The 57671-nt window shown below is 32.6% G+C and carries 42 protein-coding genes (1 of these 42 running past the window's edge); 29 read left to right on the top strand and 13 right to left on the bottom strand.

What is annotated here, in order from left to right; all coding sequences use genetic code 11:
- On the top strand, nt 1-1997 hold the 3' portion of the coding sequence (locus tag ACH2CG_RS15150; RefSeq protein WP_395066690.1) for a helix-turn-helix domain-containing protein. The gene continues 274 nt to the left of window position 1, outside the view; only the last 1997 of its 2271 coding nucleotides appear in the window; the start codon falls outside the window, past its left edge; its stop codon occupies nt 1995-1997.
- Between the two features lie 10 nt (nt 1998-2007).
- Here ACH2CG_RS15150 and ACH2CG_RS15145 read toward each other — a convergent pair whose 3' ends face one another.
- Nucleotides 2008-2391, bottom strand: coding sequence for a DoxX family protein (locus ACH2CG_RS15145; protein ID WP_395066688.1), 384 nt, complete (start codon nt 2389-2391; stop codon nt 2008-2010).
- A 4-nt stretch (nt 2392-2395) separates the two neighbouring features.
- Nucleotides 2396-3544 carry an ATP-binding protein gene (locus ACH2CG_RS15140; protein WP_395066686.1) on the bottom strand — a complete coding sequence of 383 codons (1149 nt, stop codon included), beginning with the start codon at nt 3542-3544 and terminating at the stop codon, nt 2396-2398.
- Nucleotides 3545-3772: 228 nt separating this feature from the next.
- Here ACH2CG_RS15140 and ACH2CG_RS15135 point away from each other — a divergent pair, with 228 nt between their 5' ends.
- From ACH2CG_RS15135 to ACH2CG_RS15110, 6 genes are all read left to right on the top strand, one after another.
- On the top strand, nt 3773-5752 hold the full coding sequence (locus ACH2CG_RS15135) for a hypothetical protein (protein ID WP_395066684.1): 1980 nt from the start codon (nt 3773-3775) through the stop codon (nt 5750-5752).
- Nucleotides 5742-5912, top strand: a complete 171-nt coding sequence (locus ACH2CG_RS15130; RefSeq protein ID WP_395066683.1) for a hypothetical protein — start codon at nt 5742-5744, stop codon at nt 5910-5912. Before ACH2CG_RS15135 ends, ACH2CG_RS15130 begins: the two co-directional genes overlap by 11 nt.
- Before the next feature lie 68 nt (nt 5913-5980).
- Nucleotides 5981-7168, top strand: a complete 1188-nt coding sequence (locus ACH2CG_RS15125; protein WP_395066681.1) for a phosphoglycerate kinase — start codon at nt 5981-5983, stop codon at nt 7166-7168.
- A 102-nt stretch (nt 7169-7270) separates the two neighbouring features.
- Nucleotides 7271-9619 (top strand): LysM peptidoglycan-binding domain-containing protein, encoded by a 2349-nt coding sequence (locus ACH2CG_RS15120; RefSeq protein WP_395066679.1) that lies wholly within the window; start codon nt 7271-7273, stop codon nt 9617-9619.
- Nucleotides 9620-9658: 39 nt separating this feature from the next.
- Nucleotides 9659-10642, top strand: a complete 984-nt coding sequence (locus ACH2CG_RS15115) for a DUF4837 family protein (protein ID WP_395066677.1) — start codon at nt 9659-9661, stop codon at nt 10640-10642.
- Nucleotides 10643-11098, top strand: a complete 456-nt coding sequence (locus ACH2CG_RS15110; RefSeq protein WP_395066675.1) for a GNAT family N-acetyltransferase — start codon at nt 10643-10645, stop codon at nt 11096-11098.
- Here ACH2CG_RS15110 and ACH2CG_RS15105 read toward each other — a convergent pair.
- The 8 genes from ACH2CG_RS15105 to ACH2CG_RS15070 form a co-directional block, all read right to left on the bottom strand.
- Complete coding sequence (locus tag ACH2CG_RS15105) at nt 11095-11931, bottom strand: OmpA family protein (protein ID WP_395066673.1); 837 nt, start codon at nt 11929-11931, stop codon at nt 11095-11097. The two genes, ACH2CG_RS15110 and ACH2CG_RS15105, sit on opposite strands and share 4 nt — an antisense overlap.
- A 3-nt stretch (nt 11932-11934) precedes the next feature.
- Nucleotides 11935-12750, bottom strand: a complete 816-nt coding sequence (locus ACH2CG_RS15100; protein ID WP_395066672.1) for an OmpA family protein — start codon at nt 12748-12750, stop codon at nt 11935-11937.
- Nucleotides 12750-14384 carry a S41 family peptidase gene (locus ACH2CG_RS15095; protein WP_395066670.1) on the bottom strand — a complete coding sequence of 545 codons (1635 nt, stop codon included), beginning with the start codon at nt 14382-14384 and terminating at the stop codon, nt 12750-12752. The genes ACH2CG_RS15100 and ACH2CG_RS15095 overlap by 1 nt, the downstream gene beginning before the upstream one ends.
- Nucleotides 14385-14497: 113 nt before the next feature.
- Entirely contained in the window at nt 14498-14884 is a 387-nt protein-coding gene (gene rnpA, locus ACH2CG_RS15090) for a ribonuclease P protein component (RefSeq protein ID WP_395066668.1), read from the bottom strand.
- A gap of 8 nt (nt 14885-14892) precedes the next feature.
- Nucleotides 14893-15291 carry a hypothetical protein gene (locus ACH2CG_RS15085; protein WP_395066666.1) on the bottom strand — a complete coding sequence of 133 codons (399 nt, stop codon included), beginning with the start codon at nt 15289-15291 and terminating at the stop codon, nt 14893-14895.
- A gap of 77 nt (nt 15292-15368) precedes the next feature.
- The gene (locus ACH2CG_RS15080; protein WP_395066665.1) at nt 15369-17252 is read right to left on the bottom strand and encodes a M1 family metallopeptidase; all 1884 of its coding nucleotides are present in this window, start codon (nt 17250-17252) and stop codon (nt 15369-15371) included.
- A 65-nt stretch (nt 17253-17317) separates the two neighbouring features.
- On the bottom strand, nt 17318-18913 hold the full coding sequence (locus ACH2CG_RS15075) for a S8 family peptidase (RefSeq protein WP_395066663.1): 1596 nt from the start codon (nt 18911-18913) through the stop codon (nt 17318-17320).
- Between the two features lie 69 nt (nt 18914-18982).
- Nucleotides 18983-19843 carry an MBL fold metallo-hydrolase gene (locus ACH2CG_RS15070; protein ID WP_395066661.1) on the bottom strand — a complete coding sequence of 287 codons (861 nt, stop codon included), beginning with the start codon at nt 19841-19843 and terminating at the stop codon, nt 18983-18985.
- 167 nt (nt 19844-20010) lie between these two features.
- Here ACH2CG_RS15070 and ACH2CG_RS15065 point away from each other — a divergent pair, with 167 nt between their 5' ends.
- From ACH2CG_RS15065 to ACH2CG_RS15025, 9 genes are all read left to right on the top strand, one after another.
- Nucleotides 20011-20340 (top strand): HesB/IscA family protein, encoded by a 330-nt coding sequence (locus ACH2CG_RS15065; RefSeq protein WP_395066659.1) that lies wholly within the window; start codon nt 20011-20013, stop codon nt 20338-20340.
- 88 nt (nt 20341-20428) lie between these two features.
- Nucleotides 20429-21877 (top strand): Fe-S cluster assembly protein SufB, encoded by a 1449-nt coding sequence (gene sufB / locus ACH2CG_RS15060; protein ID WP_395066657.1) that lies wholly within the window; start codon nt 20429-20431, stop codon nt 21875-21877.
- A gap of 49 nt (nt 21878-21926) precedes the next feature.
- A complete protein-coding gene (locus tag ACH2CG_RS15055; RefSeq protein ID WP_395066655.1) occupies nt 21927-22583 on the top strand; it encodes a toll/interleukin-1 receptor domain-containing protein in 657 nt (218 codons plus the stop codon).
- Nucleotide 22584: 1 nt separating this feature from the next.
- Nucleotides 22585-24012, top strand: coding sequence for a tyrosine-protein kinase family protein (locus ACH2CG_RS15050; protein ID WP_395066653.1), 1428 nt, complete (start codon nt 22585-22587; stop codon nt 24010-24012).
- 10 nt (nt 24013-24022) lie between these two features.
- On the top strand, nt 24023-24217 hold the full coding sequence (locus tag ACH2CG_RS15045) for a DUF2683 family protein (protein ID WP_395066651.1): 195 nt from the start codon (nt 24023-24025) through the stop codon (nt 24215-24217).
- Nucleotides 24208-24480: a Txe/YoeB family addiction module toxin gene (locus ACH2CG_RS15040; protein WP_395066650.1), complete on the top strand. Its 273-nt coding sequence runs from the start codon at nt 24208-24210 to the stop codon at nt 24478-24480. Before ACH2CG_RS15045 ends, ACH2CG_RS15040 begins: the two co-directional genes overlap by 10 nt.
- A 12-nt stretch (nt 24481-24492) precedes the next feature.
- Nucleotides 24493-25245 (top strand): Fe-S cluster assembly ATPase SufC, encoded by a 753-nt coding sequence (sufC, locus tag ACH2CG_RS15035; RefSeq protein WP_395066648.1) that lies wholly within the window; start codon nt 24493-24495, stop codon nt 25243-25245.
- 73 nt (nt 25246-25318) lie between these two features.
- On the top strand, nt 25319-26635 hold the full coding sequence (gene sufD, locus ACH2CG_RS15030) for a Fe-S cluster assembly protein SufD (protein WP_395066646.1): 1317 nt from the start codon (nt 25319-25321) through the stop codon (nt 26633-26635).
- Nucleotides 26636-27101: 466 nt separating this feature from the next.
- Nucleotides 27102-31421, top strand: coding sequence for a CheR family methyltransferase (locus ACH2CG_RS15025; protein WP_395066644.1), 4320 nt, complete (start codon nt 27102-27104; stop codon nt 31419-31421).
- 190 nt (nt 31422-31611) lie between these two features.
- Here ACH2CG_RS15025 and ACH2CG_RS15020 read toward each other — a convergent pair whose 3' ends face one another.
- Both ACH2CG_RS15020 and ACH2CG_RS15015 read right to left on the bottom strand, forming a co-directional pair.
- Nucleotides 31612-32739 (bottom strand): Fic family protein, encoded by a 1128-nt coding sequence (locus tag ACH2CG_RS15020; RefSeq protein ID WP_395066643.1) that lies wholly within the window; start codon nt 32737-32739, stop codon nt 31612-31614.
- A 95-nt stretch (nt 32740-32834) separates the two neighbouring features.
- On the bottom strand, nt 32835-34181 hold the full coding sequence (locus tag ACH2CG_RS15015; RefSeq protein WP_395066641.1) for a serine hydrolase domain-containing protein: 1347 nt from the start codon (nt 34179-34181) through the stop codon (nt 32835-32837).
- Nucleotides 34182-34366: 185 nt separating this feature from the next.
- On the opposite strand from ACH2CG_RS15015, the gene ACH2CG_RS15010 reads away from it, so the two are divergent.
- The 7 genes from ACH2CG_RS15010 (at nt 34367) to ACH2CG_RS14980 (ending at nt 40260) form a co-directional block, all read left to right on the top strand.
- Nucleotides 34367-35581 carry an aminotransferase class V-fold PLP-dependent enzyme gene (locus ACH2CG_RS15010; protein WP_395066640.1) on the top strand — a complete coding sequence of 405 codons (1215 nt, stop codon included), beginning with the start codon at nt 34367-34369 and terminating at the stop codon, nt 35579-35581.
- A 12-nt stretch (nt 35582-35593) separates the two neighbouring features.
- Complete coding sequence (locus ACH2CG_RS15005) at nt 35594-36067, top strand: hypothetical protein (protein WP_395066638.1); 474 nt, start codon at nt 35594-35596, stop codon at nt 36065-36067.
- Nucleotides 36067-36486 (top strand): SufE family protein, encoded by a 420-nt coding sequence (locus ACH2CG_RS15000; RefSeq protein ID WP_395066636.1) that lies wholly within the window; start codon nt 36067-36069, stop codon nt 36484-36486. Before ACH2CG_RS15005 ends, ACH2CG_RS15000 begins: the two co-directional genes overlap by 1 nt.
- An 8-nt stretch (nt 36487-36494) precedes the next feature.
- A complete protein-coding gene (locus tag ACH2CG_RS14995; protein ID WP_395066634.1) occupies nt 36495-36818 on the top strand; it encodes an SUF system Fe-S cluster assembly protein in 324 nt (107 codons plus the stop codon).
- A 90-nt stretch (nt 36819-36908) separates the two neighbouring features.
- Complete coding sequence (locus ACH2CG_RS14990; protein ID WP_395066632.1) at nt 36909-38744, top strand: ABC transporter ATP-binding protein; 1836 nt, start codon at nt 36909-36911, stop codon at nt 38742-38744.
- An 11-nt stretch (nt 38745-38755) separates the two neighbouring features.
- Nucleotides 38756-39271, top strand: a complete 516-nt coding sequence (locus tag ACH2CG_RS14985; RefSeq protein ID WP_395066630.1) for a DUF2480 family protein — start codon at nt 38756-38758, stop codon at nt 39269-39271.
- A 92-nt stretch (nt 39272-39363) separates the two neighbouring features.
- Nucleotides 39364-40260: a DUF3078 domain-containing protein gene (locus ACH2CG_RS14980; protein ID WP_395066628.1), complete on the top strand. Its 897-nt coding sequence runs from the start codon at nt 39364-39366 to the stop codon at nt 40258-40260.
- A 199-nt stretch (nt 40261-40459) separates the two neighbouring features.
- On the opposite strand, the gene hflX is transcribed toward ACH2CG_RS14980, so the two are convergent.
- Complete coding sequence (hflX, locus tag ACH2CG_RS14975) at nt 40460-41683, bottom strand: GTPase HflX (protein WP_395066626.1); 1224 nt, start codon at nt 41681-41683, stop codon at nt 40460-40462.
- A 188-nt stretch (nt 41684-41871) separates the two neighbouring features.
- On the opposite strand from hflX, the gene ACH2CG_RS14970 reads away from it, so the two are divergent.
- The 6 genes from ACH2CG_RS14970 to ACH2CG_RS14945 all read left to right on the top strand — a co-directional run bounded on the left by ACH2CG_RS14970 (nt 41872) and on the right by ACH2CG_RS14945 (nt 57297).
- Nucleotides 41872-51837: a fibronectin type III domain-containing protein gene (locus tag ACH2CG_RS14970; protein ID WP_395066624.1), complete on the top strand. Its 9966-nt coding sequence runs from the start codon at nt 41872-41874 to the stop codon at nt 51835-51837.
- A 33-nt stretch (nt 51838-51870) separates the two neighbouring features.
- Nucleotides 51871-52791, top strand: a complete 921-nt coding sequence (locus ACH2CG_RS14965) for a type IX secretion system membrane protein PorP/SprF (RefSeq protein WP_395066622.1) — start codon at nt 51871-51873, stop codon at nt 52789-52791.
- Between the two features lie 18 nt (nt 52792-52809).
- Entirely contained in the window at nt 52810-54672 is a 1863-nt protein-coding gene (locus ACH2CG_RS14960; protein ID WP_395066620.1) for an OmpA family protein, read from the top strand.
- A 666-nt stretch (nt 54673-55338) separates the two neighbouring features.
- Nucleotides 55339-55743, top strand: a complete 405-nt coding sequence (locus ACH2CG_RS14955; protein ID WP_395066618.1) for a hypothetical protein — start codon at nt 55339-55341, stop codon at nt 55741-55743.
- Nucleotides 55744-55995: 252 nt separating this feature from the next.
- Entirely contained in the window at nt 55996-56400 is a 405-nt protein-coding gene (locus tag ACH2CG_RS14950) for a hypothetical protein (protein WP_395066616.1), read from the top strand.
- A 312-nt stretch (nt 56401-56712) separates the two neighbouring features.
- Nucleotides 56713-57297: a hypothetical protein gene (locus ACH2CG_RS14945; protein ID WP_395066614.1), complete on the top strand. Its 585-nt coding sequence runs from the start codon at nt 56713-56715 to the stop codon at nt 57295-57297.
- Nucleotides 57298-57671 lie beyond the last annotated feature (374 nt).

Genomic DNA, 57671 nt, shown 5'->3' with positions numbered 1-57671 from the left:
TTGAATCTAAAGATACTTTGCGACGCCATTTTAAAATGAGTGCTGTTAAAAGAGCGGTTATTCAAAACATGGAATTACTTATTATTGACGAAGTAAGTATGTTACGATCTGACTTGCTTGATGCAATTGAATTTATGTTGCAAAGCGTTAGAAAGAAAAAGCAACCTTTTGGCGGTGTTCAAGTTCTTTTTATTGGCGATTTATTGCAACTTCCACCAGTAATTAGAGATGAAGAATGGAGAACTTTGCGAACCTATTACAAGGGAAAATTCTTTTTTCATTCGCATGCAATTCAGCAATTTCCTCCTTTGTATATTGAGCTTTCTAAAATCTTTAGACAAACAGACGAAGTCTTTATAGATTTACTTAATAACCTAAGAAACAATAAGATAACTAAGGAAAATATTAATTTTTTGAATCAATATGTACAGCCAAATTTTGATTTAAAGACCAACAAAGGTTATATTACTTTAACTACTCATAATGCTAAGGCTGATACTATCAACACTAAATCATTGGCCGATTTAGAAGGGAAATCAAAAAGTTATAAAGCTCAAATTGTAGGTGATTTTCCTGATAAAATTTTTCCGGTAGATGAATATTTAGAACTTAAAATTGGTGCACAAATAATGTTTATTAAAAATGATCTTTCATTTGACAAACATTATTTTAACGGAAAAATGGGCGTTATTCTCTCAATTTCCGATAACGAAATTAGAGTAAATTTTCCTGAAGAGAATAAAACCATTGATGTTGAACGTTATGAATGGCAGAATATTCGCTATTTTGTAAACGCTAATACCAAAGAAATTGAAGAAGAAGTTTTAGGAACGTTTACGCATTATCCTATAAAGCTAGCTTGGGCAATAACGGTTCATAAAAGTCAAGGTTTAACATTTGACAAAGCTGCACTCGACGTTTCACAAGTTTTTGTTCCCGGTCAAGCCTACGTTGCGCTTTCACGTTTGCGCTCTTTAAATGGCTTAATTTTGCTTTCTCAAATACAAATGAACGGCATTTCTAACGATGATGATGTTATGGATTATGCTACTAACAAAGCATCGACCGAAATTTTACAGAATGCTTTACAAACAGATACTAAGAATTACATCCATAATTATCTGCGCAACAGCTTCAATTGGAGTGAATTATCGCAAGAATGGCGCAATCATAAATTTAGTTATTTAAATTCTGATTTGTCTGCTAAGTCTAAACACAGCAATTGGGCAACCCAACAAATGGAAAATTGTGAGAATCTTGTTGATCCGGCGTCAAAATTTATGTCGCAATTGGATAAACTATTTCGTGATGAAACGGTAGATTTTAAATTTATAAACGATAGAATTGGTGCGGCTTACAATTACTTTTATGAAAAATTGGATGCGTTAGTTTATGAAATTTTATACAAAATTGAAGAGGTAAAACGCACAAAACAAGTAAAACAATTTTATGATGAATTATTGGTTTTAGAAGAACTGCAAACCAACGCTATCTTGCGGTTGATGAAAGCCAAAAAACTTATAGAAACTGTTCTAGAAGACAAAGTTATTAGTAAAGAAAGTTTGAACAATCTGGCAATTAAAAATTATAAAGCAGAAAAACTTGAACGCGTATATGAAGATTATAAACGGAACAATGCTAATTTAATTGAAGATAAAAAAGACCTTAGCTATTACGAACCTAAGCCTAAAAATACGGATAAAATACCCAAAAAAGCAACTACGCAAGTCACTTATGAACTTTGGATAGAAAAAAATTCGATTGCAGAAATAGCCTTGTTGCGAAAACTTACAGAAGGAACAATCTTGTCACATTTTACCAAACTTATTCAAGATAAAGCAGTTAATGTAAAAGATATTATGCCCGAAGATAAAATTGAAGCACTTTCTAAAGCGTTTTATGGTTATAAAGAAGAATCCTTAAATGCATTAAAAGAGCAGGTTGGCGACGCTTTTACCTGGGAAGAATTGAGAATGTTTAAAGCAAGTTTAAATTAATTTTAAGTTTTTAACTCAACCAAAAAACACCCAAAATGGCAACCATAAAATAAATAGCAATAGTTCGAGATCCGTCAAAATCTTTGGCTAATCTTTGTCCTACAAGCATCATAAGTAAAGTTATACAAGAGTAAACGGCGCCATAAAATCCAAACATTCTACCACCATTAATGTACAATTCAAGGCATCCTACAATGCATAAAATTCCAGAAAGTAGTTCAAAGAAAACTAAAACTCCTGCCGCAATTGGAACAAAATTTTTTAGAATTGTTTTTTCAAAATGGGGTTTCATCCAAGCCATATTATCGTTCCAGTGAAACAATTTGTCGTGAGCCGACATGATAAAAGTAAGAGCAAGAAAAACTAAAACTAAAACCGATGCAGTATTGTTCATGATGTTATTTTTTATGAATTAAACGCGTTAATTTTATTGACAAATCTGTTAAAATTATTTTAGCATTTCCATTGCGTTCAATGTGATAAGAAGCGTCTGAAAGTTCTTTAAAAATTTCGGTAATGTTATTTCCGTTTACAAAAGGCGCAAAATTTTCTAGCTTGAATTTTTCAACTGTTGGCTCCATATAAACCAACGTATCTGCCTGATAATTTAGTAATAATGCTTGACGAAACATATCTATACAATAGTTTAGAAATTTCTTTTGAGCCTCACGACCCAAACCAGCAATTTGATCACTCCAAGCAATTAAATCATGAATTGCAGTAGCATTTCCTTTAGCTCTAAAAGCAGCACGAACCCAATCAACAAACCATTTTTCAAATGGTAATTCGTCGTTGTCTTCTTTTAAAATATGCAATGCTTTGTTATAATTTCCTTGTGCTTGATGCGCAATTTTGTGGGCTAATTTTTGATCAATATTTTCTCTTGCAACTAAAGCTTCGGTAATTACACTTTGGGGTAAACCATTAAAATGCAATACTTGACAGCGCGAACGAATGGTTTGAATAATAGCTTCTTCACTTTCAGAAATTAGAATAAAAACCGTCTTATCTGTTGGTTCCTCAAGTAGTTTTAATAATTTATTAGAAGCAGCAATATTCATCTTGTCTGCCATCCAAATAATCATAATTTTATAACTTCCTTCTAATGATTTTAATGCTAATGCTTTCAAGATTTCTTGGGCATCGTCAACACGAATTTCACCTTGTTTATTATTTACACCCAGTATTTTATACCAATCGGACAATTCGCCATAAGGGTTTTCGTTTAAAAATTTTCTCCAATCCTGAAGGAAATCAACACTTTTAGGTTTAGATTTTACATCTTCTGTAGTCACAGTAGGATACACAAAATGCAAATCGGGATGGGCTAAATGTTCAAATTTTATATTGCAAGAATCATTACCGCTGGAGTTATCGTTACCCAAGTTTTGGCAAACAATATATTGAGAATACGCTATAGCCATGGCCAATGTTCCTGTTCCTTGTGGTCCAATAAAAAGTTGGGCATGAGGAATTCTTCCTTGAGTTGCACTTTTAATCAAGTGATTTTTAATGTGTTCGTGACCTAGTATTTGTGAAAACTGCATAAGCAAAGATAAAAGAAAATACTTAAAAACAGCTAAAAAAGACCAATAAAGCTGTAAGATTTATCATTCAAATATATTTCAAATATAAGAAAAAACATCTTTATACAATATAAAACATCTTTTAATCGGTAAAAAATAACACTTTGTCGATATTTAATTTATTTTTGAATTGTTAAAAATAATTTCATTCTATTGTTTTAAAGTAATCAATCTAAAAAACGTATTGTTATGAATGCTAAAAAGATAATCTCGGTAAATTTTACTATTGCTTTGTTTTTATATTTGGGAGTTTCTTATGCACAACTTCCAGTTCCTTTCAAGATTAGATACCAAAGTTTTGTAAAAGGTGATATGACTGTTATTGCAAACAACATAGTTAACAGAGTAGATTATAACAATGCTGCTAATGATCCCTATTATAATCACACCAATTATGCCAAGTTAAACGATGAGTTTTCTATGGAATATATTGATATTGACGATGATCAATCTACTTTTTCATCAAGTAGCGCCGAGTTAATTTTTGATAATCCATCTAATAAAAAAGTAATTTATGCCGCTCTTTATTGGTCGGCAACTTACAAATATGCTGCAGGAGATAAAAATGATAAGGAAAAATTTATAGTAACCGATCCGGGAAGAGATTCTTTTAATTCTGTAAAATTAAAATTACCTAATCAAGAAACTTATTCGTCCATTTCTGGACAGGTAATCTATGACGGTATAAACCAAAAAGAAGTTAAGGACTTTGCGCCCTATGTTGTTTATGCCGACATTACTAATGAAGTAAAACAATTGGCCAACCCAACTGGAGTTTATACTGTTGCCAATGTAAAAGCCACTCAAGGAATGTTAAGTGGCGGCGTTGCTGCAGGATGGACTATTTTTATAGTTTATCAAGATGAAAAAATGAGCGGAAAGTTCATTACAAGTTTTGATGGTTTTGCAGGTGTAACAGATAAATCTACAGACATAACCTTCAATGGATTTCAAACCTTACCAACAGGAAACGTCACGGCCAAAATTGCTTGTGCAGCACTTGAAGGAGACAATAATCTTATTGGAGATCAACTCCTTTTTAGCACAAACCACAGCAACAGTTTTACCACACTAAGTAATTCTATTAGAAAAGAAAACAATTTTTTTAACAGTTGTATTACAATAGAAAACCAGCATTTTTCTAATAGATTTCCAGACAGTAAAAACACCTTAGGATATGACACTTGTTTGTTTACAATTCCCAACCCAAACAACACTATTATTGGTAATAATATAAAAGAATCAACCTTAAGAATGATGTCTACTGGAGACCGTTATTTCATGTTTTTTACTGCATATGGTGTAGAGGTTACTCCGGCAACAATTTATGATGAATTGCCACAAGACGCTATTGCCGCAATCGAAATCAAGAATAAAAAAGTAATTAACCAAAATAATAGCATAAAGTTTATTCCTGCCAACAACGATTTTCTGGTTGATAATTTTACAAATACTTCAACAACAAACAGATTGAATAAAAATAGCACTATTGATAGTAAAAAAAATAGTATCGAAATTCAAACCCTCAATATCTCTAATCAATCGTCTGGATATTACATAATTGCTAACATTTTTAAGACAGAACAAAAAGCCAAAGAGTTTATTTTATTTTTAAAATCTAAAGAAGTTGAGGCCAATTTGTTTTCTAATCCTTTAAATAATTACAACTATGTTTATCTTAAAAAAACCAGTAATCAAGCAGAAGCACTAGATTTATTCTTGTCAAAAATGGGTGATAGTTATAAAGAAAGAATTCAGATTTTATCAATAAATAAAGACGCTCTTACGCTAGTTGCCGAAGCTAATTCTAATAAAAAAATAAATATTGACAAAGAGAAAATTATTGAAAAAAATATAGAAAAAGCGCCTTTCGAAATTCAATCGGTAACAATTCCTAACGAAGCCAAAGGTTATTATATCGTTGCCAACGTTTTTTCTGTAACAGAAAATTCTTCACATTTTTTAGCTTTATTAAAATCTAAAGGATTTAGCGCAAAGCTGTTAATTAATCACTTAAATAACTTCAAGTATGTTTATTTGCAAAAAGTTGATAATGAAAACGAAGCAATAAGTCTTTGTCTATCTAAATTAAACAATACATATCAAGATAAAATGTGGATTTTATCTGTCAACAACACTAACACATCAATCACAAACAATGACGATTAATATTTTACTTTATGGTCTTTTCAAATCTTTAAAAGAAAGAAAAAACATGTTTCCTTACATCATAAAAGATATTGAATTTAAAAGCAGTATTTTCAATAGTGATAGGGTAACAATCAGTTCTAAAATTGACGAAAATAGCCTAGAAAGTGATAAGTCATAATTAGCGTTTTCTATAAAAAACAAAATAGTTATATTTGCAGATTAATATCAATAAATTCTGTAAATCAAATGAAAACCTTAAACGATTTTAACTTCAAAAATAAAAAAGCTTTAGTACGTGTAGATTTTAATGTTCCATTAGACGAAAATTTTAATGTAACCGATGTCAACAGAATTGAGGGCGCAAAACCTACAATTGATAAAATCCTTGCCGATGGTGGAAGCGTTATCTTAATGTCACACTTAGGAAGACCAAAAGGAAATGAATCTAAATATTCGCTTCAGCATATAGTAAAAACAACCTCAGAAGTTTTAGGAGTTCCAGTTATTTTTGCTTCAGATTGTCGTGGCGAAATTGCTCATAATGCTGCAGCTAGTTTACAACCTGGACAAGTTTTACTTCTAGAAAATCTTCGTTTTTATTCAGAAGAAGAAGCTGGCGATCTTGCTTTTGCTAAAGAATTAGCGTCACTTGGAGATATTTATGTAAACGATGCTTTTGGTACAGCGCACAGAGCACATGCTTCAACTACAATTATTGCACAATTTTTTCCAGAAAATAAATGTTTCGGTTTGCTTTTAGCTAAAGAAATAGAAAGTCTAAACAGAGTTTTAAACAATTCGGTAAAACCCGTAACTGCTGTACTTGGTGGTTCTAAAGTGTCTTCTAAAATTACAGTTATAGAAAATATTCTTGATAAAGTAGATCACATGATTATTGGTGGTGGAATGACTTTTACATTCGTTAAAGCACTAGGCGGAAAAATTGGCGACTCTATTTGTGAAGACGATAAAATGGATTTAGCACTAGAAATACTTAAAAAAGCTAAAGAAAAAGGAGTTCAAATACACATTCCTGTAGATGTTGTTGCTGCCAATTCTTTTTCTAATGATGCTACTACACAAATAGTTGATGTACGTGAAATTCCTGACGGATGGCAAGGTCTTGATGCTGGACCAAAATCATTAGAAAACTTTAAAAAAGTTATAATGGAGTCTAAAACGATACTTTGGAACGGACCATTAGGCGTTTTTGAAATGCCAAGTTTTGCAAACGGAACAATCACTCTTGGAGAATATATTGCCGAATCTACAGAAAATGGCGCTTTTTCTCTTGTTGGTGGCGGCGATTCTGTTGCGGCTGTAAAACAGTTTGGTTTAGAAGACAGAATGAGCTATGTTTCTACTGGTGGCGGCGCAATGCTAGAAATGTTAGAAGGTAGAGTTTTACCAGGAATTCAGGCTATTTTAGACTAATTATGTTACTTTAACAATAATTAAACAAATTTATACGTTATAAGGTAGTAGTTTTGCGTTTAGCATAAAATGCTGATTAATACCTTATTGAGATAAAAAAATATGACTATAAAAAATAAAATAACAACGCTTCTATTGGTCGCTTCGGCTTCGTTCTACGGACAAGAAGGCACAACTCCACTGGATTCGATTGTAAAAAAAGAAGTAAAAGTTTCCTATCTAGATTCTATAAAAGCGACTTTTGTAAATGACGAAATGGCTTCATGTGTAGACAATATGTGGTCGCAAGAACTGGCATCGTTAGATATTTATGATGATTTATTATCAGATATTAAAAACGTAGATCCAGACAAATCGGTAGATTACGAACTTCCAACAGAATTATTGAAGGAACGTCTAAAATTAATGGACGAAAAATCGCCGTTCAATATTGAGTACAACATTGGTTTAGAAAACGTTATCAAATCTTTTTTAAAGAATAGAAAAAAAGGTTTCGAACGTTTAATGGGAATTTCTCAATTTTATTTTCCAATTTTCGAAGATGAATTGGCTAAAAATAACATTCCACTAGAAATTAAATACCTTGCTGTTGTAGAATCTGCTCTAAATCCTAAAGCTGTCTCTAGAGTTGGAGCTACTGGTTTGTGGCAGTTTATGTACCAAACAGGAAAACAATATGGACTAAACATTAGCTCTTATGTTGATGAAAGAAGCGATCCTTTAAAAGCCAGTCAAGCTGCGTCACAATACATGAACAATATGTATAAAATATTTGGCGATTGGGACTTGGTTTTGGCATCTTACAATTCTGGACCAGGAAATGTTGCTAAAGCAATTCGTCGTTCTGGAGGACAACAAAATTATTGGAACATTAGAAAAAATTTACCTAAAGAAACACAAGGATATTTACCAGCTTTTTTAGCAACAATGTACATTTTTGAATACCATAAAGAACACGGTATTGTTCCTAATAAAGCTATAGCAAATCATTTTGCTACCGATACAATTATGATTAAAAAGCACATGACTTTTAAACAAATTTCAGATTTGTTGGATGTTTCTGTAGCCGAAATTCAATTTTTTAATCCGTCGTTTAAGAGAAATGAAATTCCATCTATTTCTGGAGAACGAAATTTCTTGAGATTGCCCAAAGATAAAATCGCAATTTTCACCTCTAACGAAGATAAGGTTTATGCCTATGTGCAATATGAAGCAGATAAAAGAGAACGTCCTTATGAAAGATTGGCTTCTGTAAAACAAAACGATTCTACTAATGTTTCTTACAACGAAAGAGAATTTACTACAAGAACCAGATTTCACAAGGTTAGAAAAGGCGATAATCTAGGCGAAATTGCCGATAAATACAATGTTTCTATTGCCGAAATAAAAAAATGGAACCGATTAAAAAGTAACAATGCGCCAATTGGTAGAAGTTTAAAAATAGTTTCTACAGAAAGAATTGCTTACAAAGAGAAGAAAGAAACAATAAAAGACACCTCATCCGTTAAAGAAGCAAGTGTAGCTAAAGAAAAAACATCTGTAATAGCTGTAAACGAACCAAAAACTGAGAGAGTTTTTAAAACAGAAAAAGTAGTTACTTATAAAGATGTTACCAAATTTCATAAAGTGAAAAAAGGTGATGTTTTAGGAGAAATTGCTTCAAAATATGATGTTTCTGTAGCCGAAATTAAAAAATGGAATAAAATAAAAGGAAACAATATTGGTCTTGGTGATAATTTAAAAATCATTAAAAACGAAAAAGTTACCACAACGGTAAAGAAAGAAATAAAACAACCTCTTTCTGAAAGAAATCAAGACATTGCCGTTGCCGAACCAAAAACTTCTAGAGCAGATAAAACTTCTAGAGCAGAAAAATCAGACAGTACTTCTAAATCAGAAAACTATTATGTTGTAGCCAAAGGCGATAATTTATCGGCAATTGCTAAAAAGAATAATGTTTCACTTCAAAGTATTCAAGAATGGAATAACCTTATTGACACCAATGTAAAAGTTGGAACACAATTAATTATTTCTGGAAGAAATGTTGCCGTAGCTAGAGAAGAAGACACACAACCTAAAGGCGATGCTAAAAACATTGAACACGTTGTGGGTAAAGGTGAGTATCTTGGCACAATTGCAAGAAAATACAATACAACAATTAATGATCTTTTAGAATGGAATAAATTGTCTGACACTAACATTAAACTTGGAGACAAACTAATTGTTGGTAAAGAAGAAGTTGTTGCAGTAAAAGAAAAAGTATCTAAAAAAGATGCTTATGCCGCTTCAACCAAGAAAGCTAAAGAAAAAATGTACCAAGTTAAACGCGGTGATACACTATCAAGTATCTCACAAAAATTCCCTGGAGTTTCTATTGCAGACATAAGAAAATGGAACAATATTAAAGGCGAAAACATTCAACCGGGAATGAAATTAAAAATTAACGGATAATACAAAAATCTTCTATAAATTTGGGCTTTATTTCTAATCATGAATAAAGCCCTTTTTTTATATCTAATTCTTACTTCGGTATTGATTTCTTGCAATTCTAAAGAAGTCAAAAAAATCAGTGAAACTGGTCGAAAAACAAATGAAGTTGCGGTAATAATTGACGACCAACTCTGGAACGGAGAAGTTGGCGACAGCGTGCGAAATAAATTTGCATCACCAGTCATTGGTTTACCTCAAGAAGAACCAGTTTTTACTTTAAATCAATATCCAGTAAAATTGCTTGAAGGTTTCATGAACAACAGTAGAAATATTATTGTTGTAAAAAGAGAAGCTAAAAGTCAGTTCAGAATCGAATACAACGAATATGCAAACCCACAAGTAGTAGTGCATATTTCTGGAAAAACGGTTCAAGAATTACTGGATACTATTCAGGCAAACGATTCTTTAATGATTACTAAATTTAGACAATCAGAAATTAAAGTTTATCAAGATAGAATCAAGCAAGATTCATTGATTGACACTAAAAATCTTTCCGAAAAATTTAATATTAAAGTGGCAATTCCATCCAAATACAAACTGGTAATGCACGGAAAAAAATTTCTTTGGTACAAGAAAGACATCACCAGCGGAAACCTAAGTCTAATTTTTTATCAAATTCCATTAAAAAGTATTAAAGACGACAGCAAAGCCATTAATAGAATTACGCACATTAGAGATTCTATAGGAAAAATTTATATTCATGGTGCAGTTCCCAAAACCAGAATGATAACTGAGCCAGCTTTTTCGCCATACATTTCTAAAACGAAAATTTTCAACAAAGAAACATTTGAAACTAGAGGAAATTGGGAGTTACTTCATGAATCTATGAACGGACCATTCATCAATTATGCTATTGTAGATGAACCCAACAATAGAATTTTAGTCATAGAGGGTTTTTGTTACGCACCATCAAAACAGAAAAGAGATTTAATGTTTGAATTGGAAGCGATAATCAAGTCGATACAATTTTTAAAAAAGAAATAAATGGCATCAACCATAAAATGGAAAATAAAGCGTTTTAACGAACTTTCTCTTCAAGAACTATACAGTGTGCTAAAACTTCGTTCTCACGTCTTTGTAGTAGAGCAAAATTGCGTTTATCAAGACATTGATGGAAAAGATGAGAAAGCAATTCACCTACTTGGCGAGTACAATGACAAAATTGTTGCTTACGCACGCTTGTTCAATGCAGGAGATTATTTTGAAAATGCTTCAATTGGTCGCGTAGTAATTCATCCTGATGCGCGCGATAAAAAATTTGGGCACGAAATGATGCAACAAGCAATTGCAGCAATTGAACTTTACTTCGGTCAAACTAAAATTACTATTTCGGCACAATTGTATTTAAAGAAATTTTACGAAAGCCACCAATTTATTCAAACTAGCGAAATGTATTTAGAAGATGATATTGAGCATATTGAAATGAAAAGAGAACTTTAAATTTTCGTAATTAAAATCTCCACACGCTTGTTTTCAGATTCTATTCCGTCAGGAATAGGAAACTTTCTTCCGTAGCCTATATGCGTCATTCGGTTAGTAGCAATCCCTTTTTCAATTAAATGTTCAAACACTTTTTGAGCTCTAGTATGGGATAAGTTATTTTTGCCAGATAATCGGTCGTGAGCATCACTATGTGCACTTCCTATGCAACATACATGACCTTGAATTTCAATAGTTGTATTAGGATTATCGTTTAGATATTTTACTATTTTATCAAGTTCGATTTGGGCTTCGTCTGGATTTTCAAAAATAGTAAGGCCACCTTCAAAAAGTAAATTTTTGATAATGATTTTATCACCTACAACCAATTTATCTGAGAAAGTTTTGTAGTTTTTATAGCGATTTTCAGAGTCTATATTAGATTTCACATTTTGTTCTGAACTCTTAAAAAAAACAATTTCAATAATAGCTTTTCTATTATTTTTTCTAAATTCATCAACAGAAGAGTTACTTTTTAGAAGAAGTTCACCTTTGCCAAGTACAGAGTTACAATTTAGATTAAATTCCCTTTTTATAAAATTCGCTACCGTTTGCGCTCTATTTGTAGACAAAATTAAGTTGCTTTGCAAAGAACCAACATCGTCACAATAACCTTCAATAGAAACAGATGAAATGACAATAGTCTCATCAGAAAAAAAAGTAGTCAAAATGGTTTCAGCCTCATAAGATATAGAGGATTCGTTTGAATTAAAAAAAACTTCAATTGATTTTTTTTCTTCTTGTGAATAGAGCAACGAACAACAAAAAAGGAACAATAAATGAATTTGGTTCATAAATTAAATCTTGGTAATGACCAACTCTACGCGTCTGTCATATTCTGGATCTTTGCCTAGTGGCACAGTATTTCCATAACCTTTAAAAATCATTCGGGTTTTCAGTACACGTCTAAAGGCCAAATATTTATAAACCGATTGTGCTCTATTAGTAGATAATTGACGTTTTTTAGTGTCCTTATCAATAGCTTCTTTCTGGTTTGGCGGCGTGCAACATACATGACCTTGAATTTCAAATTCTAGTGTTTTGTATCGCAAACACAGCAGCGCTACTTTATCCAATTCGGTTTTGGCTTTGGTAGTAAGCTTGCTGCTTCCTTTTTCAAATAGGATGTTTTCTAGATAAATGTGATCGCCAACGATATGATTTTTTTGAATCATGTTGTAAAATCCTGGTAAAACCAATTTAGGAAGTTCTCTCAAGTTCAAAACAACATCTACTCGACGATTTTTAGAACGTTTTTCGGGCAGATTGTCCACGATATCATCATCAATCAACACTCTTCCTTTTCCCTCAATCGTAACGATAATTTTGTTTTTTACGCCACTTTCAGTTAGTTTACTTTGAATAGTGTTGGCTCTATTAGTAGATAATTTAAAGTTATAGGCATCTTTTCCTATATCGTCTGTATAGCCAAATATTTGAATAGATTCAATTCTAGTCGAGTCGGTGTTTTTAATAAAATCAATAACTTCTTTGGCTTGCTTTTCGTCTAATGAAAATTTATCAAATTCAAAATAAACAGATTTTACTGCTTCTTCTTGAGCATGAACAAAACCAAAAACTAAAAGCGGTAAAAATTTTAAAAATCGAAACATTATTGAAGAATTTTGTTATACTCTGCGGTGTTAGATAGGATAGCGCTTGCCTTTGCAATTTCCTCATTGTTTTTTATGTAATAAAGATATAAACCTTCTTTATACTGATAGCGTTTGATGATTTCATCTAGAATTAATTTCTTAATCTCTTTCTGATTTTTGTCTAAAAGTGCTTCCTCACTTTTTTGTAAAGTGGCAAACAATTGATCGTATTGTACCTTGATGGTTTCGTCAATTTTTTCTTTTTTAGCTTTTTCCAAGGTGTTTTTTAATGCAATTTCTGTTTCGGTATCAAAACTGATTTTTTCTTTTTTCAAAAATGCTTTAAATTCGGCATAATCTCCATCGGTTACTGTCGGAATTTTATCGCCCAAATTCGGATTTTTAAAATAATAGGCAGTTACATAATTAAAAATTCCATCATTTTTTTGAAGTACTTCGGCAATAGTGCTAAGTTTAGAATCTGCCAATTCTATATCAGGTTGAATTCCGCCGCCATCATAAACCGTTCTTCCTTTTTTGGTTTTGAAAGCTGTATATTTAGAAGCATCTGTTCTCACAGCTTTTCCATCTTTGTCTTTATGCCAATAATCTAACGCTTGGATGCATCTTCCTGATGGCGTGTAATATCTTGAAATAGTAACTTTTACTTGAGTTCCATAGGTCATGTCTATTGGACGCTGTACTAAACCTTTTCCAAAACTTCTGCTTCCTACAATTACAGCTCTGTCTAAATCTTGAAATGCTCCAGAAACAATCTCACTTGCAGAAGCACTTTTCCCATCTACAATAATTGCTAAAGGAATTTCTAAATCTACTGGTTCTTTTGTGGTTTTATAAGTAACATTGTATTTAACATTTTTAGATTTTGTTGTTACAATTGTTTCGCCTTTTGGGACAAATAAATTGCACACATTTACAGCTTCATTTAGCAATCCGCCTGGATTTCCTCTTAAATCTAAAATAATTTTTTCGGCACCATCAGCTTTTAGTTTTTCTAATGCTTCTTTGGTTTCTTGAGTTGTTTTTCTGTTAAAAGCTGACAATACTATATAACCAGTTTTGGCATCAATTTTAGAAAAGAACGGTACTGCTTTTATCTCAACTTCGTCCAAAATAAGTTGTGCAGTAAGGGTTTTTCCTTGACGGATGTATTTTATGTCAACTTTAGTGTTTTTGGCACCTTTTAGTAATTGGGAAGCATCGTCTTTAAAATCGGAAAGCATAACATCACCAATTTGTATAATGGCATCGCCAGCTTTTAATCCGGCTTTATCGGCAGGAAATCCTTTGTAAGGTTCTCTTATAATTAATTTATCTTCTTTTCTAGTAATCATTGCACCAATTCCGGTGTATTCGCCAGTGTTGTTTATTTTAAATTTAACAACATCTTGTTCGTTGAAATAATTGGTGTATGGATCTAAATCGGCCAACATGCTTTTGATAGCTTTGTCCATCAACTCGGCCGGATTTATTTCGTCAACATAGTTCTGATTTACGGTTTTAAACAACGTAGTAAAGATTTCTATTTGTTTAGCAATTTCAAAAAAATCATCTTTGAAACTAACGCCAACAAACAAAAAACTAGAGGCTATTACTGGAATTATATATCTTTTTTTAAAGTAGTGAAGCATTTTCTTTTTCTTTTTTTGAATTTTAACAAACGAATTTAACAAACAAAATCAAATATATTACATAAACCACAAAAAACTAACTTTTTATATCTTCCTTAAGATATGAACTGTGATTAATTGTTGGCTTTTTCTTCGGATATAGTAAGCTTCCATTTTTCAAATAACTGAATGGTTTTTTCATTTATTTCTTGATAACTCAACCTATCTTTGGTTTGATAAAAGAACATAATGGCATATTGCTTGTCTAAATTGTCGTGAATTAAGTGTTTATTTAGTCGATAACATTCTCTTAAAACGCGTTTAAAATAATTTCTATCTACTGCGTGTTTAAAATGTTTTTTAGAAACAGAAACACCAAATTTTAATTTTTCATCACCGTCAATAATTTTAGAATACACCAATCGTAAAGGATATTTAGAAACCGATTTTCCTTCGGAGAAAAGCAAATCGATGTTTTTTCTGCTTTTAAGTTTTTCTTTTTTGGGATAAGTAAAATCCATAATAAAAGTTAATTATAGATGTTGTAAACAAATTTTACTTCAGAATAGTTGATGTAAAATTGCATCCTGTTTCCTTCATTTTTTCTTGTAATTACTAAAATTTTGCATTGTGATCCATTGTTATCTACGCAATCAAAAGGAACGATTTTATCGGTTTCGGTTTCAATTTTTTCACCATAAGATTTTATGGAAAAAACCTGAATTTCTGGCGAGTTAACAACAATTCTGTCTTTTTTAGCATCAATTGTAATTAGTATTTTGGCATTTACAAAATCGGTCCAATTGTTCCAACCGCCTTTTTCGTTTTTCTCGGTTATACTTACGCTGCTAGTTTTTAATGTTATTGTTTGTCCAAATGTTATTTGAGTAAAGCTTATTAAAACAAAAAGTATCAGAAATTTTTTCATCATTATAAATTTATCGGTGGTAAAACTACAAATTCTATTCCAAAAATAAAGCGTTCTTGTGTAGAACGCTTTTAGATTTATTTTATTTCATAACTATTATTTTCTGGCTTCACATCGGCCATTAATCCACTTGGGTCGATAGTGATTTTTTTAATGGTAGTTTTTTCTCGGTCAATCTCAAAGAAATAATTTGGATTTCCCCAAGCCCAATCTTTTAATATTGTTCTTTTAACATCTGATGTTGGATTTTCTTTTTCAAAACTCATCATGCGCAACGGAATGTAAAATGTTTCTTTTGTTCCATCGGTATATTCAACCAAAATATCAATTGGCATTGGTGTTCTTCCAATTCTTTCTAACGAAACTCCAGTTTTTTTAACACCATCAGTTGCACCTTCAACATTTTTAATTCCATAATCTATAGTATTCAATGTTTTGGTCCAATCGGTTAAATACCAGTCAAGATTTGCTCCAGAAACGCGTTCGGCAGTTCGCTTAATATCATTTGGAGTTGGATGCTTAAACTTGAATTCAGAATAGTAACGTTTTACAGTTTTCATTAAATTCTCTTTTCCGATAAGGTATTGCAATTGTGTTAGAAAAACTTCGCCTTTGCTGTAAGATGCAATGCTATAACTTCTGTTTTCATCATAACGATCGCCATGAGTGGTAAGCGGTTGTTCTTTTCCAGAACTGGCTAAATTAATATAGCCTTTGTAGGCACTTATAAAAGGGTTTTCTGCCTTTTTTTCTGTCAATTCATTTATACCTAAATCTTCAATGAATGAGGTAAATCCTTCGTCCATCCATGGGTTTTTACTTTCGTTAGATGCTAAAACATGTTGAAACCAAGAATGTCCCATTTCATGAGCAATTACGCCAACTAATCCGTCTAGAGTTCCTTCGCCAAGAATTAAAGTACACATGGCATATTCCATTCCGCCATCGCCACCTTGAATCACAGAATATTGTTGGTAAGGATATTTACCTACAATTGTATTGTAATATTCCATCAATTGAACCGTTTTGGGTTGCGCCAATTTCCAGTTATCAATTATTTTAGGATTGTTTTTGTATATAAAATGTAAGGTCGTTCCAAAATCGGTTTTTACTACATCGTGAATGTAATTTTTATCGGCAGCCCAAGTAAAATCATGAACCATTGGCGCTACAAAATGCCAAGTAAGCGTTTTTTGTTTCTTAGGAATTTTTACTTCAATTCCAGAATCTTGATAATTGAAACCAATTTCGTTTGGGTTTTGAAGATAACCACTTCCGCCAAGAAGATAATTTTTATCAATTGTAATGTTTACATCAAAATTTCCCCAAACTCCGTGAAATTCTCTTGCTACATAAGCATCGGCATGCCATCCTTCAAAGTCAAATTCGGCCATTTTTGGATACCATTGACTCATTGAAAGCTCAACACCTTCTTTATTATTTCGTCCCGAACGACGAATTTGAACTGGAACTTGTCCGTCAAAATCTAAAGTAAATGTAGTTGATTTTCCCGGTAAAATAGGTTGTGCAAGCGTAACTTCTAGTATAGTTTCAACTTCTTTTGCAATAGCGGAAATACCATCTTGTTTAAAATTGGAAATGTGTAAATAACCAATTTCATTGGGTTGCAATTTAGAAATTCTGCTTTCTTTTACATCTTTGCCATCAACTTTTATTTTATTTACCATTCTGCCATCAGGATCTTTTACATTTTGCAAACGCATGTCCATTTCGCTTCCTGGTTGAAAAGCGTTATTGTACAAATGATAAAAAACACGACGCAAAGTATCGGGTGAATTATTAGTGTAAACTAATTCTTGTTTTCCTTTGTATTGATAGTTTTTTACATCCATCGTTACATTCATTTTATAATCTACATGTTGTTGCCAATAAGAAGAACTTTGCGCATAAATAGTGGTGAAACCAAAGCCTAAAAATGATAATAAAAGTAATTTTTTCATCTGTATTTTTTAAATAAAAAAATGGAAGAACTAGTGTCCTTCCATTGGTTTTATGGTTTAATCTATTATTTTTTTGACATTTGTTCTGCCATTAATAACGCATTGTAAGCATTCACAATTTTTCCAGAAACACAAGTTGTAGTAAAAGCAACGTTTTCTTTTTTTTCGCCAATTGCAACTGTTGTAGAAATTGGTGTTCCAGAATCCATCAAGATATGTTTTACTTGAGAAGCAGTAAGTTTAGGATAGTATGATCTTACCAAAGCAGCTACTCCAGCAGCATTTGGTGATGCCATTGATGTTCCGTTTTCAAATACATATTTATTGTTTGGTATTGTTGCCCAAATTTTTACTCCAGGAGCAAAAACATCTACGTTCTTCTGACCATAATTAGAGAAATCTGCAACTAATTTAGAACCATATTCATAGTTTAAAGCACCAATTGTTAAAACATTATCAGCAACGGAAGTTCCGTTATTTGTATCCGTTGGAAAACTTGGTTCTGTATCTACATCTTTAGCATCATTTCCTGCGGCAAAAACGATTAATACATCTTTGCTTTCTGCATATTTTATTGCATCCCAAACCCATTGTTTGTGAGGAGAAAAATCTTTTCCAAAACTTCCATTAATTACTTTTGCGCCATTATCAACTGCATAGCGAATTCCCAAAGCAATATCTTTGTCATATTCGTCACCGTTAGGAACAGCTCTAACCGACATAACTTCTACATTATTAGCAACAACACCATCGCCACCTTTTCCGTTTTCACGAATTTGAGCAATAATTCCTGCAACATGTGTTCCGTGAAGTGCATCTACAACATCTGGACCTTTTACATTTCCGTTTCCGTAGAATTTCATGTCCATAGTATCTGGATTGTCACCAGTTTTTCTACCGCTAAATTCTACATTTAAATTGTAGTTTAATTGACCATAGATATAATCAATATAAGATTTAATTTCATCTTGAAAGCCTTCGCCAGCTTGAGTTGCAACACTAGTCATGATCATCTTACTTTTGCTAAGATTTGCATCAGTAGTAACAATAGCTTTCAAATCAGCCATTGTGTATTTTTCTTTTTTTAAAAAATCTTTGATGTCTTTATCAGCCTTAGAAATCATATCAACCTGAGGTTTTTGTTGCATCATTTCTGCCAATTTTGCATCCAATGCAGCTTTTGCCTCTTTGTAAGTTGCCGAACCATCATCGCCTTTTTTAACAATACGAGTTAATTCAAGATTTTCGTTGGTTGCTTCACCTAGAAAATTCCATCCATGAACATCATCAATATAACCATTTTTATCATCATCAATATTGTTTCCTGCAATTTCTTTTTTGTTGGTCCAAATTTTTCCTTTAAGGTCTTCATGGTCAATATCCAATCCAGAATCTACAATTCCAACAATAATTTTTGTTCCTTTTTTAGTTTTCAAAAACTCATTGTAAGCCTTGTCAACACTCATTCCGGGAACGGTATCTTTTACTAAATCTAAATCACTCCAGCGTTTCAAATCTGCATCTTTTAAAGGTGTAGTTTTTAATGGAGTTTTGTCAATGTTTGCAGGATTTGTAGCAACAATTGGAGCTAATGCAGGACTACAACTTGAAAGTGCAAGTGCAACAACTGCCGAGATAAAAAGCGGTTTTATTGATTTCATTTTATTAATTTTAAGTAAAATATGGGTCTAAAAGTATCTAGTTTTGTTACAATTTAAAAATCATTAACATTAGATTAAGATATCTTCACACTTGAAAACGTCTTTCAATCGGATGCCTTTTTCAGTTTTTTCAACCGTTATAATTTCATTATGAGCATCATGTTCTAGCAATAAATAAAAATTATTCTCGGCACAATTTTCTAAAAATTTAGATTTTTCGGGCATGGTTAAAAGTGGTCTTGTGTCATATCCCATAACATAAGGCAAGGGCAAATGACCAGCTGTGGGAATCAAGTCGGCACAAAAAACGATAGTTTTATCTTGGTATTGAATGTGCGGAATCATCATTTTTTCGGTGTGTCCATCAACGAAGAAAATCCCAAAATCCAATTCCGATTTTTCTAAGAAATCTCCTTCGGGTCTTTTGATAAAATTAAGTTGTCCACTTTCTTTCATTGGCAAAATGTTTTCAGATAAAAAAGATGCTTTTTCTCTCAAGTTTGGTTTAGTTGCCCATTCCCAATGATTTTCGTTAGTCCAAAATTTTGCATTCTTAAATGCTACTTCGTAACCAGTTTTGTCATTATTCCAATTTACGCTTCCGCCACAATGGTCAAAATGCAAATGTGTCATAAAAACATCGGTAATATCATCTCTGTGAAAACCATATTTTGCTAGCGATTTATCTAACGAATGGTTTCCCCAAAGCGAATAATAACTAAAGAATTTATCCGATTGCTTGTTTCCCATTCCAGTGTCAATGAGTATCAATCGATTTGCATCTTCAATTAATAAACATCTTGCGGCAATGTCAATAAGATTATTTTCGTCTGCCGGATTGGTTTTGTTCCAAATGGTTTTTGGGACAACGCCAAACATTGCACCACCATCAAGTTTGAAGTTACCAGCTTCAATAGGATATAGTTTCATTTTTTTATATTTCTAAAATCGGTGCAATTTACTAAATCAGTTTGTTTTGATTGCATCGAAATCGATTTTTTCTATCCTAACATTCGTTATAAAAATGTTATTGATTGTTGATAAAATAGATAAATGTAGTAACTTTGTACTTTATTTAGACAAAATCAAAATAAGCAATGATAAAAGTATCTGATACAGCAAGCAAAAGAATCATCGACATGATGAAAGATGACGGTTTTGACGCTGCCATAGATTACGTTAGAGTAGGCGTAAAAAGTGGTGGTTGCTCGGGTTTGTCGTATGAATTAAAATTTGACAAACAGCTAGGCGAAAACGACAAAGTTTTTGAAGATAATCATGTAAAAATAGCCGTAGAAAAGAAATCCTTCTTGTATTTAGCAGGAACAATTTTAGAATTTTCAGGCGGATTGAACGGAAAAGGATTTGTATTTAATAATCCAAATGCAAGTAGAACTTGTGGATGCGGAGAAAGTTTTTCACTTTAAAATAAACTAAAAGAGTTAAACCATTAAGATGTTAAATTTCGTTAAGTCTTAATTTTCTTAATTTCTTAATGGTTTTAAAAAAAATAAAATGTCAAAATACACAGAGGACGATTTAAAAATAGAATTAGAAACTAAGGAATATGAATACGGATTTTATACCGATTTAGATTCTGAAACGTTTCCTATTGGTTTAAACGAAGATATAGTTCGTGCGATTTCCTTGAAAAAAGAAGAACCGCAGTGGATGACCGATTGGCGTATTGAAGCTTTTCGTGCTTGGCAAGAAATGGTGGAACCAGAATGGGCAAATGTACATTACGTGAAACCAGATTTTCAGGCAATTTCTTATTATTCAGCACCTAAAAAAGCCGATCCAAATAAAACGTTAGACGATGTTGATCCAGAATTGTTAGCCATGTACAAAAAGCTAGGAATTAATGTTGATGAACAAAAAATGATGAACAATATCGCTATGGATATTGTAGTAGATTCAGTTTCTGTTGCAACAACATTCAAAAAAACATTAAACGAAAAAGGAATTATTTTTTGTTCAATTTCGGACGCAATTAAAGAACATCCAGAATTAGTTCGTAAATATTTAGGAACTGTTGTACCGCAAAGAGATAATTTTTATGCGGCATTAAATTCGGCTGTTTTCTCTGACGGAAGTTTTTGTTATATTCCAAAAGGCGTTCGTTGTCCGATGGAATTATCAACATATTTTAGAATTAATCAAGCAGGAACAGGACAATTTGAAAGAACACTTTTAATTGCCGACGAAGGAAGTTATGTGTCTTATCTTGAAGGTTGTACAGCGCCAAGTCGTGACGAAAATCAATTGCACGCAGCAGTTGTAGAACTAATTGCTTTGGATAATGCCGAAATAAAATATTCAACAGTTCAAAATTGGTATCCAGGTAATAAAGAAGGAAAAGGTGGTGTTTATAATTTTGTTACCAAAAGAGGAATTTGCGAGAAAAGCGCCAAAATTTCTTGGACGCAAGTCGAAACTGGTTCTGCAATTACTTGGAAATATCCATCGGTTATTTTAAAAGGCGATAATTCAATTGGAGAGTTTTATTCGATTGCAGTTACCAATAATTTTCAGCAAGCCGATACTGGAACAAAGATGATTCACATCGGGAAAAACACAAAATCAACGATTATTTCGAAAGGAATTTCGGCAGGAAAGTCTCAAAATAGTTACCGTGGTTTGGTCCGAATAGGAGCAAATGCCGATAATGCCAGAAATTTTTCACAATGCGATTCACTTTTGATGGGAAATAATTGTGGTGCGCATACGTTTCCTTACATCGAAAGCAAAAATACTTCTGCCAAAATTGAGCACGAAGCAACAACAAGTAAAATCGGTGAAGATCAGGTTTTCTATTGCAACCAAAGAGGAATTCCAACTGAAAAGGCAATTGCGTTAATCGTAAATGGTTTCAGTAAAGAAGTTTTAAATAAATTACCTATGGAATTTGCTGTGGAAGCTCAGAAGTTATTGGAGATTTCGCTAGAAGGAAGTGTTGGATAGTTTAACATGGAGGATTAAAAAATAATTGTATTTTTACAAAAAACATTTTATGAGTTTTATACATTCTAGTTTTTTTAGTTACAGAAGAAATTCAGACGACATCAATTTTATTTATAATTTGAAAAATATTATTCAGTCAGAAGGAAAGTATGCGACAAATTATGATTCTGTTTTTTTTGACGAAAAATGTATTGAATTAGGTAATGATTTTGACGAAAAAATATATGATGGAATAAAGAAATCTTGTTCATTCACTTTAATTTTTTCTCCAATTTACATAAATAAAAATAATGATTGGTGCGCTAGAGAACTATTTACAGCAATAAAATTTGAAAATTATATTAGAGAAAAAATAGGCAATAATAAATTTTGTTTAATTTTTCCATTAATACACAGGGGTAAAACGGAAGATTTGCCTAAAAGCATAGCAAAGAAAAACGCAAAATTTCTTTATGAATATACTGCTGATATAAAAAACTCCTCAATAACAGGAACCCCAACTACTCCAAACTTTGAAAAATTTAAAGCTTATTTAGGAGAAGTGTTTACAGAAAATTATAAGTTAATAAAAGACTTTGAATTTGATTGGGACGATATTGAAAAAAATGTTTTATCTCCACAAGATGAAGAATTAAAAAATTGGATAATAGAACAAAATCAATTATACAGAAAGAACGAAAGTGAAAACCTTCCGAAATTAAAATAAAATGAAAAAGATAGAAACATTCAAAGGAAAATCTATAACTTTTTATTCTTACAAAGGTGGAGTTGGACGCAGTATGGCATTAATAAATATTGCATGTCTACTTGCAAAACAAGGTAAAAAAGTTTTAATGATTGATTGGGATTTAGAAGCGCCTGGTTTACATACTTATTTTAATGGTGACGTTAAAAAAACTGATTTAGGATTAGTTGATTTAATAATTGATTCTAAAGAATATCTAGATATTGAAAAGAACAATAATGAAGATAGAATTAATAAATATTTTAAGGATAATATTGGTCGATTTATAAAAAGTGATTTAGTTTTAAAAGAACAAAAAAAATTAAAACTAAAACAAGGTTTTACTCTTGATTTACTAAAAGCAGGGAACTTTGATAAAGAGTACACATCTAGGCTTTCAAGTATTAATTGGATAGATTTTTATTCACATTCTCCAGAATACTTTAGAACATTTGCAAAACATCTAGAAGAAAAATACGATTATATTTTAATTGATAGCAGAACAGGTTTAGCAGACTCAAGTGGTGTTTGTACTATGCTTATGCCTAGTGTTTTGGTTTTAGTTTTTGCTTTAAATCAACAGAATATTGATGGTGTAATTAATGTTTGTAAACAAGCATTAGAATATAGATTTAGTTCACACGATGAGCGAAATCTGAATATTTTTCCTTTACCTGCAAGAATAGATAATAATTCCAAAAATTATCAGCATTGGGAAGATATTTATAAAAAAGAATTTGAAACACTTTTTTCTGAAATTTTTAAATTAGAAAGATGTGATTTAAGAAATTACTTTGACATTGCTCAAATAAAATACGATTCAAGTAATTCATATGGAGAGAATATACCAACGCTAACCGAGAATGTAAACAACAGGAATTTTATTTCATATGATTACAACCAACTTGCTAATATTTTAGATAGAGAAATTCCAATATGGGAATATTTATCAGATGATGAAATAGAATCAATAGAGGCCAAAGTAGAAGTTTATGAAAAACAAAAAAATCACAAAGAAATAGTCAATTTATTAGAATCAATTTCCCCATTTAAAAAAGGAGACACAGCATATCTTGCAAGATATTCACATAATCTAATTGAATATTCAAAAAAAATAAAAGATGATAAATTTAGAATAGTGCTTTTTGAAAAAGCATATGAATTGTCATCAATCCAAAATAATCTTACAGGAGATAGTTATAATTTGGCTTGTGCATTGTCTTTATTAAACAAAAAAGAAGAAGCTATTCAATTAATATCTGAGTTGTTTAATGATTCTGATAATATTGAATATTATATTGAATTGATAAATAAGGATTTAGATTATGATTTTATAAATATTAAAGATGACCCTAAGTTTGATGCTTTAATAAAAAAACACCACATAGATTTATCAGAAAAAAACACTTAAAATTAAAGTCATGGATATAGTTTTAAAAAACGTAAAGAAAAAAGATTTTCCAGTGTTAAAATCATTGGCAAAATCACTTGGTTTTGAAATTGTACAAGAAGAAAAACCATACAATCCTGAATTTGTTAAAGAAATTTTGGATGCTGAAAAAAGTATTAAAGATGGCAAAGGAGTAAAAATAAAATTGGAAGATTTGTGGAAGTAATCTATTCAGATAAGGCTCAAAAGGATAGAGAGTTTTGGAAAAAATCTGGCAATAAAGCAATTATGTATAAAATAACTGCTTTGATAGAAGATATCCAATTGCATCCTTTTGAAGGAATTGGAAAACCAGAGCAATTAAAACACCAATTATCAGGAAAATGGTCTAGAAGAATAAATCAAGAACATCGAATAATATATAAGGTTACAGAAGAAAATACAATTGAAATATTAGATATTTTGTCATTAAAAGGACACTACGAATAAACAAAACAACAAATGTTAAAAATTAGCAACTTACACGCTTCAGTAGAAGACAAAGAAATATTAAAAGGAATCAATCTTGAGATAAACGCAGGAGAAGTTCACGCAATTATGGGACCAAACGGTGCAGGAAAATCGACACTTTCTTCCATTATTGCAGGAAACGAAAACTACACTGTAACAGATGGAGAAATCCTTTTGGAAGGCGAAGATATTTCGGAATTGGCTCCAGAAGAAAGAGCGCACAAAGGCGTTTTTCTTTCGTTTCAATATCCTGTTGAAATTCCGGGTGTTTCGGTTACCAATTTTATCAAAACATCGATAAACGAAACAAGAAAAGCCAACGGAAAAGAAGACATGCCAGCAAACGAAATGCTGAAATTAATCCGTGAAAAATCGGAATTACTGGAAATTGACCGTAAGTTTCTTTCTCGTTCGTTAAACGAAGGTTTTTCTGGTGGTGAAAAGAAACGTAATGAGATTTTCCAAATGGCAATGTTAGAGCCGAAATTAGCGATTCTAGATGAAACAGATTCTGGTTTGGATATTGATGCGCTTAGAATTGTTGCAAACGGTGTAAACAAACTTAAAAATCAAAATAACGCTGTTTTAGTAATCACGCATTACCAACGTTTGTTAGATTATATTATTCCAGATTTTGTTCACGTTTTAATGGACGGAAAAATCGTAAAATCAGGCGGAAAAGAACTTGCTTACGAATTGGAAGAAAAAGGATACGACTGGATTAAGAATGAAGTAGAAGTTTAAAAAAAGTTATCAGTTTTCTGTTATCAGTTTCAAACTGATAACAAAAATAACTGACAACTGACAACAAAAACATATGGAATTAAAAGAAAAATTAATCTCGTCTTTTATGGCGTTTGAAGAAAAGATTGACGTGAATTCCGATTTGCACGATATCCGAACTTCGGCTATAAAAAACTTTGAAAATAAAGGTTTTCCAACCAAAAAAGAGGAAGCTTGGAAATATACATCACTGAATTCAATTTTGAAAAATGATTTTTCAGTATTTCCAAAACATGAAAATACAATTGAATTTTCAGATGTAAAAAAATATTTTATCCACGAAATTGACACCTACAAAGTCATTTTTGTAGACGGAATTTTCTCTTCGTTTTTATCATCAACAACGCACGATGGTTTGGATGTTTGCTTAATGTCATCGGCATTATCAAAGCCAAAATATAAGTTGGCAATCGATGAATATTTCAACAAAATTGCCAGCAAAGACGAATCGTTAACAACATTAAATACCGCTTTTGCAAAGGAAGGCGCGTACATCAACATCCCAAAAAGTAAGGTTGTAGAAAAACCAATCGAAATCATTTATTTCTCTACAGGAAAGGAAAATGCGCTTTTGGTTCAGCCAAGAAATTTGGTTATTGTGGGTGAAAATGCTCATGTTCAAATAATTGAAAGACATCAATCGTTGAACGAAAATCCAGTTTTGACCAATTCAGTAACCGAGATTTTTGCGAAGAAACGCGCCATTGTAGATTATTATAAAATCCAAAACGATTTACAATCTGCCAATTTAATTGACAATACGTACATCGCTCAGAAAGATCAAAGTCATGCTTCGGTTCATACATTCACTTTTGGTGGAAATATTACCAGAAACAATCTGAATTTCTTTCATCAAGGCGAACATATCGATTCAACTTTAAAGGGAATTACAATTATTGGCGACAAGCAACACGTAGATCATTACACGTTGGTGCAACACGCAACGCCAAATTGTGAAAGCCATCAAAACTACAAAACCATCTTAAACGATAGCGCAACAGGCGTTTTTAACGGAAAGATTTTTGTAGAAAAAGAAGCGCAGAAAACGGATGCTTTTCAGCAAAACAACAATATTTTGTTAAGCGATAAAGCAACCATAAATGCAAAACCACAATTGGAAATTTTTGCTGACGACGTAAAATGTTCACACGGTTGCACGATTGGTCAATTGGATGAAAGCGCCATGTTCTACATGCAACAACGTGGAATTCCAAAGAAAGAAGCCAAAGCATTATTGATGTACGCCTTCTCAAACGAAGTGATTGAAAGCATCAAAATACCAGAATTAAAACAACGAATTACCAAAATTATCGCTACAAAATTGGGTGTTAATTTAGGTTTTGATTTATAAGATTTAGAAGCGAATGGCTTGGGCATTTTAGCATACCATTTTCCATCTTTACTCTACAATAAAAAAGTCCCGATCCGAGCTTTTGCGAATTAGCGAAGCAAACACTCGGGACTTTTTTATTTTCTCTTCAAATGAAATTCATCGAATACCACTAAAGATATTATTTCAGTGAGATAATCTGGGCTAGATTGGTGATTGCATCGGTTACGGTTAATCTTTTGAATTTCAATAAGAAAAAGATTGTGGTGGAGTTAAATTATAATCATCTTTAAGACTTTATAGTTTTTCACAAATAAAAATTCATTTTTTACTAAATGACCTAATCTAAAAAAAACATATAATTTTCAATTATTAATGTTTTATCGTCTATGAATTCAAATTTGATTACATTTGACTACAATTAACATTTGTTTATAACAACAAGTTTAGATTGATTTACTATTTCCCTAAATAAATTATGGCGAAAATGAAATCAGCACTTCCCAAAAGTAGTCCTTTAACACTTTCAAAATCGGATAAGTTAAAGCCAAATCAAAATTCTGACAAAGACGATTTACCAACCGATTTAACTTCCAAAGAAGAACTTAGCAAGGCAACTCATGGGTTTCCTATAGTTGCCATTGGCGCTTCGGCTGGTGGACTTGAGGCGGTTACTCAGTTGCTGCAAAATCTTTCGCCAACTACAGGAATGGCTTTTATTTATGTGCAACATTTAAGTCCAGATCATAAAAGTATTTTGCCTTCTTTGTTGTCTAAAGCAACCCAAATGGAAGTGCAAGATATTGATGATATGGAAAAAATGATTCCTAATAATGTTTATGTAATTCCATACAATAAAGAAATTGAAGTCATTGACGGACATATAAAATTAACGCCAAGACCCAAAAACAGGACGTCAAATCTTTCTATTGATTTGCTTTTTTCGTCGTTGGCAGAAACCCATAAAGAAAATGTTATAGGTGTCGTTTTATCAGGAAACGCCAATGATGGCACTCGTGGTTTAAAAGATATAAAACTTGCTGGAGGAATTACTTTTGCTCAAGATAAATCGGCAAAATTTAGTAGTATGCCAAATTCTGCAATTGCCGAAGGTGTTGTTGACTTTGTTTTGTCTCCAAAAGAAATTGGTCTAGAAATAAACCTAATTAGTGAAAATCCATTAGCAAGAAGCGATGCAATAAAAAAAACACCCGAATCTGAAATAGAAAATAATGACCCCAGTTTACAACTCATTTTGCAAGTTCTTCACAAGAACAAAAATGTAGATTTTAGTCATTACAAGATGAACACCATCAAGAGAAGAATTATTCGTAGAATGTTGATTCATAAGATAAAAACGCTAAATGAATATGCGTCACTACTTCTTAAAAAAACTTCTGAAATTGATTTGCTTTATCAAGATTTACTCATTAACGTAACCGATTTTTTTAGAGATACCGATGCTTTTTTACTTTTAAAAAATACAATTTTACCCAAAATTGTAAAAACTAAAACTTCAGGTGAAAGTATAAGAATATGGGTTGCAGCTTGTGCTACAGGTGAAGAAGTATATTCTATAGCCATGTTATTATTAGAAATTCAGGACAACAAGACCAATAATATTCCTTTTCAAATATTTGCATCAGATTTAAGTATTGAAGCTATTAATTTAGCACGTATTGGCGAATATTCTATACATCAATTGGCAAACATTTCTCCTGAAAGATTGCAGCGATTTTTTACCAAATCTAAAGATAAATATCGAATTTGTAAATCATTGCGTGATGTTTGTGTTTTTGCGCAACACAACATTTTGCGCGATCCGCCATTTTCTAGAATGGATTTAATTAGCTGTCGCAATGTGCTTATTTATTTAGATACAATTGCCCAGAAAAAAGCCATAGCCACTTTTCATTATGCGCTAAATGACGGTGGTTGTTTAATGTTAGGAAAGTCAGAAACTATAGGTGCATCCGGACACTTGTTTGGAATTACAAATAAAAAATATAAATTTTATTGCCGAAAAAATTATTCGGGATTAAATACCATTCCCAATTTAAACTCAAGAATAGCAAACAGTATTATGCCAAATAAAAACATCAATCCAGCTTTAACAATTAAAAAAACGATTAGCTCTGCAAATGGAAATATTGGTTTAGCTTTCGATTCAGTTTTGCTCGAAAATTATGTTCCTGCAAGTGTAATTGTTAACTATGATTTAGACATTCTTCAATTTAGAGGAACAACTTCGCTTTATCTGCAACATTCTTCGGGAAAAGCTAGTTTTAATATTTTGAAAATGGCACATCCAGAAATCACATTTGAGTTGCGTAATGCCATCCATCATGCTATTAAAACCAAACAAACGGTTATAAAAACTGGTATAGAAATGAACCGCGATAAAACTGGTAATGCGTTCAGAATCGTTAATTTAGAAGTTACGCCTATTAAGATTGAAGGCGAAGAACCACTATTGGTTGTTGTGTTTACAGGTCAACAAATTTCAGAAGTTGAAGAAGATCCAATAAAAGCATCCAAAAATATTTCAGTTGCCAAAGACCGACGTATCAAAAAACTAGAAGAAGAATTAGCAGCAGCAAGATCAGATATGGGATCAATAACCCATGACCAAGAAGCTGTTAATGAGGAATTGCAAAGTTTAAACGAAGAAATTGTTTCAAGCAACGAAGAGCTACAAAGTTTAAATGAAGAACTAGAAACGTCCAAAGAAGAGATAGAATCTACTAACGAAGAACTTACCACTAGCAACCAAGAATTGTATGCTCGTAACCAACAAGTAGAAGAATTATATTCTTATTCTGAAGCGATTATGTCAACCATTCATGAACCGATGCTTATTCTTGATAAAGACATGAAGATTCGTTCTGCCAATATATCTTTTTGTAAAACATTTCAAGTGTCTGAACAAGAAAGTATTGGAACATCACTTTATAAATTAAATAACAATCAATGGAATTTTCAAGGATTACGTGAACTTCTTGAAGATATTGTACCCAATAATATAAGATTTCATGACTTTGAGGTTGAGCACACTTTTCCAACTATTGGACATAAAATATTATTGTTAAATGCGCATAGAGTGAGTCAACCAAGTCAAAATGAAGAGCTAATTGTACTTACTATAATTGATATTACGGCGGTTAGAAAACTAGCTTTGGAAGTTCAAGAAAACGAAATGAAAATTCGTGAAATTCAGTCAGAAGCCGAAAAAAAAGAATTAAAAATCATTGAAGACAGCAATAAACGCTATGAAATGATGCTTATGCAATCGCCATTTGCTTTTGCTATTTTAAAAGGAAAAGAAATGAAAATTTCACTTGCTAATGATAGTGTAAAAACTCTTTGGGGTAAAGGAAATGACATAGAAGGCAAATCATTGATTGAAGTTTTACCAGAAATTGTAACTACCACAATACCAGATTTACTTGATGAAGTATTTACAACAGGAAAACCATTTAACGGTTATGAACTTCTTGTACCGCTGTTGCGAAAAGGAAAAATGGAAGATGTCTATTTCAATTTTGTTTACCAACCTTATATGGAAGCCGACAAAACTATTTCGGGCGTTGCAATAATTGCTTATGAAGTTACAAATCAAGTACATCTAAAAGACCAATTAATAGAAGCTATTGCCAATGCTGAACACAAAACTAAAATTGCCGAAGACGCACTAAATGCCAAACAGCAATTTTTGTCCAATATGAGTCACGAGATTCGAACACCAATGAACGCCATTATTGGATTTACAAATGTGCTACTTAAATCAGAATTAAATAGCCAACAAAAAGAATGTGTCAATGCAGTTAAAACCTCAGGAAATTCTTTAATTGTAATTATTAATGACATTCTTGATCTTGCTAAAGTGAATGCTGGGAAAATGAATTTTGAAGAAACCCCATTCAATTTAACCCAAACAATTTGCGAAATTTTTCACTTATTTGAAGTAAAATGTGAGAAAAAAAAATTAAAATTAGTAAAACACATTGACAGTACTATTCCAAAAATAGTTTTGGGCGACGACATTAGATTGCGACAGATATTTTTGAATTTAATAAGCAACGCCATCAAGTTTACTGAAAAAGGTACAATCACTTTAGATATAAAAATTCTTGAGCAAGATGAAGAAAAAACTACTATAGAATTTGCACTTACCGACACCGGTATTGGTATTCCAGAGAGTAAACTCAACACTATTTTTGATAATTTTGAGCAAGCATTCGATGAAACATCAAGATTGTATGGCGGAACAGGATTGGGACTTGCCATTGTTAAACAGCTTGTTGAACTTCAAGGCGGAACGCTGTTTGTAAAAAGCACATTGGGAAAAGGTTCCACTTTCGGTTTTTCAATGGGTTTTAAAAATACCAATCAAGAAATGCCAGTGGAGGTAGTAATTGAATTAAATAAAAACAATAAACTCACCAATGTAAAAGTCTTGGTTGCAGAGGACATGCCACTCAATCAGCTTTTAATAAAAATCATATTGGATGATTTTGGATTAGAATGTGATATTGCCGAAAACGGAAAAATTGCTATTGAAAAACTCCAAAACAACACTTATGATATTGTGTTAATGGATATTCAAATGCCAGAAATTAATGGCTTTGAAGCAACAGAATTTATTAGAAAAAACATGAAATCTAAAATTCCAATTATTGCTCTAACTGCTGATGTAACTACTGTTGACATTAAAAAAGCCCTGGAAGTTGGCATGAATGATTACATCTCAAAACCAATAGATGAAAAATTATTATACAATAAGATTAAAGATTTATTAATGCGATAAATTTTCATGATTAGAACGAATGTTTTGGGCATTTTTGCCATTCATTTTTCAGCTTTCTGTTATAATAAAAAAAGCTTTCCAACACGGAAAGCTTTTTTATTTTCTCAGCAAATGAAATTCATTGAACACCACTAAAAATATTATTTTAGTGAGATAATCTGGGCTAGATTTGTTATTGTATTGGTTACAGTTAATCTTGATTAAACAAATCTAGATAATCTTTAAAAACATAGAGCTTATTTCGCTCTGCACCAGATATTTCTTTAATTATATTTAATTTTTCTAAATCTGCAAGTAACTTATATCCTGTGACAGCGGATTTTTGAATTAATTCTGCTACTTTGTTAATTTCAATTATAGGTTGTGTATAAAGATAATTAACCACTTTTCTAGCATCAACATTTCTGTTTCCTAACGTTTTAAGTTTTTCTTCTAAATTTTTTTGAAGCTGAAGAATTCCATCAAAAGTTGTCACGCCTTTTTTTGCTGTTTCAATTACACCAGTCAAGAAAAATTTAAGCCATTGATTAATATCATTGTGTGTTCTTGTCCGCATAAGATTATCATAATACAACATTCTGTTTTTCTCAAAAAAATCAGATAAATATAAAATAGGTTGTTTCAATATACCCTTGCTAACCAAATAAATAGTTATAAGCAATCGTCCAACTCTTCCATTACCATCTAAAAATGGATGAATTGTTTCAAATTGATAATGGATAATTGCTATTTTAATTAAATCAGGTAATGGATTAATTTCATCATTAGCAAAAAATTCTAAATCAGAAATCAAGTCATTAATTATGCTATGAAAAGGCGGAATAAAAACAGCATCATTTAGTGTTGCTCCACCAATCCAATTTTGACTTGTTCTATATTCTCCTGGTAATTTATGTTCGCCTCTAACTCCTTGAAGTAAAATTTTATGTGTTTGTTTTATTAATCGAGACGAAAAAGGCAATTTATGTAACAATTTAACTGCTTCATTCATTGCACTAATATAATTTTGAACTTCTTCCCAATCATCTCTTTTCTCGTATGCAATCTCTTCTTTTTTCAAAAAAGCTTCTTCTATATTGGTTTGTGTACCTTCTATTTTTGAAGACTGAGTAGCTTCTTTTGCTATGTGCATTCTAATAAATAAATCTATATTTACATATTCTGAATACATATCTAATCTACCTAGATGCCTATCTGCTTTGCTTAATAACTGAATAACTTCCATGTTGTTTAAAACCCAATCTTTATTGATAAGACTTGGTTGAAAACTTTTATAATAACCTTGGTTTATGTATTGACCAGAAATAAATGATTCCATTCTATTTTTCTTTAAACTTAAACAAAGATAACCTTATTTAAGAAAATGACAAAAAAACTTAAATAATAAATTTATTATTTAAGAAAAAGGAAGTCTTATTTATTGATAGATAATACAACCTCGCTCAAAAATCCATTAAAATCAAAATCTGGATTTTCTTTCAATCCCATTCTCACAATAACCAAATCTTGACTTGGAAAAACAGCTACCATTTGACCTTGAAAACCGCTTGCATAAAACATATCTTTTGGAACATCTGGCAAATATCCGCCGGCGTTTAACCAAAATTGTCCGCCATATCGTCCGTTGGAAGTGTTGGTTGGCGTTGCTACAAATTTTGCCCAACTTTCATTAAATAATTGTTCGCCGTTCCAATTTCCCTTATGTAAATAAAGTAATCCAAATTTTGCCCAATCTCTTGTCGTTGCCCAACCGTAAGACGAACCCACAAAATTTCCAGCCATATCACTTTCAACAATCATAGAGTTCATTCCAATTTTATCAATTAGCGACGCATACCAAAAATCTAAATATTCCTGATGTGTTTTAAACTGATTTCGTAGAATTTTAGACAATAAATTGGTAGTTCCAGACGAGTAATTCCAATGTAAGTTTGGTGGAAATTTGGCTGGTTTTTCAAGTTGCACTTGTCCCATATCTTCGGCTTGAAAAAGCATTTTCGTAGCATCACAAATTTTATCATATTTTTCTTCCCACTCCAATCCAGAGTTCATGTGCAACAAATCACTTGTTCTAATTATGGCACGTTCATCTTTCTGCCATTCTTTTATTGGAGCAGGTTTGTTGATGTCAAATTTGCCTTGTTTTTCGAGAATTCCAAAATAGGTAGCCGTAATACTTTTCGTCATCGACCAACCTAAAATTCTCGAATTTTTATCGAAATCAGTATCGTATTTTTCTGCAATTATTTTGTTTTTGTAAATCACAATTACCGAGCGTGTTCGCTTCTCTTTTTCACCTTTTTCATCAAAAGCATTAGCAACAGCAGCATTTAATTTTGCATAATCAATGTTTGAAAAAACAGAATCTTTAGGTTCATTATTACCATAAGGAAAAGGTAAATTATTTTGTAATTTGTTACGTTTAGGAACTTCATACGGTTTAGAAACATCAAAATTATCGTTTATTAAAGTCGCACCAAGTCCTTCACGGTAAATTGCTTTACGTTCTTTTAATCCAAAAACGGTTGAGGTTACAAATTTTCCAGCATCGTTAATGGTGTTTGATGCCCAATCAATTTTCGGAATATCGTTGTCGCCTTTTTCTATAATTTCCAACGAACGATTGTCATTAAAATGTCCAGAGGCAACACTTTTGGCAGAAAATCCAGAAATTAAATCGAGTTGCGGATAAACTGCAATTCGTAAATAAACTAAAAGTACTAGTACTACAACTGTAAATATTTTAAGGAATTTTTTCATAAAAAGTAATTTTTAAGCAATTTATAAAATTTGAACCATATAAGTTATTTAAGTTCCTATTAGTTTTTTCAACTCTTATGTTTTCTTAAATGTCTAAAGTAGTTTTATATAATATTATTAACAAACGTTTGATAAAATTCCACTGCAATTTGTGTACTTTTGTATTTAGAATTTTTATAAATAAGATGTTAGACATAAATAAAATAAGAGCTGATTTTCCGATACTTTCACAAAAGGTAAATGGAAAACCATTGGTGTATTTCGATAACGGCGCAACTTCGCAAAAACCACAAGTTGTGATTGATGCCATCGCCAAATATTATCAGGAAATTAATGCCAATATTCATCGCGGTGTTCACACATTGAGCCAATTAGCGACTGATGCTTATGAGGTTTCTAGAGGAAAAATCCAAAATCATATCAATGCTAAATTTTTGCATGAAGTGATTTTCACATCAGGAACAACACATTCTATTAATGCGGTTGCTAACGGATTTGCTTCTATTTTGAAAGTTGGCGATGAGGTTTTGGTTTCTGCTTTAGAGCATCATAGTAATATTGTGCCTTGGCAGATGCTATGCGAGAAAACCGGAGCAAAATTAGTTGTGATTCCGATGAATGATAATGGCGAATTGATAATTTCCGAATTTGATAAATTACTTTCAGATAAAACTAAAATTGTAACTGTAAATCATATTTCAAATGCTTTAGGAACTTTGAATCCGATAAAGTATATGATTGATAAAGCACATGAATTTGGTGCTGCAATTTTAATTGATGGCGCGCAAGCAGTTCCGCATTTAAAGCCAGATGTTCAAGAATTAGACTGTGATTTCTATGTTTTTTCAGGTCATAAAATTTGCGGACCAACAGGAACTGGAATTTTATATGGAAGAGAAGAATGGCTTAGAAAATTACCTCCTTATCAAGGTGGTGGCGAAATGATTGCAACGGTTTCGTTTGAGAAAACTACGTATGCAGATTTACCTCATAAATTTGAAGCTGGAACGCCAAATATTGCTGGCGGAATTGTTCTTGGAACCGCAGTCGATTATTTGAACGAAATTGGTTTTGATAATATTGCAGCCTACGAACACGAATTATTAGAATACGGTACCGAAAAATTACTGGAAATTGAAGGTTTGAAAATCTTTGGAACAGCTAAGGAAAAAACTTCGGTAATTTCATTCAACATTGAAGGAATTCATCCGTACGATATTGGAACGATTATTGACAATAAAGGAATAGCAGTACGAACTGGCCATCATTGTGCACAACCAATTATGGATTTCTTTAAAATTCCGGGAACTATAAGAGCAAGTTTTGCCTTTTACAATACCAAAGAAGAAATTGATTTTATGGTTGATGCGATTAAGAAAGCTAAAGCAATGCTGTTGTAAAAAATTAAAATTATGAGAGTATTATCTATTTTATCGGTTTTATTTATAACTTTAATAAGTTGTAATTGTCAGAAAAAAGCTGTTGAGGCAACTACTGAAACTTCAGTAAATGCCAAAGAAGTCAACGCCAATATGGAATTAATTTACACTGCAAATACAAGAGGTTTTTATCAAAAAATTACGGTGAAAAATCAGGAAGCATTTGTTTCTAGCGATAGAAATTCTGCTGAAAAAGGTGAAAGTATAAAAATTTCTGATGCTGATTGGAAAGAACTTTCGGGTTACATAAATAGTTTAAAATTAGACCAATTGGCAACCTATAAAGATCCAACCCAAAAGCGTTTTTATGACGGTGCAGCAATTGCAAATCTAAAAGTTATTTCAGAAGAAAAAGAATACCAAACAGTTGATTTTGATAACGGATTTCCTCCAGTTGAAATTGAAAAGTTGGTAAACAAAATAACATCACTTGCTAAAAAAGAATAATGAGCATAAAAGAAATACAAGACGAAATTATTGATGAATTTTCAATATTTGACGATTGGGACGAACGTTTTCAATATGTAATTGATTTGGGAAAAAACCTTCCACTGATTGATGAAAAATTCAAAACGGACGAAAATACCATCAAAGGCTGTCAATCGAAAGTTTGGTTAAATGGAGAGAAAACCGAAGGTAAAATTGTTTTTACTGCTGATAGCGATGCCATCATTACAAAAGGAATCATCGCCATTTTAATCAGAGTTTTTTCAAATCAGAAACCTGCCGATATTTTGGAAGCCAACACCGATTTTATTGACGAAATTGGATTAAAAAGTCATTTATCGCCAACACGCGCCAACGGATTGGTATCGATGATTAAACAAATAAAAATGTATGCTTTGGCATATCAATCACAGAATTAAATATAAAAATGGAAGAATTTAAAGACGAAATAAACTTAGGAGAAGACGTAGTAAAAGTATTAAAAGGAATCTACGATCCAGAAATACCAGTTGATATCTACGAATTGGGATTGATTTACGACGTAATGATCAACGAAGACAACGAAGTGAAAATTCTGATGACATTGACTTCACCAAATTGTCCAGTTGCAGAAACTTTGCCTCGTGAAGTTGAAGAAAAAGTGACTAAAATAGAAACCATTAAATCATGTGAGGTTGAAATTACTTTTGATCCGCCATGGAGCAAAGATTTAATGAGCGAAGAAGCAAAACTTGAATTAGGAATGCTTTAATTAGTCACAAAGACCAAAGTCTTAAAGTCGAAAGCTGTAGTGTTTTCAAGACTTTAAGACTTTCGACTTTTGACTTTAAGACTCCAAAAAATGGCAAGAACACAACCCAAATCCTTAAACGACAATCAAAAAATCGGATTCAGAACATCTTTCGGTTCGCTATCCTTTATACCTCGTTTTTTTAAGGAAATTTGGCGCACCAACAAGAAATTATTTCTGGCGTCGGCTTTTTGTAGATTGGTTGCTGCGTTATTGCCAGTTTCGATTTTGTGGGTTGGAAAAATCATTATTGATGCTATAATTAAGATCACATCACACGGAGAAACTGATTATTCTAGACTTTGGAAATTCGTTGCTTTAGAGTTTGGATTGGTTGTACTTTCCGATTTAGTTGGTCGTGCTATTTCATTAACCGATGGAATTCTTGGCGATCAATACAACATCAACAGTTCGGTTAAAATCATCAAAAAGACCAATGAAATAGACATCAGTTTATTAGAAAATTCTGAATTTTATGATAAATTAGATAGAGCGCGAACGCAAACTGCCGGTCGTGTAGATTTGATGTCAAATGTTTTAGGTCAGGCGCAAACTACTATTTCGATTATTTCGCTTGTAGTCGGATTGATTTATTTTGAGCCGTATCTTATAGTTTTACTGGTTCTTAGTATCATTCCGTCGTTTATAAATGAAGTTCGTTTCAGTCAGCAACAATATTCGTTGGCAAGAAGTTGGACATCAGAACGACGCGAATTGGATTACCTTAGATTTATTGGTGCGAACGACAAAACGGCCAAGGAAATTAAGCTTTTTGGCCTGACCGATTTTCTTGTAGAACGCTTTCAAACCTTGGCGACACGCTATTTTAAATTAAATAAAACGCTGGTAGTAAAACGTTCCAGTTACGGATTTCTGTTCAACGTTTTGGGTTCTATAAGTTATTATGCAGCATATATTTTTATAATTTACAGAGTACTTTCGGGAGTAATTACGCTTGGAGAGTTAACCTTTTTATCAGGAAGTTTCAACCGATTAATGAACAGTTTACGTGACTTCTTTTCAAAATTTACGCGGATTTCTGAAAGTTCATTATACTTGAAAGATTATTTCGATTTTCTCGATATTTCATCGGAATCCAATGCAAAAGAAGATGTGCCGTTACCTGAAAAAATCAAAATCGGATTCGAATTCAAGAACGTTTACTTCGCTTACCCAGAATCGGACAATCAAATCTTAAAAGATGTAAGTTTCGAAATTAAAGCTGGAGAAAAAATTGCATTTGTTGGACAAAATGGCGCAGGAAAAACCACGCTTACCAAATTAATTCTTCGTTTTTACGAACCAACATCTGGTGAAATTTTGTTGGACGGAATAAACATCAACCGATACAATAAAGCCGATTATCAGGAATATTTTGGCGTACTTTTTCAGGATTTCTTCCGTTATGAATTTTCTGTAAAGGAAAATATCGCAATTGGAAAAATTGATGAAATTGACAACCAACAACGCATAGAAAAGGCAGCAGAATTGAGTTTGGCAGACGAAGTAGTTTCTGAATTAAAATACGGTTACGAACAACAACTTGGCAAGCGGTTTGTAAAAGGTCAGGAATTATCGGGCGGACAATGGCAAAAAATTGCATTGGCACGAGCGTATATGAAAAATGCTGAGGTGATGATCTTGGACGAACCAACATCGGCACTTGATGCCAAAGCCGAAAGCGAAGTTTTTGAACGATTTATAGGATTAATAGAAAATAAAACCAGTGTTATAATCTCACACCGATTCAGCACTGTTAGGCAAGCAGACCGAATTATTGTTTTAGAAAACGGACAAATTTTAGAATCTGGAACTCACGAACAATTGATGGAAAACAACAAGTTGTACGCACAATTATTCACGCTGCAAGCCGAAGGTTATCAATAAATAAAAGTAGTATGGAAGACGAAATTATAAATAAAGTTGCCAATTCTGTTCTTGAGGTTTTCGATTTGGAAGATTATTATCAATCGGGAATTCGAACACAAATTGACATTTCACAATGGCTATACGAAGGTTTTCTTTTAAAAGAAAAAGACTTTCGTGAAGCGTTGAAAAATCACGATTGGTCGCAGTATCTAAATCATTATGTTGCCATAAATTGTGCTACCGATGCTATAATTCCGGCCTGGGCAAGTATTTTAGTTACTGTTTGCGTTACGCCATTTGCAAAGAAAGTAGTCTCGGGAAATTTCAATGATTTAGAAACTGCTTTATACGAAGAAACACTGCCAAATATTGATTATACAATTTATCAAGATAAGCCAGTTATCTTAAAAGGTTGTTCTAAAAAACCAGTGCCCGAAAGTGCGTATATTATTGCTGTTCAAAACCTTCAGAAAGTTGCAAAAAGCATTATGTATGGCGAAGCTTGTTCGGCAGTGCCATTATTTAAAAAAAGGAAAGTAGTTTAAATTCTACAAAATCAGTTAGTTATATTCGTTTTAAAATTTGTTGAAACCAAATGTATTTTTACCTTTGCACTCGAATTTTTAAAACTAAAAAAATGAAAAAAATTGTACTTACACTTACAATGATTTTATCACTAACAACTGTTTTTGCTCAAGAAAACGAGAAAGAACTTCTTAAAAAAACAGAAGAAGCAGTTGCTAAAATAAAAGAAGACAAACCAAACGGTTGGGTAAAAAAAGGAACCTTTACCTTTTTAGCAAATCAAGCTAGTTTCAACAATTGGTTGGCTGGTGGACAAAGCAATATCTCGGGAAATATTGGCTTAAACTATGATTTCAATTATAAAAAAGACAGTTGGAACTGGGACAATAAAGTAATTGCAGGATATGGTCTTACCAAAATTAAAGGGCAAGAAATGCAAAAATCTGACGATAGATTTCAATTCAATTCTTTGTTAGGTAAAAGAGCATCAGCAACTGGAAATTGGTATTACTCTGCTTTCTTTAATTTTAAAACACAATTCGATTCTGGTTTCGATTTAGCTTCTGGAATTAAAACTTCGCATTTCTTCTCGCCAGCTTATTTTCAGTTTGGACCAGGCATGTTATGGAAAAAATCGGACAATCTAAAAGTGAATTTTGCGCCTGCAACTTCCAAATTAATTATTGTGCATCCGCATTTTACCGATTTAGGATCATCTTTTGGCGTAGAACAAGGAAAATCAACTCGTTATGAATTTGGTGCAGCCATCAACGGATACTATAAATTCAATATTATGGAAAATGTTTCTGTAGAAAACATCTTGAATTTATATTCCAATTATCTAGACACACCACAAAACGTAGATGTAGATTATACTTTAAATATTGCCATGAAAATTAATAAATACATGTCAACCAATTTTGCATTTCAGGCCATTTATGACGACAATGCATTCTCAGGATTTCAAACACGTCAAGTGATAGGAGTAGGCGTAAACTTTGGGTTTTAATACCTCATTACATTTATTTAAACCGCTATTCGTTAGCGGTTTTTTTTTGGCGAATGGCCGCGCTTTACATTACAAGTCCTCACAAAAAAGCGGTGGTTCTAAGGTTTAAAAAGAGCTTCCGTTGGTCGCTTTTTTAAACCAAGAACCACACGCTTTTTTTGTTCCGGGCTTTTCATTTCAGTCGCTATCGCAATCGTAATTACTCAACAATTATATCTTTAAAATCTGGATATAAAAATTTATTATAAGGAAAACGAGTTATGTGAATTTCACGTACTTTCTCATAAATACGTTCTCTAAATTCTTCAAAATTTTCCTTTTCTAGCGCCGATATAAACAAAGCATTTTCAGTACCAACTTTATGCATCCAAGTTTGTTTCCATTCATCAAGAGTATTGTGTCGGTTTGTTTTTTCGGTCATTAAATCATCCTCCTCAATAGTCAAATGTTGGTAGGCATCAATCTTGTTAAAAACCATAATTACAGGTTTGTCATTACATTTAATATCTTGCAAAATTTGATTTACCGATGCAATATGCTCTTCAAAATCGGCATGCGAAATATCAACAATATGAAGCAATAAATCGGCTTCACGAACTTCGTCAAGTGTACTCTTAAAAGATTCAATTAATTGAGTAGGCAATTTTCTTATAAAACCAACAGTATCACTAAGTAAAAAAGGTAAATTTCCAATCACAACTTTTCTAACAGTTGTATCTAGTGTTGCAAAAAGTTTGTTTTCTACAAAGACTTCACTTTTACTAATTACATTCATTAAAGTCGATTTTCCAACATTGGTGTAACCAACAAGAGCTACACGAACCATTGCGCCACGATTGCCTCGCTGAACAGATTGTTGCTTGTCTATAGTCTTGATTTTTTCCTTTAACAATGCAATTCTGTCACGAACAATACGTCTATCGGTTTCAATTTCAGTTTCACCTGGACCACGCATTCCAATTCCACCTTTTTGACGTTCAAGATGCGTCCACATTCCTGATAATCTTGGTAATAAATATTGGCATTGCGCCAGTTCAACCTGAGTTCTCGCATAAGAAGTTTCAGCGCGTTGCGCAAAAATATCTAATATAAGATTGGTTCGGTCTAGTATTTTGGCATCAATAATAACTTTCGAAATATTTTTTTGTTGCGAAGGTGATAATTCATCATCAAAAATCACAGACGAAATATCATTTTCTTTGCAATATAAAGCAATCTCATCCATCTTTCCGGTTCCCAAGAAGGTTTTAGGATTTGGCTTGTCCATTTTTTGCCAAAAACGCTTCACCACTTCACCACCAGCTGTAAAAGTTAAAAATTCTAGTTCGTCAAGATATTCAACTAGTTTTTCTTCACTTTGGTTTTGAGTTACAACACCAACGATTACAGTTTTTTCAAAATTCGTTTTTTCTATTTCTAACATAATTTATATTTCTACTGCAAAAATAGATAAAAGGCATAAAAAATCGACTATCTGCAAGTTAAATTATTATTGGTAATTTTATTTAGTTAAAAAAGGCAATTTTATCACTTTATTTATAAATTTTGTTAAATTTGGAGATTAAAACTAAACAAACACAAAAAAATTAATTAACTTAAATTTCTACGTTAATGAAGAAAATTACTTTACTAATCATTACTTTATTGTTTTCTTTGATGGGTTATTCTCAATTCCCAACAGCAGGTATAGAAGGCTTTGAAGGAACAACAGGAGCAGATTTGCCAGCTCCAACAACACCTTCTGCTTGGACATTAGGAACAGGTGCAACTGGAAACCAATGGGCAGTTTTTGACAACGGCGTTGGTCTTACGCGAAGATGGAATATTACATCTGTTGCCGCAAATGTTTATTCTGGAGCGAATTCTGCTTACATGGACAGAGAAAACATTGGATTAGGAAACTCCTCCGAAGATTATCTAGCAACTCCTAGAGTGACAGTTCCTTTAAACGGTCAATTACGTTTTTGGACTAGATCAACTCAAAATGGTGCTAATCCTGACTCTCAGTATATTGTAAAAGTTAGTACTATAACAACTGCAGGTTCACAAACAACAATAGCAAATTATAATGCTAACCCAATTGTTGCTCAATGGACAGACGTAACTTTATCTACAGCTTATAATGTTTATGAAGAAAAAGTAGTTGATTTATCAGCGTTTGCAGGTCAAAATGTTTTCATTGCTTTTGTTCTTAAAAACAATCAATCAACTGGTGCAGTTACAACTTTAGATAGATGGTTAATTGATGGTGTTAGGCTTGTTCAAAGATGTTTAGAGCCAACCAATCTTACTGCAGGAAGTATTACTCAAACCTCGGCAAGTCTTAGTTGGACTAATCCAAGTGGCTCAACCTCATGGGAAATAGAAGTTACAAATACTGCTCCAACAGGTTCTGGAGTTATCTATAACGGTTCATTACCTTACAATGCAAGTGGTTTATTGCCATCTACTGGTTATGTATATTATGTAAGATCTTTATGTACCGATGCATCTAGTAATTGGGTTGGACCATTTAATTTTACCACTACAACACCAGGTTTGTCATGTGTCGCTCCAATAACCATATCATCCTTACTTTACACCACTACAGATAACACTTCTAACTATGGTGATACTACAGATACTACTCAGCCATCGGCTTGTGCAGGAACTACAACAAATTACATGACAGGAAATGATGTTTTTTATTCTTACACGCCTACAACTACTGGTGCTATAAGTATAACTATGACTCCTGGAGCAGCAAATACTGGTATTTTTGTATACCAAGGTTGTGCTAATGTTGGAGTTACATGTTTAGCAGGTGTTGCTAATGCAACAAGCGGAATAAGAACAATTCCAAGTTTAAACGTTATTGCTGGACAACAATATATTATAGTTCTTTCTTCAACAACAGCATCACAAACTTATGGTTACACTTTAGTAATTCAGCAGTTAAATTGTGCTCAACCTGGTGCGTTGGCAGCTACCAATATTTCTTTGACTGGAGCTCAACTTTCATGGAGTAATCCAGGAGCAGCTACTTCATGGGAATATGTGCTTCAACCAGCAGGAACAGCTATTCCATCTGGAGCAGGAACTCCAACAAGTTCAAATACAAACACTCCATTGTCAAGTCTTACTCCCGATACTGCATATCAATATTGGGTGAGAGCATCTTGTGGTAATGGAACATTTAGCGCGTGGTCTGGTCCTTTTCTTTTTAATACTTTAGTTCCACCACCAGCTTGTGGAGCAGTATTTACAGATGCTGGAGGATCGTCTGCCAATTATGCTGATAATGCTGACTCAACAGTAACTATTTGTCCAGCAACAACTGGCGATGTTGTTACAGTAACTTTTACATCATTTAGCACTCAAGCTACTTTTGATGGATTGTATATTTTTAATGGAAATTCTACATCAGCTACGCAATTTTCAAGTTCAAATCCATCGGGAAGTGTTCCTGGAGGTTTGGCAGGATCTTATTGGGGTACAACTAGTCCTGGTTCATTTACTTCATCTAGTCCAGATGGTTGCTTAACTTTTAGATTTAGAAGTGATGCAAACACAAGTGATACTGGTTGGACGGCTAATGTAACTTGTGGTTTACCGCCTGTTTGTCCTAAACCGATATCCTTGACAGCATCGGCTGTTCTTTCTGGATCGGTTAATCTAGCATGGACTGAAGCAGGTTCAGCAACAGCTTGGCAAGTGATTGCTTTGCCTTGTGGTTCTGCAACACCTACTGCCGCAACTACTGGTTGGGTTAATGCACCAACAAATCCATATACTTTAACGGGATTAACAGGTGAAACTTGTTATGATATTTATGTAAGAAGTATATGTTCTGTTACTGATTCAAGTAATCCTACAGGTCCAGTTACAATTACTACAACTGTTACTCCACCAGCTTGCGGAGGAACATTCTCAGATCCTGGAGGAATAGCAGCTAATTATGCAAACAGCACAGATTCTACTGTAACTATATGTCCATTAAATGTGGGAGATTTAGTTACTGTAACCTTTACAACATTTTTTACTGAAGCAAATTGGGATGGATTATACGTTTTTGATGGAAATTCAATTTCTTCGCCACTATTAGCCACTAATAATCCAGCAGGTTTTGTTCCTGGAGGATTACCAGGATCTTATTGGGGTGATTTAACAGGTAATTTACCTGGTCCATTTACATCAACTAGTACTGATGGATGTTTAACTTTTAGATTTAGAAGTGATGGATCAGTTACAAATCCAGGATGGACTGCAAACGTAACTTGTGCTCCAGCTCCAACATGCCAACAACCCAATACATTATCTGCAATAAATGCTACTGATACAACAGTACAGTTATCATGGACTAGTCCAGGAACAGCAACATCTTGGCAAGTAATTGCAGTAGCAGCTGGTTCACCAGCACCTTTAGATACAGCAACAGGATGGACAACGGCTCCAACAAATCCATTTACATTAACAGGTTTAACACCTAATTTTGAATATGAATACTACGTTAGAGGTAATTGTGGTACAGTAGATGGTTTAAGCCTTTGGTCTGGACCAATCGCTTTTACAACATTACCAACTTGTGCAATTCCTACTACATTATCGGTAACAACATTGACGACTTCTGCCACAGTAAGTTGGACTCAAGGTTTAAATCCAAATGGAACTACACCAACAGCATGGGAAGTACTAGCTTTACCATGCGGTTCAGCTTTGCCTACAGCAACAACAACAGGAGCGATTAGTGCTCTAAGCAATCCATTTACAGTAAACGGACTAACACCAGATACTTGTTATACATTTTATGTAAGAGCCGTATGTTCAACTACCGATTCAAGTCCATGGTCGCAATCTATTGAAGAAAATACACAACAAATACCACCAGCTTGCGGTGGAGTATTTACAGATTTAGGTGGTGCCAATGCCAATTATACTAACGGAACAGATTATACAGTTACAATTTGTCCTACAATACCAGGTGAACAGGTTACAGTAACTTTTACCGATTTCTTTACCGAAGCAAATTGGGATGGATTATATGTTTTTGACGGAAATTCAATTACTTCACAACAATTAGCAACCAGTAATGGCGGTGGAAATGTTCCTGGTGGATTGCCAGGTTCATATTGGGGTAACTTGACAGGAGCAAATTTACCTGGACCTTTTACCGCATCAAGTTTAAGTGGATGTTTGACCTTTAGATTTAGAAGTGATGCTTCTGTTAATAATCCGGGTTGGATAGCAAATGTTACTTGCGCACCACCACCAACATGTCCTAAACCAACAGCTGTTGTAGTTACAAACGTAACACAAACAGGAGCAACGATTTCTTGGACAGAAATTAGTACAGCAACAACATGGGAAGTATTAATTTTACCTGCAGGTTCTCCTTTGCCAACAGCGTCTTCTGTAGGAATTATAACAACTTTAAATCCTTATGTAGCTACAGGTTTAACATCAGGAACTCCTTATGTAGTTTATGTTAGATCAATATGCAGTTCGTCAGATATTAGTTTGTGGTCTAGTGTAGTTGCGTTTACAACTTTAATAACAAATGATGAGTGTGCTAATGCAATAGTTGCTCCGGTTAATACTACTACTACATGTACACAAACCGTTGGAGGAACTGTTATTGGCGCAACTCCATCATCGCAACCTAATGCTTGCGGTGGAACAGATGATGATGATGTGTGGTTTCAATTTACTGCAACAAGCACTACGCACACTATTAATTTATTAAATATTACAGGAAGTACTGCCGATTTATATCATGTTTTATACTCTGGTACATGTGGAGCTCTAACACAATTATATTGCAGCGATCCAAATACAAGTACTGCCAATAATCTTGTTGTAGGACAAACTTACTTTATAAGAGTTTACACATGGACAGGAACAGGAAATCAAACCTCTACCTTTAATCTTTGTATAGGAACACCAGTGCCACCACCAAGTTGTATCACAAATACACCAGCAGGAAATACATGCGCAGTTGCAACACCAATTTGTAACTTGAATGGATATTGTGGTAATACTTCAGCAACTTATACATCAGACTCTTGGCCTCAATTAAGTACAGCTTTTTGTGGCTCTCTTGAAAACAATTCCTTCTTAACCTTTACGGCATCGTCAAGTACCATCTCATTTGATGTTTGGGTTACAAGTAGTCAAGACAATAATGGAATTCAAATTATGATTTTTGGTGCTGCAACATGTGGCTCAGGTCCAGTTACAAGTTATACTTGTTGGAGTCCAGGTTTTGTCCCTGCAGGTTCTACAAATATTTCAGCAACAGGTTTAACACCTGGTAATACTTATTATATAATGATTGATGGATTTGCTGGAGATGTTTGTGATTATGTTATTGCAACCAATTCTGGAATTCAAACACCAATTGTTATTAATACATCAACATCTACTACGACTTCTACAATATGTTTAGGTCAATCGGCATCTTTAACTGCAAGTGGAGGAAACGGAATTTATTCTTGGTCGCCAGCAACTAACTTAAATACTACTTCTGGAAGTACCGTTGTTTTCTCTCCAACAGCAGTAGGTTCTTATACATTAACTGCTACTTCTACAGATAATAATCCATTGTGTCCGCAATCTGGATCAAGCTCTCAAACGATTATTGTTACTGATATTGTTCCATCACAATTTACTCAGGTTCCTTCTTTTTGTGAAGGATCTACAGCGCCTGTACTTCCAACTACATCAAATAATGGTATTTCTGGAACTTGGTCGCCAATGCCAGTAAGTAATGTTGCAGGTACAACAACGTACACTTTTACACCAAGTATAACTCAGTGTGCATACCCTACAACTATGGATGTTACTGTTAATTCGGGAGTAATACCAACATTTTTGTCGCCAGCTCCTATTTGTGTTGGAGCACCAGCGCCAATTTTACCAACATCTTCAAATAATTTAACTCCTGTAACTGGATCATGGTTTCCAACAACTGTTAGTAATACTGCTTCAGGAACTTATACATTTACACCAAATCCAGGGCAATGTGCATCAACTACAACTATTAATGTTACAGTAAATAATAATTGTGATTTTGGAAGTTATGCGAATGCTGTTTGGTTAACAAATTGTTCAACATCAGACTTTTTTAATACTGTAGGCTCTGGAACTGATATTATAGGACCAATTTCAAATGTTTTTCCAAATTCAGATTTAGGAACTTATATTCAAAATTCTAGCGCATTAATATTGAGAGGTGCAGAAGTTAAAACATTCAAGAATGCTAGTGCTAACGTATGTAGTGCAAGATTGAACTATAGAATTTATCCACAATCTGGAGTTCCTGGTGCTTTTCAAGTAATGAACTTACCTTTCTTTGACAATTGTGGAGGAACTTCTTTTCCAACTGGAGGTTCTTGTCAAACAGGAGATCAAAAATGGCAAATGATTTTAAATAATTCGCAATCGCCAATTGATTTAACTTCTTACGCGCCTGGAAATTATGTTATAGAGGTTTATTATGATGTTACAGGTGATATTAATTCAACAGTAGATTGTGATGACAATGTAATTATAAATAACAATGGAGCAAATTATAGTGCTACTTATACAATACAATCACAACCAATTTATACTAGTACTAATCCTACTATGTGTAATGGAGTTAATGGAACTATAACAATTTCAGGATTAGCTCCTGGTGAAACTTATGGTACAAGTTATCAAGATGGTTCTGCCACGGTTGGACCTATTAATTTAACTGCAACTTCTAATGGTGAAATAATTATAAACTCATTAAACTCTGGTACCTATTCTAATTTCTTATTATCAGTTAATGGTTGTTCTTTCCCTTACTTAACTCCAATAGTATTGTTTGATCCAAGCATACCAACGGTTTCAGTTAATAGCTTAACCGTTTGTCAAAGTTCACCTGCTACTGTAGTTGCAACACCAATACCTGCCGGAAATTATGTTTACACATGGACTGTTCCAACTGGAGCAACGAATCCAGGAAATGTATCAAGTTTTAATGCATTAGTTTCAGGAACATACGCCGTAGTAGTTACGAGTACTGTTACTGGTTGCTCAAGTAATTCAGCATCGGGTACAATACTTATAAATCCAAATCCTACAGTTACTGTTAACAGTCCTTCATTTTGTGTAGGAAACTCAACAGCTGTAACCGCTACACCGGGAGTTGCAGGAACTTACAATTATACTTGGACAGTTCCAACAGGCGCAACTGATCCAGGAAATGTGGCTTCATTTATTCCAACAATTTCAGGAAGCTACTCGGTGGTTATTAATGATGTAGCTACAGGTTGTGTTAGTTCTTCTGTAACTTCAATTGTTATAATTAATCCAGTGCCAGTTGTTACACTTAATAGTCCAACTGTTTGTCAAGGTCAAACGGCTACACTTACTGCTAATGTCGGTTCGCCAGGCGTTTACACATATACATGGACAGTTCCTGCTGGAGCAACAAATCCTGGTAATGTGTCTACATTTAATGCAACTGTATCTGGTACTTACAGTGTTGTTATAAGTAATACTAATAGTTTATGTAACCAAGATTTTGAAACGCCTTGTGGTGTTCCAGCTGGTGGTATGTCTTTTGTAAATCAAACAAGTTTCTCTTGTTGGAATACAACGGCAACAGACGGAATAATAGAAGTATGGTCAAGCGGTAATGAAGGTGTTACTTCTTACTCAGGAAATCAATTTGTTGAATTGAATGCAAATCAAGTTTCATCTTTATATCAAAATCTGTCGGTTCTTCCCGGATCTACTGTTAACATTGCATTTGCACACAGAGGTCGTTTTTCTGGAACGGATGTTTTAGAATTACAAGTAGGACCAGTTGGTGGACCATATACAAGTTTAGGTCAATTTTCTGCTCAACCAGCAGCATGGGTTTACAATAATGTGATGTACACATTCCCTAATAATGGAGTTTCTAATTATACTGTTCGTTTTGTATCTATTAGTTCAGGATCTGGTAATAATACTGTTGGTAATTTTATTGATGCTGTGTCAATAAACTCTATCAACTGTCCATCAATTCCTGCTATTGGAACTGTAACTATCAATCCTACGGTTGTTCCAACTTTCAATACAATTGCGCCTCTATGCTCTGGCATAGTTGCTCCTTTATTGCCTAGTTCATCAACTAATACAACTCCTGTAACAGGAGTGTGGTTTCCTTCTAGTATAGATACATCAGTTGCTGGAAATAGTACATACACATTTACACCAGATGCTGGTCAATGTTCAAATCCTATTTCTATTGTTGTAACTGTTAACTCTGTAGCAACTCCAACTGTAAATGTTCTTGTTCAACCAACATGTTCAACACCTACAGGAACAATTGAAGTAACATCACCAGTTTCAGGTTCATCAACCGTTGCAACAGACTTGTTTATATCTGAAGTAACTGATTCTAATGCTGGATCTTTATCTTACATAGAGTTGTATAATGGTACCGCGTCTGCAATAAATTTATCTACATATTCTTTAAAAACTGCAAGTAATGGAGGAGTTTACTCCTTTACGTTGCCTCTAAATAATGTGAGTTTACCGTCGGGTAGTACTTATGTTGTTGCATTGGGTAATGATAATTTTTGTCCCTCAATTACTGGAGGAAACGGATCTTTAGCAGCACAAACAAATACATCTGGTTCGGTTAATTTTAGTTCAAATGGTAATGATCATTTTGGTTTATTTAACGGAACAGCTCTTGTAGATAGTTGGGGAATTTTTGGCAACAATAATTGGGCTCCATCTATTGTTGGTACTGAAGGTGCAGATTTTAGAAGAAAAAATAATGTTACACTTCCAAGTGCAACATATAATAATAATGATTGGAATGTGTTAGACTATGCAGGAAGTGGAGTTTGTGCAAATAATGACTATTCTAATATTGGAACATATACAACAGTAACTTCATCTACATACCAATATAATGTTGATGCAGGAACTTACCAGACTAGTCCTGTTTTTGCAGGTCTTGCACCTGGAAGTCACGTTGTAACTGTGTTAGATACTTTAACTGGCTGTATTTCTTCTAGTGTGACAGTTGTTTTAAATGCAATTGTATTGAATCCTTCGGTAACTACTATTAGTTATACTACACCAGTTTGCTCTAATGTTTCTCCAACATTAACACCTAATACGTCTGCTCTAGGGTTCACTACTGGCGGAGTTTATACGGCAACTCCAGCAGGATTATCAATAAATTCTGTTTCAGGTATTGTAGATTTAACTCTTTCTAGTCCGGGTACATATATTGTAGATTACTCTGTAAGTCAAAATAATACTTTATGTTTATCTGCCGGAAATTCAACATTCACTTTAGTAATCAATGGAGTTCCTACAGTTAGTGTAAACAGTCCAACCGTTTGTCAAGGATTACCTGCTATTATTAATACAGTAACAAATCCTTCATCGGCAACTTACTCTTATGTATGGACAGTTCCTTCTGGCGCAACTAATCCTGGAGATGTCGCATCATTTACTGCAACAGTTTCTGGAACTTATTCAGTCGTTATTACTAATACAACAACAGGTTGTTCAAGTATAAGCGCGTCGAGTACAGTAACCATAAATACTATTCCAACAGTTTCTGTTAATAGCCCAACAATATGTCAAGGAATTGCGGCAAATGTAGTTGCAACTACAAGTGCAGGTAGTTATTCTTATACTTGGACTGTTCCAGCTGGTGCAACCAATCCTGGAAATGTAAATTCGTTTACAGCTACAGCCTCAGGAAGCTATTCTGTTGTAATTACAAATACTACTACAGGTTGTTCTAGTACTAGTGCTACAAGTATCGTAACTATAAATTCAAATCCTGTGGTTACCGTGAACAGTGTTACAGTTTGTCAAGGATCACAAGCTACAATAACAGCTTCGCCTGCAACTAATGGAAGTTATTCTTATCTTTGGACTGTTCCAGTTGGAGCAACCAATCCTGGGAATGTTTCAACATTTAATACATTAATTTCAGGAACATATAGTGTAGTTATTACTAATACGTTAACTGGCTGTTCAAGCCTTAGTGCTTCTGGTACAGCTACTTTTATTCCATCATTTGATTTTACTATTAATGGAGAATGTGTTAACAATAATTATACCTTGGAGGTTATTCCATCATCAGGTTCGTTTGATGTTAGTACTTCTAATTTTTCTTGGCAGTTGGTTTCAACTTCCAATATTAATGTAGGAACAAATAGTCCAACGTTTGATGTTACTTCTTATTATGGTTCAGCAACAGCAAGTCTTCCAGCTACTTTTGCTGTTAATGTAACAACTGTAGACGGATGTGTTCAAAGTCATACAATAATTTTAGATAGAATTTATTGTCAAATTCAAAGAGGTATTTCTCCTAATGGTGATGGCGACAATGAGTATTTCGATTTAAAAACACTAGGAGTTCAAAAACTGAGCATCTATAACCGATATGGATCTAAAGTATATTCAAGATTTGATTATACTGATCAATGGGTAGGTCAAGCAGATAGTGGAAATGAACTTCCTGATGGAACCTATTATTATGTAATTGAATTTAAAAACAATCAGTCAAGCAAAACAGGTTGGATATATATTAATAGAGAAATAAAATAACAAACTAATTATAAAATGATAAATTTCAAAACGATGAAAAAATTATATTTCTTAACTGCGTTTGCTTTGATGACATTCTTCAATGTCAGTGCACAACAAGATCCACACTACACTCAATACATGTATAACATGAGTGTTATCAATCCTGCTTATGCTGGTTCTAAAGAAACCCTTACAGGAGGTTTGCTTTACAGAAAGCAATGGGTTGAAATTGAAGATGCTCCTAAAACAGGAACATTCTTTATAAACAGTCCAGTTGGGAAAAACGTTGGTCTTGGTATATCTGCAATTAACGATAAAATTGGTCCTGTTGAAGAGACAAATTTATATGCCGATTTCTCTTATACTCTTAATCTTGGTGGCGAACATAAACTAGCTTTTGGATTAAAAGGTGGAGCCACTTTTCACAAAGTTGGTTTATTTAGTGAGATTTATAATAATGTTCCCGATGCTAATGATGTTGCTTTTAAAGAAAATTCTAATAGAACATTCTTAAACCTTGGTACAGGTTTGTTTTATTATACTAATAAATATTATGTAGCACTTTCTGTTCCAAATATGTTAAAATCTAAATATTTAGATTATAACGGAAGACAATTTGGTACAGAGACATTACATTATTTTCTTACTGGAGGTTATGTGTTTGATTTAAATCCTGCGTTGAAATTTAAACCTTCTGCAATGATTAAATCTGCTTTTAATGCGCCAACATCTTTAGATCTATCTGCTAATTTCTTGTTTAATGAGAAATTTGAAATTGGAGGAACATACAGACTTGACGATTCCTTTGGAGCAATGGTTAATTATGCAATTACGCCAAGTTTAAAAATTGGATATGCTTATGATCATATCGTTTCAGATTTAAAAGTAACAACGCCATCGTCTCATGAGATTATGTTGTTATTTGATTTGAATTTCCCGAAAAAAGTATCACAATCTCCAAGGTATTTCTAACATAAAACAATAGTAAAAATGAAAAATCTATATATAGTATTAAGTTTTGTTGCAATAAGTGCTTCTAGTATTGCTCAAAACAAAGACACAAAAGCAGCCGATAAATTATTCAATAGATATGAATATGTATCTGCGGCTAAAGAATATCAAAAAATTGCAGAAAGTGGTAAAGGCGATGGTTATGTATATAAACAATTAGCAGATACTTATTACAATATGTTTAATACTGCAGAGGCTGTAACTTGGTATGCAAAAGCTACACAAACACCTCAAGATGCAGAAACTTATTTTAGATATGCACAAATGCTTAAAGCAAATGGTAAATATGAAGAAGCAAATAAACAAATGAATAAGTTTGCTTCAATGTCACCTAACGATTTAAGAGCAAAAGCATTTAAAGAAAACCCAAATTATGTACCTAAAATTTTAGGTAAAGATGTAAGTTATACGGTAAACTCACTACCTGTTAGTTCTGATAAATCAGATTTTGGCGCTGTTATGTATGACAATACTTTGTATTTTACTAGTGCTAGAAACGGTGCCAGAAAAAATTATGGTTGGAACGAAGAACCTTTTTTAGATATTTATAGTTCAACTATGGGTGATTCTGGAACTTTTTCTGATGCAACAACTGTTTCTGAATTAAACTCAAAGTTTCATGATGGACCAGTTACAATAAGTGCAGATGGATTTACTATGGTTTTCTCTAGTGATAGTTTTAGAGAACATCTTTTTGAAAAAGATAAAGTAAACAAACTTAAATTAGGAAAAAACAATCTTTATAGTGCTACTAAATCTGGTGACACTTGGGGTACTATTAAACCACTTCCTTTTAATAGTAAAGAATATTCATTAAGCAATCCAAGTTTAAGCAGAGACGGAAAAACACTTTATTTTTCTTCTAACATGCCAGGGAGTTTAGGCGGAGTTGATATCTGGAAAGTTTCTGTTAACGGCGATACTTACGGTACTCCAGAAAACCTTGGAAATAAAGTAAACACAGAAGGTAATGAAAGTTTTCCTTTTATTGCAGATGATAATTCTACTTTATATTTTGCTTCAAGCGGAAAACAAGGCCTTGGCGGATATGATATTTACATGATTGATCTAGCTAAAGGAACAGAAGCTGTAAATATGGGTAAACCAGTTAATACAGAAAAAGATGACTTTGCTTTCACATTCAATAAAGCTAAGAATTTAGGGTTTCTTTCTAGTAATAGAAATGGTAATGATGATATCTTTAGCGCTACACCAATTTGTGCAGTTTATCTATTAACTACTGTAACTAATGCTAAAACTGGAGCTATTTTAGCCGATGCAAAAGTGGCTATTCTTGATGATAAGAAAAACATTATTGCTACAGAAATGTCTGATGCTAAAGGTGAAGTTAACTTTAAAATTGAATGCGATAAACCTTACTCTATTCAAGCTTCCAAAGATGGGTTTGAAGGAAATGTTTTTCCTGTTGCTAAAAGTAAAGGACCAACTGCCAAAGTTGATGCTGCATTACAACCAATTGATGTAATTGTAACACCTACTGAAATTATTTTAAAACCTATCTATTTTGAATTTGACAAAAGTAACATTACTCAAGAAGGAGCTTTTGAGCTAGATAAACTTGTACAAGTAATGAAAAATAATGATGCATTAGTTATTTTTGCTAAATCTCACACAGATAGAAGAGGAAGTGATGATTATAATTTGACTTTGTCAGATAGAAGAGCTAAATCAACAGTTCAGTATATCATTTCTAAAGGAATTCCTGCCGAAAGAATTTCTGGTAAAGGATTTGGTGAAACTGAACCAAAAGTTGATTGCGATAAATGTACAGAAGAAGAACATTCTCAAAACAGACGTTCAGAATTCTTGATTGTTAAGTAATCTGTCGTAACCAATATATAAAAACCTATGGAGTTAGCTTCATAGGTTTTTTGTTTTTAAGGTGGTTTAAGGCGGTTTAATTTTTTAGCCGACTTGTACTTGGATTTTGATAAACGAAGTGTTTAACGGACGCTAAATGCCTTAAAAATCAAACAATTGATGTGTCGGATAAATTATTCATATTTGTTTTATAATCTGTGTAAATAATTTAGAATAAGACACTTTTAAAAAAAGCTAATCACTATTGTTGTTCTAATTAAACATAATCTTTAAAAAGCATATTAAAAAAAGATGAAAAAAATAATTTTAATTATAATAATAAATATAGTTTTACCTCTTGTGCTCAAAACTATGAACAAAAGGGTTTAGCTTTACAATTTTAAAGAAACGCCTTTATGGGAATTAGCCAAAGAAACTCGTGGCGAGAATGTTAGTGGTATTAATTATTTTATTAAATCTAACAATACAAATATCGGTGATAAAGACCCTATTATTAATCAGACGTTATTGGCTTTGTGTATTCAGAATAAGAAAAAAAAGTCTTTCATTACGTTATTAAAAAACTGAGCTAATCCAAATGAATTATTAGGTGAACTTAAAGATGTTTCTCCCTTAATTTATGCTTTAGAAAATAAAGATGATTGTGATTTATTTTATGTAGAGAATTTGTTAAAATATGGTGCAAATCCAAATTTTGAAATAATTAATACTAACATTGAAAGTTTCTTTTTAAATAGTTTTCCTTTACTTGTTGCTATTCGTAACGATGGTAATAAATGTATTGAAACCATAAAATTATTAATTGAGTACGGAGCAAATATTGATTGTTGTTATTTAAATCCAATGTCGCAAATGTGTGAAGGAGTTATTCATGAATGTTTAACTAATAATAGTATGTTATTATTGAGGTATTTTGTAATTGAGAAAAAGATACCACTACCTAATGTAGTTTATATAGAAGGTTTTAATGATAAGTCCACTCAAAAAAAGTTTAGTTTGTTGCAATACTTAAATCTTGATGATTTGAAATATAAAAATACTCCATCAGAAGCCTATATTAAATCTAAATAGGATTTTATAAATTATTTAAAAAAAGTGAAATGGTCTATTTAATTATCTTTTTTTTATTTAAAAACAAGCACAAGATTTTATTTTAATCCTTGTAATCGATCTAAAATGAAAAATAATCAACTTTTTTGACCACATTGCCTTAAATTCCTAAAAGTATTATAAAACAAAGTAAGGCGATGTTTGTCCAGAGAGTTGATAATAATGATTTCGGTTACTCAATAGTTCTCATCGATTTTTAAAGCACAATAAAGCATGAAATACCTAACGATAACAATATTTCTCCTTTTAGTAATTAGTAGCATGACTAAAAAGAATTCTGAATCAGATAAAAAATATTATATTTTCAAGAAAGAAATAATTAATCATTACACGCTCATTCATGCTGTAAATGATAAGGATAGTATCTTATTTATATCCAATAATAAAAAAGTCATTAAATGTTTAGAACATTATAACTATATTCTAAATGATAAATTAGATCAAGTTTCTTTTTTTGTTTCTAACAATGATTCCGTCTATTTTAGATATAACACTAGAGATTTAAATAATGTAATGAATATAGCTACTGGATATGGAAAACCTGGTCAAAAAGTTAAAACTATCTATTCTTATAAATCTTTTCCTTATCTTTTCGTAAATTGTTCTAATTTTAGATGAGAAAGGAAATGTCGGTAATGTTCCATAATTACTGATGATATCACAGAAGGCGAAAACATGTTGCTAAAAGTATAACGTGGAACCGTATCCGTGCATATAAGGAGAATCAAGACATAAAAACATGTAGTTTTTTATTAAATTGCAGGTTTGTATAATGATTTAGAGATCATTGTATTAAGTTTGTTTTTGATTATGGTCATAGAATGCAAATCCTTGCTATTGGGAATTAGTATTAGAAATTATAAAAGAAAGAATGGAGCAACGAGCGCATCAATAAAAAGAATAAAATAAAAAATCTTAAAAATAAATGATATGAAAAAAATAAAAGTATATATGTTTTTTTTACTTTGTTGTTTATCATGCGAAGCACAAAACATTAAAATAGACTCAACTAATTATAGTAATTTTTACGATTATAGTGCACATTATAAAAAGTCAGACGTAAAATCTTTTTCTTTATCAGAAACAATGATAATAGACATCGTTAGTGAAGAAATGCAAAAATTAGGGTTTAAATGGATTACTAAATTTAGAATTATAAAAATAGATGAAAATAATTATATTAATTCAATTTGTTATTCTGATAAATCAAATTGTGGTTTTTTATTTGATGAGATCTATGAAACAGAACATAATCAAGAAGATAGGAATTGGAAAAGCTTAAATAAAAAATATTCTGGTTATGATTACGTAGAGAAGATTGTTTCTTTAGATGGCAGTTATAAATTTGTAAATATTAAAGAGGTTCCAAATAACTTGTATATTCTTAAGATGAACGATTATTGTTATCAACAAAGCACAAATCCAGAGAAGAATAAGAAATTAGTGTCCAAAGAGTTTATAGTAAACTTATTAAGGGAAGATGTTCGTTCGTTCTTGAAGAATAAAAAACCATAATGTACTTCATAAAAAATAGTTATAAACGGATTATGTTTTTGGAAAATTTAATATACACAAAAGTACTATACGTTTTATTAGCATAATTTTAAAACGTCTAAATTGCATGTTTATAAATTAGGTAACATTATGTTTTAATAACAAAAAAAGAGCTCCCGATCGCTCGGATATGAGCAAACTTGATTCGTTACGATAGCGCGGATTTGCATCCAGATGGCTCGGATATGTAAATTTCCCTCGTGAACGATAGCGCGGATTTGCAACCTGATGCAGAAGGATATGTAAGTAATACAGTTGTAAACAATGTAAATGTTTATAATTATGTATTTAATTACGTTGACCATTTGGGAAACAATAGGTTGAGTTACACCTAT

The sequence above is a fragment of the Flavobacterium sp. genome (genome assembly GCF_043778725.1).
In the GTDB taxonomy this organism is placed as follows: Bacteria; Bacteroidota; Bacteroidia; order Flavobacteriales; family Flavobacteriaceae; genus Flavobacterium.
The sequence above is the reverse complement of the archived record's forward strand: the minus strand, read 5'-3'. Positions and strand labels throughout refer to the sequence as shown.

What these genes read in the sequence shown, in the direction of transcription:
- ACH2CG_RS15145 (WP_395066688.1), bottom strand. Translation starts at nt 2,391, where the DNA reads ATGAACAATACTGCATCGGTTTTAGTTTTAGTTTTTCTTGCTCTTACT.
- ACH2CG_RS15140 (WP_395066686.1), bottom strand. Translation starts at nt 3,544, where the DNA reads ATGCAGTTTTCACAAATACTAGGTCACGAACACATTAAAAATCACTTG.
- ACH2CG_RS15135 (WP_395066684.1), top strand. Translation starts at nt 3,773, where the DNA reads ATGAATGCTAAAAAGATAATCTCGGTAAATTTTACTATTGCTTTGTTT.
- ACH2CG_RS15130 (WP_395066683.1), top strand. Translation starts at nt 5,742, where the DNA reads ATGACGATTAATATTTTACTTTATGGTCTTTTCAAATCTTTAAAAGAA.
- ACH2CG_RS15125 (WP_395066681.1), top strand. Translation starts at nt 5,981, where the DNA reads ATGAAAACCTTAAACGATTTTAACTTCAAAAATAAAAAAGCTTTAGTA.
- ACH2CG_RS15120 (WP_395066679.1), top strand. Translation starts at nt 7,271, where the DNA reads ATGACTATAAAAAATAAAATAACAACGCTTCTATTGGTCGCTTCGGCT.
- ACH2CG_RS15115 (WP_395066677.1), top strand. Translation starts at nt 9,659, where the DNA reads ATGAATAAAGCCCTTTTTTTATATCTAATTCTTACTTCGGTATTGATT.
- ACH2CG_RS15110 (WP_395066675.1), top strand. Translation starts at nt 10,643, where the DNA reads ATGGCATCAACCATAAAATGGAAAATAAAGCGTTTTAACGAACTTTCT.
- ACH2CG_RS15105 (WP_395066673.1), bottom strand. Translation starts at nt 11,931, where the DNA reads ATGAACCAAATTCATTTATTGTTCCTTTTTTGTTGTTCGTTGCTCTAT.
- ACH2CG_RS15100 (WP_395066672.1), bottom strand. Translation starts at nt 12,750, where the DNA reads ATGTTTCGATTTTTAAAATTTTTACCGCTTTTAGTTTTTGGTTTTGTT.
- ACH2CG_RS15095 (WP_395066670.1), bottom strand. Translation starts at nt 14,384, where the DNA reads ATGCTTCACTACTTTAAAAAAAGATATATAATTCCAGTAATAGCCTCT.
- rnpA (WP_395066668.1), bottom strand. Translation starts at nt 14,884, where the DNA reads ATGGATTTTACTTATCCCAAAAAAGAAAAACTTAAAAGCAGAAAAAAC.
- ACH2CG_RS15085 (WP_395066666.1), bottom strand. Translation starts at nt 15,291, where the DNA reads ATGAAAAAATTTCTGATACTTTTTGTTTTAATAAGCTTTACTCAAATA.
- ACH2CG_RS15080 (WP_395066665.1), bottom strand. Translation starts at nt 17,252, where the DNA reads ATGAAAAAATTACTTTTATTATCATTTTTAGGCTTTGGTTTCACCACT.
- ACH2CG_RS15075 (WP_395066663.1), bottom strand. Translation starts at nt 18,913, where the DNA reads ATGAAATCAATAAAACCGCTTTTTATCTCGGCAGTTGTTGCACTTGCA.
- ACH2CG_RS15070 (WP_395066661.1), bottom strand. Translation starts at nt 19,843, where the DNA reads ATGAAACTATATCCTATTGAAGCTGGTAACTTCAAACTTGATGGTGGT.
- ACH2CG_RS15065 (WP_395066659.1), top strand. Translation starts at nt 20,011, where the DNA reads ATGATAAAAGTATCTGATACAGCAAGCAAAAGAATCATCGACATGATG.
- sufB (WP_395066657.1), top strand. Translation starts at nt 20,429, where the DNA reads ATGTCAAAATACACAGAGGACGATTTAAAAATAGAATTAGAAACTAAG.
- ACH2CG_RS15055 (WP_395066655.1), top strand. Translation starts at nt 21,927, where the DNA reads ATGAGTTTTATACATTCTAGTTTTTTTAGTTACAGAAGAAATTCAGAC.
- ACH2CG_RS15050 (WP_395066653.1), top strand. Translation starts at nt 22,585, where the DNA reads ATGAAAAAGATAGAAACATTCAAAGGAAAATCTATAACTTTTTATTCT.
- ACH2CG_RS15045 (WP_395066651.1), top strand. Translation starts at nt 24,023, where the DNA reads ATGGATATAGTTTTAAAAAACGTAAAGAAAAAAGATTTTCCAGTGTTA.
- sufC (WP_395066648.1), top strand. Translation starts at nt 24,493, where the DNA reads ATGTTAAAAATTAGCAACTTACACGCTTCAGTAGAAGACAAAGAAATA.
- sufD (WP_395066646.1), top strand. Translation starts at nt 25,319, where the DNA reads ATGGAATTAAAAGAAAAATTAATCTCGTCTTTTATGGCGTTTGAAGAA.
- ACH2CG_RS15025 (WP_395066644.1), top strand. Translation starts at nt 27,102, where the DNA reads ATGAAATCAGCACTTCCCAAAAGTAGTCCTTTAACACTTTCAAAATCG.
- ACH2CG_RS15020 (WP_395066643.1), bottom strand. Translation starts at nt 32,739, where the DNA reads ATGGAATCATTTATTTCTGGTCAATACATAAACCAAGGTTATTATAAA.
- ACH2CG_RS15015 (WP_395066641.1), bottom strand. Translation starts at nt 34,181, where the DNA reads ATGAAAAAATTCCTTAAAATATTTACAGTTGTAGTACTAGTACTTTTA.
- ACH2CG_RS15010 (WP_395066640.1), top strand. Translation starts at nt 34,367, where the DNA reads ATGTTAGACATAAATAAAATAAGAGCTGATTTTCCGATACTTTCACAA.
- ACH2CG_RS15005 (WP_395066638.1), top strand. Translation starts at nt 35,594, where the DNA reads ATGAGAGTATTATCTATTTTATCGGTTTTATTTATAACTTTAATAAGT.
- ACH2CG_RS15000 (WP_395066636.1), top strand. Translation starts at nt 36,067, where the DNA reads ATGAGCATAAAAGAAATACAAGACGAAATTATTGATGAATTTTCAATA.
- ACH2CG_RS14995 (WP_395066634.1), top strand. Translation starts at nt 36,495, where the DNA reads ATGGAAGAATTTAAAGACGAAATAAACTTAGGAGAAGACGTAGTAAAA.
- ACH2CG_RS14990 (WP_395066632.1), top strand. Translation starts at nt 36,909, where the DNA reads ATGGCAAGAACACAACCCAAATCCTTAAACGACAATCAAAAAATCGGA.
- ACH2CG_RS14985 (WP_395066630.1), top strand. Translation starts at nt 38,756, where the DNA reads ATGGAAGACGAAATTATAAATAAAGTTGCCAATTCTGTTCTTGAGGTT.
- ACH2CG_RS14980 (WP_395066628.1), top strand. Translation starts at nt 39,364, where the DNA reads ATGAAAAAAATTGTACTTACACTTACAATGATTTTATCACTAACAACT.
- hflX (WP_395066626.1), bottom strand. Translation starts at nt 41,683, where the DNA reads ATGTTAGAAATAGAAAAAACGAATTTTGAAAAAACTGTAATCGTTGGT.
- ACH2CG_RS14970 (WP_395066624.1), top strand. Translation starts at nt 41,872, where the DNA reads ATGAAGAAAATTACTTTACTAATCATTACTTTATTGTTTTCTTTGATG.
- ACH2CG_RS14965 (WP_395066622.1), top strand. Translation starts at nt 51,871, where the DNA reads ATGAAAAAATTATATTTCTTAACTGCGTTTGCTTTGATGACATTCTTC.
- ACH2CG_RS14960 (WP_395066620.1), top strand. Translation starts at nt 52,810, where the DNA reads ATGAAAAATCTATATATAGTATTAAGTTTTGTTGCAATAAGTGCTTCT.
- ACH2CG_RS14950 (WP_395066616.1), top strand. Translation starts at nt 55,996, where the DNA reads ATGAAATACCTAACGATAACAATATTTCTCCTTTTAGTAATTAGTAGC.
- ACH2CG_RS14945 (WP_395066614.1), top strand. Translation starts at nt 56,713, where the DNA reads ATGAAAAAAATAAAAGTATATATGTTTTTTTTACTTTGTTGTTTATCA.